The 57,671-nt window shown below is 31.4% G+C and carries 46 protein-coding genes and 1 tRNA gene (2 of these 47 running past the window's edge); 22 read left to right on the plus strand and 25 right to left on the minus strand.

Annotation, left to right across the window (positions count from 1 at the left end; all coding sequences use genetic code 11):
* The 3 genes from DIS18_RS05220 to DIS18_RS05230 all read right to left on the minus strand — a co-directional run.
* Positions 1-1,239: the 5' portion of a M1 family metallopeptidase gene (locus tag DIS18_RS05220; RefSeq protein WP_109351958.1), read on the minus strand. The gene continues 606 nt to the left of window position 1, outside the view; only the first 1,239 of its 1,845 coding nucleotides appear in the window; its start codon is at positions 1,237-1,239; its stop codon lies beyond the left edge, outside the window.
* A 61-nt stretch (positions 1,240-1,300) separates the two neighbouring features.
* On the minus strand, positions 1,301-2,908 hold the full coding sequence (locus tag DIS18_RS05225) for a S8 family peptidase (RefSeq protein WP_109351959.1): 1,608 nt from the start codon (positions 2,906-2,908) through the stop codon (positions 1,301-1,303).
* 34 nt (positions 2,909-2,942) lie between these two features.
* A complete protein-coding gene (locus tag DIS18_RS05230) occupies positions 2,943-3,803 on the minus strand; it encodes an MBL fold metallo-hydrolase (RefSeq protein WP_109351960.1) in 861 nt (286 codons plus the stop codon).
* Positions 3,804-4,126: 323 nt separating this feature from the next.
* On the opposite strand from DIS18_RS05230, the gene DIS18_RS05235 reads away from it, so the two are divergent.
* Entirely contained in the window at positions 4,127-5,998 is a 1,872-nt protein-coding gene (locus DIS18_RS05235) for a cation:proton antiporter (RefSeq protein WP_109351961.1), read from the plus strand.
* A gap of 68 nt (positions 5,999-6,066) precedes the next feature.
* On the opposite strand, the gene DIS18_RS05240 is transcribed toward DIS18_RS05235, so the two are convergent.
* From DIS18_RS05240 to DIS18_RS05275, 8 genes are all read right to left on the minus strand, one after another.
* Positions 6,067-6,525 carry an arsenate-mycothiol transferase ArsC gene (locus DIS18_RS05240; RefSeq protein WP_109351962.1) on the minus strand — a complete coding sequence of 153 codons (459 nt, stop codon included), beginning with the start codon at positions 6,523-6,525 and terminating at the stop codon, positions 6,067-6,069.
* A gap of 44 nt (positions 6,526-6,569) precedes the next feature.
* Entirely contained in the window at positions 6,570-7,256 is a 687-nt protein-coding gene (locus DIS18_RS05245) for a DUF6090 family protein (protein ID WP_181363985.1), read from the minus strand.
* Between the two features lie 396 nt (positions 7,257-7,652).
* A complete protein-coding gene (locus DIS18_RS05250) occupies positions 7,653-10,055 on the minus strand; it encodes a glycoside hydrolase family 31 protein (RefSeq protein WP_109351964.1) in 2,403 nt (800 codons plus the stop codon).
* A gap of 333 nt (positions 10,056-10,388) precedes the next feature.
* Positions 10,389-12,296 carry a 1,4-alpha-glucan branching protein GlgB gene (gene glgB / locus DIS18_RS05255; RefSeq protein WP_109351965.1) on the minus strand — a complete coding sequence of 636 codons (1,908 nt, stop codon included), beginning with the start codon at positions 12,294-12,296 and terminating at the stop codon, positions 10,389-10,391.
* 3 nt (positions 12,297-12,299) lie between these two features.
* Entirely contained in the window at positions 12,300-13,562 is a 1,263-nt protein-coding gene (locus DIS18_RS05260) for a glucose-1-phosphate adenylyltransferase (protein WP_109351966.1), read from the minus strand.
* Positions 13,563-13,568: 6 nt separating this feature from the next.
* A complete protein-coding gene (locus DIS18_RS05265; RefSeq protein WP_109351967.1) occupies positions 13,569-14,975 on the minus strand; it encodes a glycogen synthase in 1,407 nt (468 codons plus the stop codon).
* Positions 14,976-15,466: 491 nt separating this feature from the next.
* On the minus strand, positions 15,467-17,263 hold the full coding sequence (lepA, locus tag DIS18_RS05270; protein WP_109351968.1) for a translation elongation factor 4: 1,797 nt from the start codon (positions 17,261-17,263) through the stop codon (positions 15,467-15,469).
* Between the two features lie 67 nt (positions 17,264-17,330).
* Positions 17,331-18,434, minus strand: coding sequence for a TolB family protein (locus tag DIS18_RS05275; RefSeq protein WP_109351969.1), 1,104 nt, complete (start codon positions 18,432-18,434; stop codon positions 17,331-17,333).
* A 43-nt stretch (positions 18,435-18,477) separates the two neighbouring features.
* On the opposite strand from DIS18_RS05275, the gene DIS18_RS05280 reads away from it, so the two are divergent.
* Together DIS18_RS05280 and DIS18_RS05285 are read left to right on the plus strand one after the other, a co-directional pair.
* Positions 18,478-19,701, plus strand: coding sequence for a M20/M25/M40 family metallo-hydrolase (locus DIS18_RS05280; protein WP_109352592.1), 1,224 nt, complete (start codon positions 18,478-18,480; stop codon positions 19,699-19,701).
* A gap of 48 nt (positions 19,702-19,749) precedes the next feature.
* On the plus strand, positions 19,750-20,094 hold the full coding sequence (locus DIS18_RS05285) for a DUF4345 domain-containing protein (protein ID WP_245925578.1): 345 nt from the start codon (positions 19,750-19,752) through the stop codon (positions 20,092-20,094).
* On the opposite strand, the gene DIS18_RS05290 is transcribed toward DIS18_RS05285, so the two are convergent.
* From DIS18_RS05290 to DIS18_RS05310, 4 genes are all read right to left on the minus strand, one after another.
* On the minus strand, positions 20,077-20,286 hold the full coding sequence (locus tag DIS18_RS05290) for a hypothetical protein (RefSeq protein ID WP_245925580.1): 210 nt from the start codon (positions 20,284-20,286) through the stop codon (positions 20,077-20,079). The genes DIS18_RS05285 and DIS18_RS05290 overlap by 18 nt on opposite strands.
* 1 nt (position 20,287) lies before the next feature.
* Positions 20,288-20,491, minus strand: coding sequence for a hypothetical protein (locus DIS18_RS05295; RefSeq protein ID WP_109351971.1), 204 nt, complete (start codon positions 20,489-20,491; stop codon positions 20,288-20,290).
* Positions 20,488-21,882 carry a radical SAM protein gene (locus DIS18_RS05300; RefSeq protein ID WP_109351972.1) on the minus strand — a complete coding sequence of 465 codons (1,395 nt, stop codon included), beginning with the start codon at positions 21,880-21,882 and terminating at the stop codon, positions 20,488-20,490. Before DIS18_RS05300 ends, DIS18_RS05295 begins: the two co-directional genes overlap by 4 nt.
* A 410-nt stretch (positions 21,883-22,292) precedes the next feature.
* On the minus strand, positions 22,293-23,027 hold the full coding sequence (locus tag DIS18_RS05310) for a prolipoprotein diacylglyceryl transferase (RefSeq protein WP_109351974.1): 735 nt from the start codon (positions 23,025-23,027) through the stop codon (positions 22,293-22,295).
* Between the two features lie 67 nt (positions 23,028-23,094).
* On the opposite strand from DIS18_RS05310, the gene DIS18_RS05315 reads away from it, so the two are divergent.
* Complete coding sequence (locus DIS18_RS05315; protein WP_109351975.1) at positions 23,095-24,225, plus strand: T9SS type A sorting domain-containing protein; 1,131 nt, start codon at positions 23,095-23,097, stop codon at positions 24,223-24,225.
* Positions 24,226-24,254: 29 nt separating this feature from the next.
* Complete coding sequence (dusB, locus tag DIS18_RS05320) at positions 24,255-25,250, plus strand: tRNA dihydrouridine synthase DusB (RefSeq protein WP_109351976.1); 996 nt, start codon at positions 24,255-24,257, stop codon at positions 25,248-25,250.
* Between the two features lies 1 nt (position 25,251).
* Here the strand turns inward: dusB and DIS18_RS05325 are convergent, their stop codons facing one another.
* Positions 25,252-26,457 carry an FtsX-like permease family protein gene (locus DIS18_RS05325; RefSeq protein ID WP_109351977.1) on the minus strand — a complete coding sequence of 402 codons (1,206 nt, stop codon included), beginning with the start codon at positions 26,455-26,457 and terminating at the stop codon, positions 25,252-25,254.
* A gap of 98 nt (positions 26,458-26,555) precedes the next feature.
* The gene (gene rbfA, locus DIS18_RS05330; protein WP_109351978.1) at positions 26,556-26,960 is read right to left on the minus strand and encodes a 30S ribosome-binding factor RbfA; all 405 of its coding nucleotides are present in this window, start codon (positions 26,958-26,960) and stop codon (positions 26,556-26,558) included.
* Positions 26,961-27,062: 102 nt separating this feature from the next.
* Here rbfA and mce point away from each other — a divergent pair, with 102 nt between their 5' ends.
* The 3 genes from mce (at position 27,063) to DIS18_RS05345 (ending at position 29,794) form a co-directional block, all read left to right on the plus strand.
* Positions 27,063-27,467 (plus strand): methylmalonyl-CoA epimerase, encoded by a 405-nt coding sequence (gene mce / locus DIS18_RS05335; protein ID WP_109351979.1) that lies wholly within the window; start codon positions 27,063-27,065, stop codon positions 27,465-27,467.
* A gap of 49 nt (positions 27,468-27,516) precedes the next feature.
* Positions 27,517-27,590 (plus strand) — tRNA-Ile (locus DIS18_RS05340).
* 281 nt (positions 27,591-27,871) lie between these two features.
* Positions 27,872-29,794 (plus strand): helicase-related protein, encoded by a 1,923-nt coding sequence (locus DIS18_RS05345; protein WP_181363986.1) that lies wholly within the window; start codon positions 27,872-27,874, stop codon positions 29,792-29,794.
* Positions 29,795-30,031: 237 nt separating this feature from the next.
* Here the strand turns inward: DIS18_RS05345 and DIS18_RS05350 are convergent, their stop codons facing one another.
* The 7 genes from DIS18_RS05350 to DIS18_RS05380 all read right to left on the minus strand — a co-directional run bounded on the left by DIS18_RS05350 (position 30,032) and on the right by DIS18_RS05380 (position 37,021).
* Entirely contained in the window at positions 30,032-30,547 is a 516-nt protein-coding gene (locus DIS18_RS05350; RefSeq protein ID WP_245925581.1) for a hypothetical protein, read from the minus strand.
* Positions 30,537-31,739: a hypothetical protein gene (locus DIS18_RS05355; protein WP_109351981.1), complete on the minus strand. Its 1,203-nt coding sequence runs from the start codon at positions 31,737-31,739 to the stop codon at positions 30,537-30,539. The genes DIS18_RS05350 and DIS18_RS05355 overlap by 11 nt, the downstream gene beginning before the upstream one ends.
* The gene (locus tag DIS18_RS05360; RefSeq protein ID WP_109352595.1) at positions 31,739-33,925 is read right to left on the minus strand and encodes a type II secretion system protein GspD; all 2,187 of its coding nucleotides are present in this window, start codon (positions 33,923-33,925) and stop codon (positions 31,739-31,741) included. The genes DIS18_RS05355 and DIS18_RS05360 overlap by 1 nt, the downstream gene beginning before the upstream one ends.
* Before the next feature lie 37 nt (positions 33,926-33,962).
* Positions 33,963-35,369 carry a GspE/PulE family protein gene (locus DIS18_RS05365; protein ID WP_109351982.1) on the minus strand — a complete coding sequence of 469 codons (1,407 nt, stop codon included), beginning with the start codon at positions 35,367-35,369 and terminating at the stop codon, positions 33,963-33,965.
* A gap of 1 nt (position 35,370) precedes the next feature.
* A complete protein-coding gene (locus tag DIS18_RS05370; protein WP_109351983.1) occupies positions 35,371-35,811 on the minus strand; it encodes a hypothetical protein in 441 nt (146 codons plus the stop codon).
* A gap of 40 nt (positions 35,812-35,851) precedes the next feature.
* Positions 35,852-36,244: a prepilin-type N-terminal cleavage/methylation domain-containing protein gene (locus tag DIS18_RS05375; protein ID WP_109351984.1), complete on the minus strand. Its 393-nt coding sequence runs from the start codon at positions 36,242-36,244 to the stop codon at positions 35,852-35,854.
* A gap of 102 nt (positions 36,245-36,346) precedes the next feature.
* Positions 36,347-37,021: a response regulator gene (locus DIS18_RS05380; protein ID WP_109351985.1), complete on the minus strand. Its 675-nt coding sequence runs from the start codon at positions 37,019-37,021 to the stop codon at positions 36,347-36,349.
* 196 nt (positions 37,022-37,217) lie between these two features.
* Here DIS18_RS05380 and DIS18_RS05385 point away from each other — a divergent pair, with 196 nt between their 5' ends.
* The 12 genes from DIS18_RS05385 (at position 37,218) to DIS18_RS05440 (ending at position 55,464) form a co-directional block, all read left to right on the plus strand.
* On the plus strand, positions 37,218-41,816 hold the full coding sequence (locus DIS18_RS05385; RefSeq protein WP_109351986.1) for a DUF6443 domain-containing protein: 4,599 nt from the start codon (positions 37,218-37,220) through the stop codon (positions 41,814-41,816).
* 47 nt (positions 41,817-41,863) lie between these two features.
* Positions 41,864-42,352 carry a hypothetical protein gene (locus DIS18_RS05390; RefSeq protein ID WP_109351987.1) on the plus strand — a complete coding sequence of 163 codons (489 nt, stop codon included), beginning with the start codon at positions 41,864-41,866 and terminating at the stop codon, positions 42,350-42,352.
* Between the two features lie 14 nt (positions 42,353-42,366).
* On the plus strand, positions 42,367-46,173 hold the full coding sequence (locus DIS18_RS05395) for a hypothetical protein (RefSeq protein ID WP_146191802.1): 3,807 nt from the start codon (positions 42,367-42,369) through the stop codon (positions 46,171-46,173).
* 84 nt (positions 46,174-46,257) lie between these two features.
* Positions 46,258-49,998 (plus strand): T9SS type B sorting domain-containing protein, encoded by a 3,741-nt coding sequence (locus tag DIS18_RS15090; protein ID WP_109351989.1) that lies wholly within the window; start codon positions 46,258-46,260, stop codon positions 49,996-49,998.
* Between the two features lie 56 nt (positions 49,999-50,054).
* Positions 50,055-50,786 carry a hypothetical protein gene (locus DIS18_RS05405; protein ID WP_109351990.1) on the plus strand — a complete coding sequence of 244 codons (732 nt, stop codon included), beginning with the start codon at positions 50,055-50,057 and terminating at the stop codon, positions 50,784-50,786.
* Between the two features lie 2 nt (positions 50,787-50,788).
* Positions 50,789-51,145, plus strand: a complete 357-nt coding sequence (locus DIS18_RS05410; protein WP_109351991.1) for a hypothetical protein — start codon at positions 50,789-50,791, stop codon at positions 51,143-51,145.
* Positions 51,135-51,599, plus strand: coding sequence for a hypothetical protein (locus DIS18_RS05415; RefSeq protein WP_146191803.1), 465 nt, complete (start codon positions 51,135-51,137; stop codon positions 51,597-51,599). Before DIS18_RS05410 ends, DIS18_RS05415 begins: the two co-directional genes overlap by 11 nt.
* A complete protein-coding gene (locus DIS18_RS05420; protein ID WP_109351993.1) occupies positions 51,599-52,879 on the plus strand; it encodes a hypothetical protein in 1,281 nt (426 codons plus the stop codon). The genes DIS18_RS05415 and DIS18_RS05420 overlap by 1 nt, the downstream gene beginning before the upstream one ends.
* A 23-nt stretch (positions 52,880-52,902) precedes the next feature.
* A complete protein-coding gene (locus tag DIS18_RS05425) occupies positions 52,903-53,202 on the plus strand; it encodes a hypothetical protein (RefSeq protein WP_245925584.1) in 300 nt (99 codons plus the stop codon).
* Positions 53,189-53,653 (plus strand): PulJ/GspJ family protein, encoded by a 465-nt coding sequence (locus tag DIS18_RS05430; protein WP_109351995.1) that lies wholly within the window; start codon positions 53,189-53,191, stop codon positions 53,651-53,653. The genes DIS18_RS05425 and DIS18_RS05430 overlap by 14 nt, the downstream gene beginning before the upstream one ends.
* Positions 53,653-54,786 (plus strand): type II secretion system F family protein, encoded by a 1,134-nt coding sequence (locus tag DIS18_RS05435; RefSeq protein ID WP_109351996.1) that lies wholly within the window; start codon positions 53,653-53,655, stop codon positions 54,784-54,786. Before DIS18_RS05430 ends, DIS18_RS05435 begins: the two co-directional genes overlap by 1 nt.
* Before the next feature lie 471 nt (positions 54,787-55,257).
* Positions 55,258-55,464 (plus strand): PID-CTERM protein-sorting domain-containing protein, encoded by a 207-nt coding sequence (locus tag DIS18_RS05440; protein WP_109351997.1) that lies wholly within the window; start codon positions 55,258-55,260, stop codon positions 55,462-55,464.
* 1 nt (position 55,465) lies between these two features.
* Here DIS18_RS05440 and DIS18_RS05445 read toward each other — a convergent pair whose 3' ends face one another.
* The gene (locus DIS18_RS05445) at positions 55,466-56,056 is read right to left on the minus strand and encodes a riboflavin synthase (RefSeq protein ID WP_109351998.1); all 591 of its coding nucleotides are present in this window, start codon (positions 56,054-56,056) and stop codon (positions 55,466-55,468) included.
* Positions 56,057-56,132: 76 nt separating this feature from the next.
* Between DIS18_RS05445 and pdxA the strand changes: the two genes are divergently transcribed.
* Positions 56,133-57,185, plus strand: coding sequence for a 4-hydroxythreonine-4-phosphate dehydrogenase PdxA (pdxA, locus tag DIS18_RS05450; RefSeq protein WP_109351999.1), 1,053 nt, complete (start codon positions 56,133-56,135; stop codon positions 57,183-57,185).
* A 125-nt stretch (positions 57,186-57,310) separates the two neighbouring features.
* Positions 57,311-57,671: the 5' portion of a YceD family protein gene (locus DIS18_RS05455; protein WP_109352000.1), read on the plus strand. It continues 179 nt past the right edge of the window; the window shows 361 of its 540 coding nt (coding positions 1-361); the start codon lies at positions 57,311-57,313; its stop codon lies off the right edge, out of view.

The raw sequence follows: 57,671 nt of genomic DNA on the forward strand, positions 1-57,671 counted from the left end.
TTCAAAATCTCTATTAAAGATATGGCTTTCTGCAAGTGTACCGATGTATTCTGTAAAACCCTCGTCCATCCAAGAATGTTTAGCCTCATTACTTGCTAAGATAAATTGAAACCATGAGTGCCCCATTTCGTGAGCCGTAACACCAAACAACCCTTCAAAAGAGCCTTCACCTAATATAAGTGTACACATTCCGTATTCCATTCCACCATCACCACCTTGGATAACAGAATATTGTTTGTAAGGATATTGCCCAACATGACCGCTAAAAAATTGCATTAATTCTACCGCTTTAGGCTGTAAGTTTTTCCAGTTTTCTAGCTTTTCTTCAAGCATGGTGCTTTTGTACAAAAAGTGTAACAATGGACCATTAGGTACTTGCATAGTATCATGCTTATAATCTGGATCTGCCGCCCAGGTAAAATCATGAACATTGGGTGCTTTAAAATGCCATGTTAATTTGTCTGAATTAGGCCTGTTTACAGTTCCTGTTTCATAACCGTAACCAATTTCATTTGGATTTTGTAAATAACCAGTTCCACCAACCACATAATTTTTATCGATAGTTAGTTTTACATCAAAATCTCCCCAAACACCATGAAACTCTCTTCCTATATAAGGGTCTGCGTGCCAGCCTTCAAAATCATACTCTGCTAATTTTGGATACCATTGTGCCATAGATAAAGCCACACCTTCTTTATTGTTTCTACCAGAGCGACGAATTTGAACGGGAACTTGTCCGTCAAAAATCATATCAAATGTTACGCTTTCTCCTGGTTGAATAGGTTTTGCTAATTCTACTTCTAGAACAGTCCCTACAGTTTCATGGTTTAGCGCTATCCCATTTTGTTTTAATGAGTTTACTTTTATATATCCAATTTCGTCGGGGTTTAACTTACTAATTCTATCCTTCACCCTTCCGTCTGGATCTGCGATAGTACGCGAACGAACATCCATTTCACTACCCGGTTGAAAGGCATTAAAGTACAAATGATAAAATACTTTGTTTAAAACATCAGGAGAATTGTTGGTATAAACCAATTTCTGTTTTCCTTTATATTGATAAGATTTAACATCCATATCAATTTCCATGTTATAATCAACATGCTGTTGCCAATATGAAGAAGAAGCAACTTGAGGTGTTGCGGGTGTTTGAGTGTTAGTAGCAACTGTAACGTCTTTTGAAGAGTTACAAGATAATAATAGTGCTAAACTAAAGATTGAGATAAAGAAACGATTCATAAAATTTGAAATTAAAAAAGGTTGCTTGATAAATAATAATGAATCAAGCAACCTAAATATATTATTTAGACATTTTAGATGCCATAATTAATGCATTATAAGCATTTACCATTTTAGCTGATTTACTTAAGTCTGCAAATGGCCTTACATCTTCAGAATTACCACCAACAATTACTTTAGTATTTATAGCTAAACCAGAATCCATGATAACTTGTTTTACTTGTGCGGCGCTTAGGTTTGGATAATAAGAGCGAATTAAAGCCGCTATTCCTGCTACACCTGGAGCTGCCATAGACGTTCCTCCTTTAGTATCATACTCGTTTTCAGGAGTTGTGGAGTATACACTTGCCCCTGGAGCAAAAACATCTACGTTTTTCTTTCCATAATTTGAAAAACCGGCAACCATACCAGAGCCGTATTTTGGAGCTAAAGCACCCACTCTAATATAAGTATCAGATACTTCTACGCCATTTACGTTATCGTCTGGGAAATTTGGTTTTGTATCAACATCTTTACTATCGTTTCCTGCTGCATGAACAAAAACAACATCTTTTTTTCCTGCGTAAGCAATAGCATCACGAACCCAATCACTATGTGGAGAATAACTTTTACCAAAACTTCCGTTAATAACTAAAGCACCGTTATCTACAGCATAACGAATAGCTAAAGCTACGTCTTTATCATATTCATCACCGCGAGGTGTAGATCTAATAGACATAATTTCAACATTATTTGCAACACCGTTTGCACCTTTCCCGTTATTACGTTCAGCTGCTATAATGCCAGCTACATGTGTTCCATGGCTTTCGCTTTTTTTCATTGGCTTTACATTGCCATTTCCATAAAACTTGGTTGACATATCATCTGGATTATCACCATTAACACGTCCTTTGAAATCTTTATTTAGGTTATAATTTAGTCTATCATTTATACTTTCTAAACCATCTTCAATTTCTTTTACAGCATCACCCATAGAGTCTAAACCATTACTGAACATATAATTTGCAATTTGTTGCGCTTGTGCTAGAGCTTGATCTTCAGTTTTGATTGCAGCAACTTCTTTTTTGGTGTAGTCTTTTTTGCCAAAATGTTTAGTTAAGGCTTCGTCTGTTGATTTTACTTGCTGATAAATTTGCTCATATTGCGTTTTTCTTCCTGACCATTTTTGATATTCGGTTTCATATTCAGCTTTAGCTCGAGCATAATCAGGATTACTAGTATCTCCACTAGCTAAAATTCTAACAAACTCTAATTGGTCGTAGTAACCATCACCTAAAAAATTCCAACCATGAATGTCATCTATATACCCGTTTTTATCGTCATCTTTCCCGTTTCCAGGAATTTCACCTTTGTTGGTCCAAATTACATCGTTTAAATCTTCATGGTCAATATCTATTCCCGAATCAATAACAGCTACAATTACTTTTTTACCTTTTCGGTTTTTAATAATTTCAGCGTAAGCTTTATCCACGCTCATTCCTGGGATGGTATCTTTTTCTAAATCTAAGTGCCCCCAATTATGTTTTTCAGCTTCTGTAAGTTCAGATACTTTTAATGGCGACGTGTCAATATTTTCAACTGGTGTAGATATTACAGCCGCAGTACCTCCACAGCCAAAAAATAAAACTGCTAAAAAAGCAGATGTTGCTATTGTTTTAATTGTTCTCATTGTAATATTATAATTAGTCGTTTATGTGATATGTTTAATTGAATATATCTTGAGTAGTAAAGACTTCTTTTAGCCTAACTCCCTTTTCTGTTTTTTGAACGGTTATAATTTCGTTATGCGCATCATGTTCTAAAAATAAATAGAAATTATTATCCACAGCCATATTTAAGAAACTTTCTTTTTCATCAAGCGTTAATAGCGGTCTGGTATCATAACCCATAACATAGGGGAGCGGTAAATGCCCTACGGTGGGCAATAAATCTGCCATAAAAGCTATTGTCTTTCCTTTATAATTAACAAGCGGAATCATTTGTTTATCGGTATGTCCATTAGCAAAAAAAATATCAAAGCCAAGTTCTGAGTTTTTAAGCAAATCATTTTTTGGAAGTGATGTAAATTGTAACTGCCCACTTTCTTCCATAGGCATAATATTTTCTTTTAAAAACGAAGCGCGCTCTCTTCTATTGGGTTTTGTAGCCCATTCCCAGTGGTCTTTATTACTCCAAAAAAGGGCGTTTTTAAAAGCAGGCTCATAACCTGTTTTGTCTTTGTTCCACTGAATACTGCCACCACAATGATCAAAATGTAAATGTGTCATGAACACATCGGTAATATCATCACGATGAAACCCGTTTATTTTTAGTGATTTATCTAAGTTAAAATCACCCCAAGGATGATAATAACTATAAAATTTATCGGATTGTTTGTTTCCCATACCGTTATCAATTAATATCAAACGGTTTCCGTCTTCAATAAGTAAACAACGCGTTGCGATATCAATCATGTTATTGGCATCTGCAGGGTTTGTACGATTCCATAATGTTTTTGGAACAACACCAAACATTGCGCCACCATCAAGCTTCAAATTTCCTGCGTTTATGGGATATAAGTTCATAGGGATGTAAAATTAAGGAATCTATATCAAATCCCTAAAAATGTTAAGAATATATTAAGAAATGACTTGCTTAAACGCTAGCTAAACGTTATTTACCAAAAAAAACAAGCACGTTTCTGTTTGATTCTAAGTGATAATATGGGATACTTTCAAAAAAAGGTGTCACGGCATTATTAAAAAATTTAGCAATGCTATCCCATTATCCCCTATATAAATAAAAACGATTAGAAAAATCAACATGATTTTTAATAGGAATATCTTTAAAACCAGCAAAAACCGAACGTTTTACTTAAATTAGTGCTTTTAAAAACAAAATCTAAAGAATGTTAGAGCTTGCAGGAATAATTATTTTAGGAATACTGGCCCAATGGGTTGCTTGGAAATTTAAAATACCAGCTATTTTGCCATTAATTTTAATAGGTTTGTTGGTAGGACCAATTGCGGCTCAATTTTTAAGTGAAGACGGAACAAAATGGATAGAACCAATTTGGAATGGTGAAAAAGGGTTATTTCCAGGAGATGCATTATACTACTTTGTATCACTAGCAATTAGTATTATTCTTTTTGAAGGTGGGTTAACCTTAAAACGATCCGAAATTAAAAATGTAGGACCAGTAATTACAAAACTGATTACTTTGGGCTCTGCTGTTACTTTTTTTGGAGCAGGTATTGTTGCTCATTTTATTTTTAATTTAAGTTGGGATTTATCATTCTTATTTTCAGGTTTAATTATTGTGACTGGACCAACGGTAATTACGCCGATTTTAAGGAATATTCCACTTAAGAAAGACATATCTACAGTTTTAAAATGGGAAGGTATTTTAATCGATCCCATAGGAGCTTTAGTAGCCGTTTTAGTTTTTGAATTTATAAGTGTTGGTGGAGATAGTGGTTTTACAAAAACAGCTTTAATTGAGTTTGGTAAAATTGTATTGTTTGGTACAACTTTCGGGTTCACATTTGCACATGCTTTAGCCTTTATTATTAATAAAAAATTGGTTCCTCATTATTTATTGAATGTGGTATCACTATCAACAGTGCTATTGGTTTTTGTCGAATCTGAAATATTTGCACACGAATCAGGTTTATTAGCTGTAGTTGTTATGGGTATGGTTTTAGGGAATAGCAAACTAGATAACCTTAAGGAATTGCTTTATTTTAAAGAATCTTTAAGTGTGCTTTTAATTTCTATTTTATTTATTCTTTTAGCCGCAAATATTAATATTGAAGACTTAGAATTACTTTATACATGGAAAACAGCAACACTTTTCGCTATAGTTGTATTTGTAATTAGGCCATTAGCGGTTTTTCTGAGTACAAGGGGTTCTAAACTGAATCTCAACGAAAAGCTTTTTATAAGCTGGGTTGGTCCTCGAGGAATTGTAGCTGCAGGTATCGCATCACTTTTTGGGAGTAAACTTTTAAAACAAGGTGTTGAAGGAGCTGAGTATATAACCCCATTAGTTTTTATGATAGTTCTAGGAACTGTTCTTTTAAACGCAACAACTGCACGATTTTTTGCAAAAATAGTTGGTGTTTTCCTAAAGAAATCTGAAGGTATTTTAATTGTAGGTGCATCAAAAGTTTCAAGGTTATTAGGCCATTATCTTTTAACAAACGGAAGACATGTAGTGCTTATTGATAGCAACGAACGTAACATTGAAAAAGCAAAAGAATTAGGACTGGAAGCTATAAGCACAAATATTTACTCAGATACGTTAATGGATAATATAGAACTTAGTGATGTAGGTTATATTATGGCATTAACAGGTAATCCAGATATTAATAAATATGCGATTAATAAATTTAGCAAGCAATTTGGGGAAAATGGCGCATATAGGTTAGTCACCACCAAAGAAATGTTAGACGACACCAATAACCCAAAAGAAGGTTTATTTTCCCATAAAGATGATTATAGTACGCTTTTAGAATTAACAAGAGAATATCCGTCAATTCAAGAGGTTGATTTGGAAGACAAGACACATTATGACGAGCTAATTAAAATTTCTAACAATGACCCTGATATTATTCCATTATTTGTGAAGGATAACGAAGGTGAATTTCACATTATTTCTTCTTATAATTTAGAGTTTGAAAACATAGAAGCGGGCTATCAATTGGTTTATTTAGGAAAACCTTTTGATGTTGAAGAAGTGCCAACCGCGGAAGTAGTGAATACATCAAAAGACGATTAAAGATTTTTTTTCGCTCTTGTAACTCAAATTCTGTTATTGGTTCAAGCCAAAAATAGAGCAATTATTTTTTATTCCTTTTTAAGTTTTTCTATAAGCTGTTCCACATGATTTTTTATAACATCACGAGCAATATTGTAATCTTTACTTATTGATGGAGTGCCATTCCATTCAATCATTTCATCAGCAGAGGCTGAAGGCACTGAACAATCAAATGTTATAACCTTATTTGCTTTTTCTATATCATTCATGGTAACTTTTTCAGGTTTCCAATTTTTAGTGTCAAATCCATCAATTGCTAGTCCATTGACTGTTTCTTGAGTTAAAGAACTGTCGGGTTCAGTGCCCCTAAAAACGGCGTGATAGTTTAAATTATGTTCCTTTGCCAACTTATTAAAATAAGCTGTTGCAATTGGACTTCTTGCTGCCCCATGCGTACAAACAAATACTATCTCTTTAGATTTACTGTTTGTTTCACAAGCAAAAATTGTATAAATGACTAAAATTGATAAGATGATGTTTTTTATCATAATTTTTTTCCAGAGTGATGTACAACGTGTTGTTTAAGCTTTCGTTATTTTTTTATTTCCATTTCAATTAACTCAAGAATATGGTTCATTGACTTTTTTAATTTACGCTCTTCTATTAATCCGTCATTCCTAACCTCGTCAAAAAGAACAGCCAATAACCTGAAATCTGGGTTATCATAAAGACGTTTAAATTCAATTCTTTCTATTTTTCCATCTACGACAACATGTGCATCATATATAAATTTAGTTATTAGCTCATCTCTCCATTTTTCTATTTTCATTGTATCTTCCAAAGCATCTATTATAATGTCTTCGAGAGAAGCTAATAGGTATTTAAGTTCTTTATTGGAAAGATTATTGATTTGACCAGATGATATCATTGATTTTAATATTCCTTTGTTTGGGTCATAAGTCCAATTCATATTCATTTTATAGTACATGTCAACGAATGAACTTTCTGGCATTGAATTAAATGCGTCTCTATCTTTAAAAAGACTCTTAAATTCTTGTGCTACAGCATATGATTTTTCATGTTCATTAATTGCAGTTGAAAGTACATCAATGTTGTTTTTCACTTCTACTCGAAGGTCTTTGAGTAAATTTTGTTCTTCAGATTTTAGTTTTCTGTTTGTATTCCAATTATTAATTGATAATGCTATTAAAATACCAATAATTACCAAAATTATTTCACCAATAGCATATTTTAAATACTTCCCGGTTTTGTTTTCCATAAGTAAGTTTTGTCGAATTTTTCTAAAGAATTTTATCATTGGTTAGTGGTTTCTAATAATGAAGCACAACGTCCACTTTATATGGCGTAGTGATACGCGCCTCATTCGTTAAACACTTTGTTGTGTGTAGTTTAGTTCTCGTAGACTCGTTTAAATATACATAAAATCTGCGAGGTGTAACAAACAGTGGGCGTTGGTAAGTAATTAGTAAAAGGGAGCGTTTGCAAAAAGCGGTTTTACTTACCAATTTATTATATAAGACTTTATTTATGGTTTTGTTCCATTTTGGAATGATAAGGGGAGTTCTTATTCCCCTTTTTGTGATTTTGATAATAGCCAAAAAAAGCCTCACTTTTTAAAAGTGAGGCTTTTTTCAAATTTGAAAAAATGTGTTTTTTAACCTATAATATGTAACTCGTTAAACTCTTTAGTTAATACCAATGTATTATCTCCATTTATTTTTAAATCTTTTAATGGAATTTCAACATTGTCTACCTCAACTTTAGATATTTTAAACGGTAAACCATGTAAATTCAGTTTAAAGGTTTTATATGTGGTTATAAACTTACCAGTTTTGTGTTGCTGGATAATAAGTTCTTTCTTTTTACCAGATAACTTAAAGTTTCTTAAGCTATATCTACCTTTAATATAATCATAACCATCTGTAGCATCTTCATAAACTTCTGAGTTTTCTTTCCCTTCTTTATAATATACATCAAGTAATAACTCATCAATAGTTTTTTCTCCTACATATTGCTGAATAGGATATTTAGGTATAATAGACCCTTCTTTTACAAAAATTGGCATGCTATCTAAATCGGCATCAACCCATTGTTCTGTACCGCCTTCAATTAACTCATCATTCCAGAAGTTGTACCATTTACCAATTGGAAAGTACATGCGTCTTCCGTTTTGGTTTGGTCCTGTTATTGGACAAGCCAATATTTTTTCTCCAAAAACAAACTCATCATTTCTATAATGCGTTTGTGGGTCTGCTTGATCATAAAGTACTAGAGACTTTAAAATTGGTACGCCATCTTCTGCATATCTCCAAAATGCTGTATATAAATAAGGAAGTAACTGGTATCTTATTTCAATAAACTTTCTTACTACATCTGTAATTGTTTTTCCAAATGCCCAAGGCTCTTGATCTCCGTGGTCTCCAGAAGAGTGTGTTCTACAGAATGGGTGAAAAATTCCTAGTTGAATCCAACGTGCATATAATTCGCCATTTGGCTGTTCAGCAAAACCTCCAATATCAGAACCTATGAATGAGAATCCAGACATACACATGCGTTGTGCTTGTAAGTTTGCAATGGTTAAATGATCCCAAGTTGCAATATTATCTCCTGTCCAACTAGATGTATAACGTTGGGTCCCAGAATATGCTGCTCTTGTTATAACGAACGGTCTTTTTGGGTAAGAGAATTTTTTTAACCCTTGGTATGTTGCACGTGCCATTTGCATACCGTAAACGTTATGTGCTTTTCTATGGCTACAACGGTTTCCGTCATAATCATGTCTTACATCATTAGGGAAGGTTTTTCCTGGAACGTCCATTACTGCCGGCTCGTTCATATCATTCCAAACACCTTTAACGCCTATATCTTCAACTAATTCTTGAAATAAATTAGACCACCATTCTCTTACCTCTGGGTTAGTAAAGTCTGGAAAATAACATTCCCCAGGCCATACTTTACCTTTCATATACGGGCCATCAGCACGTTTACAGAAGTAATCTTTTTCAAGACCTTCTCTAAATACCGAATAATCCATGTCTATTTTAATTCCAGGGTCAATAATTACAATGGTTTTAAACCCATCATCTGCTAATTCCTTAACCATACGTTTTGGGTCTGGAAAATATTCTTTACTCCAAGTAAAACATCTAAACCCTTCCATGTAATCAATATCTAAATAAATAGCATCACAAGGAATTTCTAATTCTCTAAACTTAGCCGTAATCTCTTTTACATTAGATTCTGGATAATAACTCCATTTACATTGGTGGTACCCTAAAGTCCAAAGCGCAGGCATTTCATGAGGTTTGCCTGTTAAATCTGTATAGTTTACAACAACATCAGACATTTCGGGGCCATAAATGAAATAATAATTCATTTCACCACCTTGTGCCCAAAAACTTGTTATGTTTCTGCGTTCATGACAAAAATCAAAATAGGATCTAAATGTATTGTCAAAAAATATCCCGTAAGATTTTTTGTTATGTAAACCCGTGTAAAATGGAATGGTTTTATAAATAGGATCTGTATCTCTACCGTAAGCATAAGAATCAGTTACCCAGTTTTCAAAACGCTTTCCTTTTAAGTTAATATCAACAGGCTTGTCACCTAAACCATAATAGCTTTCTCCTGGTTGAGCTGTTTTAGACATTTTTACAACATCTCCACCATGCTCATAACTTTCTTCCCAGTGAAAACCAAGTTCGTCCTCACAAATCAAAGATTTATCTTTTGCATCATAAATAGATGTTCTTAAGTCTAATTTTGAAATGTGGCAAATTAATTTTGCTGTGGTAATTATATAATTATCATCATTTTCAGTAACCTCAAGGTGATTATAGCCTCTACTTGCATATTTAGTAATAGCATAAGAAAAATCATTTTCAAAAATGCCAGTTGTTGTAAACCTAAAGCGGAGTATACTATCTCTTCGAACAGTAACCTGTAAAACAACACCATTTTCAGAGGTGAAGGAGAGTACGTTTAGGTTCTTTTCGTATTTAATTATTTTAGAAGGGAATAAGTTCCCTTTATATTCTAATTCAGTATTTAATATCATAAAAAAATATGTATCAATATTAATTGACGAAAGTACTAAATTTCAGAGACCCTGTATGCTACTTTTTATTAAAAAATAAAGAGAAATTTTGCAAAAAATCTAATTTATTAGCCAATAAAATATTGATAGTTTAATGCTATGCTAATCAACAGTTTTTTAATACTTTAATCGAATTTGGTTTTAATAGGTTTTGTGTAAAATGCTAAAAACAAATGGATTTATATAGAGATGATATCAAACCTTTTTGGGCATAAAAAACACGATTTAGAACCTGTCAAATATTAATTATAATGACAATTTTAAATGGTGTGATTGTTTTAAATCTTTAGAAACTTATTTAAATTTAAAAATAGTAACCGCTAAAGGAGGTAAAGTAATTTCTGCTGAAAAATCTTTTCCGTTCCAAGGCACTTTTTTAATTGTTGTTTCTTTTTTGTTTGCAATACCACTACCTCCAAATTCTTTAGCATCACTGTTGAAAATTTCAACTAATTTACCTTTTGCAGTAATGCCTATTCTATATTTCTTTCTAACGGTTGGTGTTAAATTACAAACCACAACTACATTTTCTTCATCTTTATAACCCTTTCTGATGTATGACATTACGCAGTTTTCATGATCGTCATGACTTATCCATTCAAACCCTTCACCACTAAATCCTTTTTCGTAAAGAGCAGGTGTGTTTTTATAGATGGCGTTAAGAGATTTATAGTAATTTTGCATGTCTTGATGTGGTTTGAAGTCTAACAGATTCCAATCTAAACTTTCTTGGAAATTCCACTCATTATATTGTCCAAACTCACCACCCATAAATAAGAGTTTAGTTCCTGGATGTGTAAACATGTAGCCGTATAATAAACGTAGATTAGCAAAACGCTGCCATTCATCACCAGGCATTCTTCCTAGGATAGAATTTTTACCATAAACCACTTCGTCATGAGATAATGGTAGCATAAAGTTTTCGGTAAATGCGTAGGCTAAACTAAATGTAATATCGTTATGATGATATTTTCTATAAACAGGGTCTTTAGCGAAATATTCTAAAGTATCATGCATCCAACCCATCATCCATTTCATTCCAAACCCTAACCCCCCAACAAACGTTGGCTTAGACACCATAGGAAATGCTGTAGACTCTTCAGCAATAGTTTGTACATCTGGAAAAGATGCATAAATTTCTTCGTTTAACTCTTTTAAGAAACTGATTACTGCTAAGTTTTCTCTACCACCGTAGATATTTGGTTCCCATTCACCATCTTCTCTTGAATAATCTAAAAATAACATAGAGGCAACGGCATCAACACGTAAACCATCTGCATGATATTGATCCATCCAGAATGCTGCATTACTTATTAAAAACGAGCGCACTTCGTTACGTTCGTAATTAAAAATTAAGCTTTTCCAATCTTGATGATAACCTTTTCTTTTATCAGGATGCTCATATAAATGTGATCCGTCAAAAAAACCTAGTCCGTGAGCATCTTCAGGGAAATGAGATGGTACCCAATCTAAAATAATTCCAATTCCTGCTTGATGTAACTTATCGACTAAATATTTAAATTCTTCTGGATAACCAAAACGAGATGTAGGTGCAAAATATCCAGTAACTTGATACCCCCAAGATGGATCATAAGGAAACTCCATAATTGGCATCAATTCAACATGTGTGAAATTCATGTCGCTTACATAATTTACTAAATCATCGGCTAACTCAAAGTAAGACATAAAACGGTTTTCTTCAATATTCTTTTTCCAAGACCCTAAATGTACTTCGTAAACAGAATAAGGTGCGTCAATAGCATTATGCTTTTTACGCGTTTTCATCCACGCTTTATCTTTCCATTTATAATCATCATCCCAAACGATAGAGGCCGTTTTTGGATTATGCTCATAACGTCTTGCATATGGATCAGCTTTTTCTGTTTTTATATCACTATTGTTACTTTGAATTTTATATTTATAAGTTGTGCCCTTACCCACAAGAGGAATAAAACCTTCCCAAATACCACTTGAATCCCAACGCACATTTAATTGATGCTCGCCTTCCATCCAATAATTAAAATCGCCTATTACAGAAACTTGTTTAGCTGTAGGCGCCCAAACAGCAAAATATACACCATCAATTCCATCAACTGTAACTATATGTGAACCGAACTTTTCGTAAAGCCTAAAATGTTTTCCTGCTTTAAAAAGATTGATGTCAAATTCGGTAAAAAGACTATAAGGTTTTACGTTTGCCATATATTAAATTACAGTTCCGTTAGAAATTACAGCATCCTTTTTTATTACAACAATACCATCTCTAATGGCATAAGTATCTGTCTCGGTGTCTTTTAGATTTTTTCCTCCATTTATTCTAACATCATCACCTATAGAGCAGTTCTTGTCAAGTATGGCATTTTTTATAAAGCATCGGGCACCAATACCAAGTGTGTTTATGTTTGGGTTATCTATATCTGCCAATGATTGATAGTAGTCGTTACCCATCATATATGTGTTAATTACTGTAGATTCATTACCAATCCTAGAGCGAATACCTATAACTGATTTTTCAATTTTACCAGCGCTAATAATACAGCCTTCAGCAATAACCGTTTCGTCTAAAATGGTACCCGCTATTTTTGTAGTTGGTAACATTCTTGCCCTAGTATAAATTCGCATTTTCTTATCATAAAGATCAAAATCTGGAATGTCTTTTGTTAGGCCAATATTAGCTTCAAAGAAGGAGTCAATAGTTCCTATGTCTGTCCAATAACCTTCATATTGGTAGCTTAATGTTTTGTGTTTATCTATATTTTGAGGGATAATTTCTTTACCAAAATCTATAGTTGATTCATCTTTCATTAACTCAACTAGAAGGTCTTTGTTAAACACATAAATTCCCATAGAGGCAAGGTAATTTCGTCCTTGATCCTTCATTTCATCACTAACTTCAGAGGTCCATTCTGGCAACAAACTAGAGTCTGGCTTTTCAACAAAAGAAGTGATTACATTTTTATCGTCAGATTTTAAAATACCAAATCCTGTAGCTTCTTTAGCATTTACAGGAATGGTGGCAATTGATATTTTAGCACCACTTTCTTCATGGGCCTTTATTAATTTTTCATAATCCATTTGATATAATTGATCTCCAGAAAGAATCAATGCATACTCAAAATCATGCCTCATAAAATGATGCATACTTTGACGAACAGCATCTGCTGTTCCTTGAAACCATCCTTTGTTATCAGGTGTTTGTTCTGCTGCTAATACGTCTACAAAAGCAGAGCTAAAAAAACTAAAGTGATAAGTGTCTTTAATATGACGGTTTAAGGATGCAGAATTAAATTGTGTTAATACATACATACGTTTTATATCTGCATTAATACAATTTGAAATCGGAATATCAACTAATCTATATTTTCCAGCTATAGGAACAGCTGGTTTAGACCTTTGTTCTGTTAACGGATACAATCTTGAACCTTGACCGCCACCTAAAATTATGGATAATACCTTGTTGTTAATCATAATTAATTAGTTTATAGATTTATATAAATTGATATATTGTTTTGCTGAAGCATTCCAAGAGTGGTCTATCTTCATTATTTGTGCTTTTATTTTTTTAATTTGAGGTTTATTCTCATAAAGTTCTAAACCTCTTTCAATGGCAGTGGTAATATCTGAAACAGTAACGTCTTCATGACAAATACCAAAGCCGTTTTCTTCTGAAACATCAACAACCGTGTCTTTTAAACCCCCAATGCTACGTACTATTGGGATGGTGCCGTATCTAAGTGCATACATTTGATTTAAACCACAAGGCTCAACACGAGAAGGCATTAACAGAAAATCTGCTCCTGCATAAATTATATGAGAGAGTTTTTCATCATAACCTATAAAGGCATTATATTGTCCATCAAAATCTTTCTTTAAAGCTTCTAATTGCGCCTCAGTTTCTTTGTTTCCAGAACCTAAAAGGAGAATAGAAATGTTAGGGTTTTGTAATGCGATTTTAAATGCTTCTGGAAATAAGTCTGACCCTTTTTCTCCAACTAGTCGGCCTATAAATGCAAAAAGCGGTTTGTCAATATCTAAATTAAATGTATCGCACAATTCTTTTTTGTTAGCTTTTTTACCAGAAGCAACAGTTTTTTGGTTGTAATTTTTTACTATGGAAAGATCAGTTTCTGGATTCCAAACTTTCCAATCTATACCATTTAAAATACCAATAGACTTATCACTCTCACTTAATAATAAGCTTTCTAAACCATTTGCAGATTCTTTCATCTCTTCCATATAACTAGGCGAAACTGTAGTTACTTTCCAAGCGCATTTAATAGCTGCAGCCAGTGGGTTAATTGTTCCTCCCCAATCTAACAAACCAACATTGTTAAAATCAAAAGCAGGTATTAAATTTACATTATCATGTGAAAACCATCCTTGGTATTGTGCATTATGTATGGTTAATATGTTAGGAGTTTTTCTAAAAACTTCATATTTAAAACATTCTTGAAGCATAAAAGGAATTAATCCAGTATGATGGTCATGACAATGAATTATATCTGGTAATTTTTTCCATGTAAGCATCCAATCTAGAGCTGCTATTTGAAAGGCTAAAAAACGCTTTGTATCATCAAAAGAATAAACGTAATCTTTAAAAACTAAATTTGGGACATCAACAAAAAAGATTTCAAAATCTAATGATTTATTTTTAAGCTTAAGTATTCGATACTTATATGTTTTCTCACCTAAATATAATTCAGATTCAAATACAGAAGAAAAAGTGTTTTGTTGGGTAAATTTTATATCATAAAAAGGCATTATAACTTGCGAAGAAATTTCAGAGTTATTTTGATATTTTGGTAAAGCACCTACAACATCTGCTAGTCCGCCAACTTTAGCAACAGGATAACATTCTGCACTTATATGTATAATATTCATTTATATTTTATGCGTTTTAATAAACATACAAAATTATAGTTTACATTTCCAATTAAGCTTAATTTTTGAAGAAAAATCAGTCTTTTACTTGATTGATTATTAATATGATTAAAAATTTGATGTTAACAATAAAAAGGCTGATAAAATCGTAATTATGCAATTGAATTATGGGTCTTGTTTTAATAAAAATGCTTTTACATTTAAGGCAGTTTAATCGTTTACCGCTAAAAAACATTTTATTCTATAGAATTAAAGTATTAATTCAACCTTTTTTATCCCAATTCGTCGGAAAGGGGTTTAATTTAAAGAATCATAAAGATACATTTGTACTATCAATCTAAAACAAACAATTATAAATGTATTAATCAAATTTATTTTAGTATTTCTTTTAGGAGTGGCTATTATATTAAGTGCACAAAATCAAATCACAGGAATGGTTTCAGAAAACAATTGACCATTAGAGTTTAGAAAACGGTTGGAGTAATAAAAATTTAATCATTCAACTTCAAAACAGCCATAAACGCTTGTTGAGGTATTTCTACATTACCAACTTGACGCATACGTTTTTTACCTTTTTTCTGTTTTTCAAGAAGTTTACGTTTACGAGAAATATCACCACCGTAACATTTTGCAGTAACATCTTTACGTAATGCTTTTACAGTTTCTCTAGATATAATTTTTGCGCCAATAGCTGCTTGAATTGGAATATCAAATTGTTGACGAGGGATAAGTTCTTTTAATTTTTCACACATTTTTTTACCAATGTTGTGAGCATTATCAGCATGAATTAAAGCAGAAAGTGCATCAACAGGTTGTGAATTTAATAGTACATCTAAACGTACCAATTTAGATGTTTTCAAACCAATTGGATGATAATCAAAAGAGGCATAGCCTTTTGAAACCGTTTTTAATCGATCATAAAAATCAAAAACAATTTCTGCTAAAGGCATTTCAAAAATTAACTCAACACGTTCTGGTGTTAAATACGTTTGGTTAATAATCATACCACGTTTTTCAATACAAAGCGACATCACATTTCCAACAAAGTCAGATTTTGTAATAATAGTGGCTTTAATATAAGGCTCTTCAACACGGTTTACAGAAGAAGGCTCTGGTAAATCAGAAGGATTATTTACTATAAAAGCTTCGTCTGGATTTTTATTGGTGTAAGCGTGATAAGATACATTGGGTACAGTTGTTATCACCGTCATATCAAATTCGCGTTCCAAACGCTCTTGGATAATCTCCATGTGGAGCATACCTAAGAATCCGCAACGGAACCCAAATCCTAAAGCTGCTGAACTTTCTGGAGCAAATACTAATGAAGCATCATTTAGCTGAAGCTTTTCCATTGAGTTACGAAGTTCTTCATAATCCTCGGTATCAACCGGATAAATACCAGCAAAAACCATGGGTTTAACATCTTCAAACCCTTCAACAATATTTGTAGTTGGTTTTGTAAAATCAGTAATTGTATCACCTACTTTTACTTCTTTGGCAGTTTTTATACCAGTTATTAAGTAACCAACATCACCTGTTTTTACACTTTGTTTTGCAACTTGATTAAGTTTTAAAGTGCCAACTTCATCAGCGTAATAATCTTTATCTGTAGCAACAAATTTTATGTGTTGCCCTTTTTTAATTTCACCATTAAAGACTCTAAAATAGGTTTCAATACCTCTAAACGTATTGTAAACAGAATCGAAAATTAAGGCTTGAAGCGGTGCCTCTGGATCGCCTTTTGGAGCAGGAACACGGTCTATAATAGCCTCTAAAATATTATCAACACCAAAACCTGTTTTTCCACTTGCGTGAATAACTTCTTCTGGGTCGCAACCTAAAAGATCTACTATATCATCAGTTACCTCTTCTGGGTTTGCACTAGGCAAATCAACTTTATTAAGTACAGGAATAATCTCCAAGTCGTTTTCTAAAGCTAAATATAAATTAGAAATCGTCTGCGCCTGTATGCTTTGTGCTGCATCAACAATTAATAAAGCACCTTCACAAGCAGCGATAGATCGAGATACTTCATATGAAAAATCTACGTGACCAGGTGTATCAATTAAGTTCAGAATATATTTTTCCCCATTAAGCTCATAGTCCATTTGGATGGCGTGCGATTTTATGGTAATACCACGTTCGCGCTCTAAATCCATGCTATCTAGTAATTGTGCTTGTTGTTCTCTAGCAGTTACTGAGCCTGTGTAATCTAATAAACGATCTGCAAGTGTGCTTTTCCCGTGATCAATATGAGCAATAATGCAAAAATTTCTGATGTTCTTCATAGTCAACAATCTTCATAAAAAGATTTGGCAAAGATAAGTTAATTATTGTGCTTAATTGATATTTAAATTAGTCTTGCCATTCTGCAATAAACAAATTGGTATCTCGCCCGCCTCCATTATTTCTATTAGATGAAAATGCTAAATATTTTCCATCATTTGAAAATACAGGAAACGCATCAAAAGTTTCACTATGTGTCACACGTTCTAGATTTTTACCATCAATATCTATTAAGTATAAATTAAAAGGAAAACCGCGTTCTGCTTCGAAATTAGAAGAGAATAATATCTTTTTGCCTGAAGGGTGAAAAAACGGACTCCAATTGGCATTCCCTAAATCAGTTAATTGTCTTAAATCACTTCCATCTGCATTACAAATGTAAAGTTCCATATCAGTGGGTTCAACCAAACCTTCAGCTAAAAGATCTTTGTATTCTTTTATTTCCTGTTCTGTTTTTGGGCGTGAAGAACGGAAGATGATTTTAGTGCCATCAGGAGAAAAGAATGCACCACCATCGTAACCTAATTCATCTGTAATTTGTTTTACATCACTTCCGTCAAGATTCATGGTGTATAATTCTAAATCGCCACTTCTTGTAGAGGTAAATACAATTTTATCGCCTTTTGGAGATACTGTAGGTTCTGCATCGTAACCAACTTCATTAGTTAATTGCTTTACAATGTTGCCTTCTAAGTCAGCAACAAAAATGTCGAATGTATCATATACTGGCCAAATGTATTTTCCGTTTTTTCTTAATGGTGTATCTGGGCATTTTTCATCTCCTAAATGGGTAGATGCATAAATAATATGCTTATTATCTGGTAAAAAGTAAGAGCATGTTGTGCGCCCTTTTCCTGTAGAAACCATGGGAGGAATTTTATCTTTAAACGTTTCCCCTACATTCATTAAAAACATTTGATCACAATTGACTCTCCAGTTTTTATTATTGGATTGAAACACGATTTGTTTATCGTCAAAACTCCAGTAAGCTTCTGCATTATCACCTCCAAAAGTAATTTGCTTTATAGATTTAAAATGCTTTTCTCCAGAAAAGATAAGGGAATCTTTTACTATATTGATTTCAATTTCTTTCTCAGATATACTTTGTTTTTTAGTCTCATTTTTGCAACTAAAAACTAAAAGAATTAAAGCTAAAAGGGATGCGTATTTCATCATAATAATTGGCTAAATTTGTGTAAAATTAATATTTATGAAAATGAAATACAGTATAGTTTTCCTTTTTTTATTGTTTTTAACTGGTTGTAAGTCAGAAGTAGCCAAATCGATTTCTATAAAAGAAGACGTTACCTTCCTTTCTGATGATGCTTTAGAAGGACGTCAAACCGGAACTGATGGTGAAAAAGCAGCAGCAGATTATATTGCTAAACGCTTTGAAAAATTAGATGCTCAAGGAAAGGGAACTAATGGGTTTTTACAACCCTTTACCTTTAAGCCAAAAACAAATCCACATCAAAAAGTAAAGTATAACGTAAAAGAAGGCGATAGTACAATTACAGGAACCAATGTGTTAGGGTTTATAAATAATGACGCCGAAAACACCATTATTATTGGAGCACATTACGACCATTTAGGCTATGGTGCTGAAGGGTCTTTGCATTGTGGAGAAAAGGCGATTCATAATGGTGCTGATGATAATGCTAGTGGCGTTGCTGTTATGTTGAATTTAGCAGAAAAACTTAAAGAAAAGAATACAAATAACAATTACCTTTTTATGGCTTTTTCTGGTGAAGAAATGGGTTTATTAGGGTCTAACTATTTTGTGAAAAATCCAACAATAGACATTAAAAAAGTAAATTACATGATTAATATGGATATGGTTGGGCGTTTAAAAGCTGATAGTACATTAGCGGTTTACGGTGTTGGAACATCACCTATATTAAAGCAAACTTTAAAGGCTCATAATGAGAATTTTAAATTGATTCAGAAAGAATCAGGAATTGGCCCAAGCGATCATACATCTTTTTACAATGCTGATATCCCAGTTTTACATTTTTTTACTGGTCAGCATGAAGATTATCACAAACCTAGTGATGATTTTGAAAAGTTGAATTATAAAGGCATGCAAACCATTTCTAACTATATTTTTAATATTATTTCTGATTTAAATGATAATGGAAAATTGCCATTTAGAAAAACAAAAAACGAAAGTGAAGAAACACCAAGATTTAAAGTAGGTCTAGGTGTTATTCCTGATTATCTGTTTGATGGAAAAGGCATGCGTATTGATGGTATTAGTGAAGATAAACCAGCCCAAAAAGCAGGCTTACAAAAAGGAGATATTGTTGTTAAATTAGGTGATAGTGTTGTTGTTGATATGATGAGTTACATGAAGGTTCTAGCAACTTTTGAAAAAGGAAATTCAACTAAAGTTGTTGTGGATAGAAAAGGCGAAATGGTTGAAGCAAATATTGAATTTTAATAACTATAGATGATTAAAACTAAACGGGATTTTATTAATAAAATACACTTGATTATTTCAATTTTAATCGTTGTCCCTGTAGCATTTATTTATGGTTTTAATCCCGATTATCAATTTAATATTCATCTAAATACAGTTGATGAACACAACTTCTTTAAAGCCATTATGGGTTTATACATAGGTTTTTCTGCACTTTGGATTTTAGGAATTTTTAAAGCTAACTATCTAAAAATAGCCTTAATTACCAATTTAATCTTTATGCTAGGACTGGGTTTTGGAAGACTATTAAGTTTTGGAATTGATGGCACACCAACTTTTGGATATATTTTTGGCACTTTTGCCGAACTATTTTTAGGGTTTTACGGCCTATGGGTTTTAAAAACCAGCAATTAAGGCACCACAAATACCAAGGCTAATAATAAGATATACAGCAGCTAGAATAAATAATATTTTGGCTGTTTTTTTATTCTTTTTTAGCACTGCAAAACCAATAATAGCTAGTAAAATTGCAGGACCAAACATGATGGCAATTAACATAATAATTAAACCATCAAAATTCATGTTCGGACTTAAAAAATGCATCATTTTAAAAAGATAAAATTCCACAAAAACCTAAACCAATAATAATATATACAGCAGAAATTATAAATAAAACTTTAGCTGCTTTAGGGTTCTTCTTTCTCATTACAAAACCAATTATTGTCATAATTATTGCAGGAGCTAAAGCTAAAAGTAAAATTCCTAAAATTACCCAGATAATCTCGTTACCAATTTCTAGAAAACGTATCATATTGTTTCATTTCTAAGCTTTTCCAATCGTGCTTTTTTATCATCTCTATAAAACATATTCATGGTTTCAAAAGGGATAATTTTATTGTCTTTATCCACAATATGCACACACGATTTTTTAATGGCGCGCACATCAAAGTTATAAGCATCAATAAATTGCATAATAATAATACGAAATAAATTATCGTAACCCAAGTTTGGTGCATCAATATTTGGTAAACAGCACATTATACTTTTTAGGTTTTCTTCAGCCACCTCAACTGAATTTCCTGTGCTAAATAACTCAATCATCTTACCCTGCAACTGAGAGTCTTGCTCATAAATAATGGTGTTTTTGCTATTATCCAACAAATCATTCGGATTAATATATCGTGTTAAAGGGAACACCTCATCATCCAATTTTAAGGCATAACCCATTACCAAAGCATCTGGATTACAAGGCACAGGTAATAAGTCATCAGGATTAAAAATATCAGTTTGTTCCATAATTTTTCGGCGCACTTCAGTAAGTGTCATTCTATCCGTTTCGGGATTAAAATTATCTAATCGCCCCGCAATTTGAGTTGGTTGTAGCGTAACACCACGCACACATTTTTGCTTTAAAGCATAGTCAATAATTTTTCCAATCTCATGGTCGTTCAAACCCTTCTGAAGTGTTACTACCAAAGTTGTTGATAGGTTTACAGCATTCAAATTTTCAATCGCTTGTTTCCGTATGTCATTCAAATCTGCACCACGTAATTCTCGTAAAACTGAGTTTTCAAACGAATCAAACTGCAAATAAATTTCAAAATCGGGTGCATAAGTTTTTAGTCGTTCCGCGAAAGCGATATCCTTAGCAATTTTAATGCCATTTGTATTCAACATTAAATGCCTGATAGGTAAAGATTTTGCATAGTCTAAAATCTTCCAAAACTCTGGATGTATAGTAGGCTCACCACCCGAAATTTGCACTACATCAGGTTCTTTTTCGTTCCTAACAATGGTGTCTAGCATGGTCTTAACTTCAGCCAAAGTTCGGTGTCTGCCATAAGTTGGCGAAGACCCCGCATAACACGTTGGGCATGTTAAATTACATCTATCCGTAACCTCCACAACAGTCAAGCAAGAGTGTTGCTCATGGTCAGGGCACAACCCACAATCATAAGGACAGCCATAATGCGTTTGCGTGTTAAATTTATACGGCGTTTCACTCGGTTTATTATAGTTCCTTATGTTTTTGTAATACTCAATATCATCGGCAATCAACACCTTCGAGTTCCCATGTTCATTACACCGTTTTAGCATATAAACATTACCATTCTCAAATACAATTTTAGCATCTACACGCCGTAAACATTCTGGACATAAACTTAAAGTAAAATCGTAATAGGTATATTTTCTAACAGGCATATAATTTATATTTTTTGGGCGTTACCACAAGGGTCGGGCTTTCACTACTCAATCCCTCCTATGTCGGAGATTTCAAACATACCGTTCAATCCCTAACGCGGGCGTATTTGCCAGTGTAGTTTAATCCATTATTATTTTTTTGGCTTACATAGGTTATTTGTTAGCTTACAACCTATGCAATATTTAGAAGCGTTTTATTTTATTAGCAATATCACCAATAGTGTTATTCCGCCACTCATCATCACTGCGCTTGTCCAGTAGAAAGTTCTCGAACTCCATTGTTTCCACATTTCCTTACCATACAATTTTTCTGCATACTTTTTAGTCAACTTCCAATACAGAAAAGTGATAATTAAAAAGAGCGCTAGAGCTATTAGTATTGTTAAATTATTTTCCATAAGAACAATGTTTTACTTTTTTCTTGGTATTAAAGTCTTTCTGTAATACAACAAACAAATTAAGCATAAAATCTGAATAGTACTTAATCCAAGTACATAAAATACATTCGGCTTTAAAAATTCAATAAAAAAGCGAAATCCGAAATAAAAAATCATAAACCATTTAAAAAGGTCTCCGTTTTTTAGGTTTCGATTACTCTTAATATACTTTAAACCAATAAATAGGAGAACTAAAAACACCAATTCGTATAACGATGTTGGGTGCCTCATTATGCCATCGCCTAAATTCATAGCTAAAAAAAGCGAAGTTTCTTCACCATAAGTAAACTCATTAATTCCAGAAAGAAAACAACCAACTCTGCCAATAAAAATCCCAAGAATAATAGGAAGCGTAAATAAATCTCCTGAAGATTCAGTTTCGCCAATACGTTTTTTAACAAATTCTACACCCAATAAACCACCAAACAAACCACCCATAATGGTTTTTGTGTTTAGTAACTGAATGATGTTTTGTTGCGAAAAGTCAATAATAGGGTTTTCTAAAAAACCAACTAATCTAGAACCAATTAAAGCACCTAATGCGGCCCCCAGAATAATAGATAGTCTGTTATTTGAAGAGATAACATCAGAGCTGCGCCTTCTTAAAAAAACGTAATACCTAAACGCCACAAAAAAGGCAAGGTATTCTAAAACTAAATGAATATTTATGTTGTAGCCAAATAATTGTGGCTCAAAAGGAATTTGCAAAAGCTGAATTTTTTATAAATATATATGTTTTTATGGTACATTTAGCATGGAAAGAATATCAAGATCGATGAAAGGAGTAATTTCAATATTGTGTTTAGTTTTTACTATATCAAATGCTTTTGCTCAAATAAGTAATGTTACTGAAGCGTTTTTATTGCCATCAAGTTTAACTGAATCTTCAGGAGTAATATTCTTCAATAATAGATTAATTACTCACAATGATTCAGGAGGAGAGAATAAGCTGTATGAATTAGATGTAAATACTGAGCAAATTATAAGAACAGTTACGTTAACCAATGCTATAAATGTGGATTGGGAAGATATAACTCAAGATGATACATCTATTTATATTGGAGATATTGGGAATAATAATGGTAATAGAACCGATTTAAAAATCTATAAAATTAGTAAATCAGATTATATAAGTTCTAATAGCATTACTGCAGAAATCATAGAATATAATTATGCAGATCAAACTGATTTTTCATCCAATCCAAATAACACTATTTGGGATGCCGAAGCTTTAGTGTCTTTAGATTCAAATAATTTAATTTTATTCACAAAAAATTGGATTGATGGTATAACCAAAGGCTATGTTATTCCATCAACAGCTGGTATGTATTCTGTTAACCCTTTAACTTCTACTTTAGTAAGCGGAGGCCTCATTACTGGAGGAACCTTTAATTCTTTAACAGGTAAATTATATTTAATTGGTTATGACCAGACTTTGCAACCTTTTGTTTGGGAGAGTTTTAATTTTAATTCAAACGATGTTTTTTCAGGAACCAACACGCTTACTACTTTATCTAATTTAGGTCAAGAACAAGCAGAGGCGATTACTTTTGTTGATGCTAACAACTATTTGGTAACTTCAGAATCTTTTTCAATTTCTGTTGGTCCTTTTACAGTATCTGATGATGCAAAACTGATATCGTTTTCAACAAATGATACGACATTATCAAACACTTCAATTGAAAACTTATCTGATGTTATTTTATATCCCAATCCTGCAATTTATACTTTGAAAGTAAAGAGCTCAAATCATTTTTTCCTTGAAATATTTGATACTAAACTAACACGGTTGTATAAAGGTAATGCTTCAAATATTGATGTGTCATCATTTAGCCAGGGTATTTATATTGTAAAAATTCATCTTGAATCTAATAGAATACTTGTTAAAAAGTTTATCAAGAAATAATTCTTAATTTTGCGCCAAAATAAAATAGCTTGGTAAAAATAGATAACATAGAACTTCCAGACTTCCCATTGCTTTTAGCACCAATGGAGGATGTTAGCGATCCGCCATTTCGTGCTTTGTGTAAGGAACAAGGTGCTGATGTGGTTTATACCGAGTTTGTGTCTAGCGAAGGCTTAATTCGTAATGCAGCAAAAAGCGTTATGAAGCTAGACATTTATGAGAAAGAGCGTCCGGTAGGCATCCAAATTTTTGGAGCTAACTTGGATAGTATGTTACAAACCATTGATATTGTTGAAAAATCTAAACCAGATATCATAGATATTAACTTTGGTTGCCCTGTAAAAAAAGTTGTAAGCAAAGGTGCTGGTGCTGGTATTTTGAAAGATATCTGTTTAATGGAGAAACTTACTGCGGAAATGGTAAAGCGAACCAACTTACCAATTACAGTTAAAACGCGATTAGGTTGGGATCATGATTCTATAAAAATTGTTGAGGTTGCTGAGCGTTTACAAGATGTGGGTTGTAAAGCAATTGCTATTCATGGTAGAACTCGCGCCCAAATGTACAAGGGTGATGCCGATTGGAAACCTATTGCAGAAGTAAAAAATAATCCTAGGATGCATATTCCTGTGTTTGGAAATGGAGATATAACTAGTCCTGAACGTGCCATGGAAATGCGAGATGATTACGGACTAGATGGTGCTATGATTGGTAGAGCTTCAATTGGAAATCCTTGGTTTTTTAAACAAGTAAAACACTTTTTTGAAACAGGTGAGCATTTGGCACCTATTTCCTTAGAAGAACGAGTGGAAGCTGCTCGTAGGCATTTACAAATGTCTATAGATTGGAAAGGTGAAGTTTTAGGTGTTTTTGAAACCCGTCGTCATTACACAAACTATTTTAAAGGCATTCCACACTTTAAAGAATACCGTATGAAAATGGTAACTTCTGACCATTCTGAAGATGTTTTTGCTGCTTTTGATGAGGTTCTTGAAAAGTTTGCTGGATATCAGTTTACAGAGTAATTTATATAGTCTTCATTAAAGACTTTGTAATTCTTGTTGATGCTATTTTTGAAGCTATAATACCCAAAATTGAAATGGTTATAAAAACGATTATTAGGTTTTCAAGCTTAATACTTACGGGGTAGGCAAGTGTTGGTGTAATCATAACAAGGCTGAAAACTTTTTGAAACGCTGTGATAATTAATGCAAGAACCAGCCCTATAAGTCCGCCAACGATACTAATCAAGCTGCCTTGGAAAAAGAAAATTTTACGAATATCTTTTACGGTAGCTCCAATATTAAATAAAGTGCTTAAACTTTGCTTTTTGTCAAGTATCATCATAATTAATGACCCAATAACATTGAAGAATGCGATAATGAGAACCAATGTGAAAATCAGATAAACTGCTAAGTTTTCTGTATTTAGCATTTTATAAAGTGCATCATTAAGTTGCGCTCTATTTTTTAGAATAACTTTATCTCCTAAAATAGCTTTTATGTTTGTTTTTACTTGGGTTTCATCAACATCATCTTTTAGCTTAAACTCTATGGAAGAAATTTGATTGTCTTCATAATTAAGTAAGTTTTTTGCTAAATCTATTGGGGCATAAACATAAGTATCATTTAGTTGTTCATTTATAAAAAACACACCTACACTAATAGCTTTAACATTATTAAAAGCGTTTTTTGTTGAAGATATCTGCCCTTTTCCGGGTTTAGGCACATATACATTTATGGGCTTCGTGAAGTTTAAAACACCAAGGGATAAACTATTTGAAATACCCCAACCCACAACTAGCTGATTGGATTTTTGTTCTAACCAACTACCGTGATCTAAAGTTGAATCAATAGACACTACACTTTGGAAATATTCGTCTACACCTTTAATAACTGCAAGTGTATTTTTATCTTCTGATGCCAAAAACACACGCTCTTCAACTATTTTAGAATAACTAGCAATATCAGCTAAATTATTAAGTTGATTAATTTCATTTTCTGTTAAAATAAAAGATTTTCCAATAACGGTTTCAGCTTTTAAATCAGGATCAACTTGACTTGAAAACTGTAGTGTAAAATCTTTTAAACCTGCAAAGCCAGAAAGCACAATAAATAAGGAGGCAGAACCTAAAATAACACCAATGATAGCAATATAAGTTATAAAGTTTATAGCGTTATTTGAGCTCTTAGAGCGTAAGTAACGTTTTGCTATGTAAAGGGAAACATTCATAATCTATAATATTATGAAAATATAATGACAAAATGAATGTTCAAGCAGACCATTGAAAAAACAATAAAAAATTATCTGGTTAAAACTCAATTAAAACATTAAGACTTTTTTCTTTTTTCAAGAATTGTAGGGTCTTTTATTGGGTTTTCTTTCCCTTTTAAAGATTTCTCAATTTGGTCTATATACTCTAAAGAGTCGTCAATAAAAAATTCTAAATTAGGCATACGGCGTAGTTGATGCCTAGTACGTTGTGCTAATTCATGACGAATTGCTGGCGTGTTAGATGTTATGCCTTCTAGTAACTCTTTGGCTTTATCATTAGGAAAAATACTTAAGTATACTTTTGCAACACCTAAATCTACAGTAACTTTCACTTTACTTACAGAAATTAAAACACCACGCATACCGCCTTGAGTGGCAGCACCTTGGAGCACTTCAACTAAATCCTGTTGTAAAACGGTTCCTATCTTTTTTTGTCTTTGACTTTCCTCTATGTTACTCATTTATTAATACCTATTAATTAAAGGTTTAGGTTGCAAAAATAACGGATATTTAAAGATTATGTTACTTTTAAAGTGATTTTCGTATTTTGAAATAAAAATTTGATGAATAAAATTGAACATATAGGTATTGCGGTAAAAAATCTTAAAGATTCAAATGAATTGTTTTCGAAACTTTTTGGCGAGCCACATTATAAGGTAGAAGAAGTTAAGAGTGAAGGTGTAAAAACGTCTTTTTTTAAAGTAGGCAATAATAAAATTGAATTATTAGAAGCCACAAAAAAGAGTAGCCCTATAGCTAAATTTATTGATAAAAAAGGGGAAGGGATTCACCATATAGCCTTTGATGTTGATGATATAAAAGCTGAAATTAAGCGACTTAAAAAAGAAGGCTTTAAGGTGTTAAACGATACCCCTAAAAAAGGAGCTGATAATAAGTTGGTTGTTTTTTTGCATCCAAAATCAACAAACGGCGTTTTAATTGAGTTGTGTCAAGAGATAAAGGAATAATTTTTCTTGCTAACAATTAAAATAAGTAGTAATATTGCACTCCAATTTCGGTCCTATAGCTCAGTTGGTTAGAGCACCTGACTCATAATCAGGTGGTCCATGGTTCGAGTCCATGTGGGACCACTTTTAAGAGATTGTAAAGCCTTGATAATCAAATGATTACTCAAGGCTTTTTTTGTAGGGCTAAAACATATGCTCAAATTCTTCTGGAAACCTTTGCTGTCATTGACGTCGTAGAAATAGTTTTATATCACTAATTATATTTTTTCGTGAATAAGTGACTACACTTTTACACAAGTTAGTTTACCCCTTTTATTCCTATTTCCTTTTGTCTAAAAAGCTTTAAAGCTTATGAAGAACTTGTTCAAAAACCTCACCTACAACAAGAGGCTAATTTAGAAACATTGAAAAAGTTTATAAGTAAGTTTACTGTTAGACGAACTAAAAGAGAAATTAATAAACTTATAGACAAAGCACCTGAAAACTACATAAATAAATTAGGTGTTAAATGTAGATTCCCCGAACAGGTTCCAAATTATTATGACACTAAAGAGACAGAACAAGACAAAACTATAGTTCAGTCTATAGGCGAATTATCAAAAGAGCTAAAAGGAATTACCTATTTAACCTCATTGGTCGCTCCTTCTTATGAGTTTATAAATATTGATAAAGTTCAAGAATATGTTGATCGTCGATTTACTTCAGCTAAAGGTCTTAGTAGATACAACATTAGAAAATGCCTACGATCATCGGATGTAGCCTTATATGAGCATATTTATGGAACACGAAAGACAAAAAAGCAATATCAATTCAAGACTTCAAAAAATGAAAACAAAGCACGAATTGATTCTATTGAAGCACTTATTCATAGGAATCGTTTACCAACCTTAAGCAAGGTATTTAAAGATTGTGAAATCCCTGATTGGTATAAAGATAAATCAAAGTTTATCGCTGTTTGTCAGAAGGAAGTCCAAATATATAAAGATATAGCAGAGTTAACACTCAAATTATCTGGTGAAAGAGAATTAGGTAAAATCAACTTATTGGCTAATATTTCCAAGAAGCACAGTAAAATTGTAGCTTTTGATAGTACTGTAATTACCTTAAATTATTTTGAACATTTATTTAGAATGAATCACCCAGATCAAGATATTTTAGTTGCTACTGGATCAAATAAAAGAGATAGTGAAAAGGTTCTCTCTAAATTCGAATTAACTTCTGAAGATAACTTAAATACAATTGCATTGTGCTCAGATAAAATGGCTGAAGGGGTAGATTTACAGAAGGCGTCAGTTACCGTTTTATTGGATATGCCAAGTGTATTAAGAGTTGTAGAGCAACGTTTAGGAAGAATAGACAGAATGGATTCAATTCACAAAAAGATACTCACTTATTGGCCTAATGATAGTGATATTTATTCTCTTAAGGGAGATCAAAGGCTAGTAGAAATAAATGATTTTGTAGAAAATACTATAGGTTCAAATATTAAAATGCCAGAAGAATTAAGCTATAGACATTTCCAAAGAACAGATAGTATACAAGAAATGGTTCAAGAACTTAAAGAATATTCTGAAAAAGACGAAACATGGGAAGGTATTCATGATAGTTTTCAACCTATAATTAATCTAAAAGAAGGAGATAATGCAATCATCAAGGAATCTGAATATAATCAGATTAAAAATACTAAAGCAACTATTAAAACTAGAGTAAGCTTTTTAAATAGCAAAAGCGATTGGTGTTTTTTTGCCCTTAGAGGGAGTGAAACGAAAAGTTCTAGATGGTATTTTATAGAGTCAAATGCAAATAATAAAATATTTACCGAATACCCTGAAGTTTGTGAAAAACTGAGAGAGTATATAAATGGTACTAGTGAAAAAAAGAAATGGGATGATAAGCACTTGAAAAAATACATTAATATACTTAAGGATAAAGAAATTCAACTATTGCCCCCTAAAAAAAACCGAGCTCTTATTGTAGCTAAGAACCTTCTTGAAAAGAAAATAAGGGGTAGAAAGGATGATGAGTTAAAAAAGAGAGTAATGAGAAAACTTTTGAACTTATTAAATCCTAAAAAAGAAAGTGTTGATTTTGAAAGTCTTGCTGATTTATGGATAAATGTACTACAACCAAGATTAACAGAAAGGAGGGAAAGAAATAAAATAAAAAGGAAAGTATTTAACTTTGAAAGCTTAATAAAAGGTACTGCTCCAAATTTTATAGACTTTACAACTGAAGAGTTGTCTGAAATTCTTGAAAAATGTCCAGTTTCAGAAAATATTAATACAAAAATAGCTTCTTGTATTATAGGGATTAAATCTCAATTTTAATATAACAAAAGTAAGCTCCTATTAGTATCTCATAATTTACAGCCTAATCCTTTTATTAAAAGCAATTAAATTAAAGTGGGTTGTAATATGCTCTTGATTTTCAATGCGAGGAGTCGCTGAGAGTTCTGTAAGGCTGTAGAGGACTACATTAAAGTCTTGAAAACCTTTATTAATAAAGAGTTTGTGTTTGTTTTAATTTTGAGAGCTCAAATATATGCTAAAACCTCGACTAAAAAATCAACCAAAACTTTTCAAAAGCACACTTGCTTGTAAATAATTTTTTCCAGTTCTAAAATTCTTTTTCTTTTCAAAGTGAAGATTAATAATTTCTCCAAATTTGGTTTGTTGCTCTAATTGGTATATAAGTTTATTAATAGAATTGTAATCACCCTCAAGAATAAACCCATAAGTTTTGATTACAAGATTGTTTTTAGCAATTTTGTGGGGTTCAAGAAAACTAATTACTTTAAGATTATTTTTATTTGCAAATGCATTGATAACCTTTAATAGATTATTTTGAATAGAGGAACCATCTAATTGGTATTTAGTCAAAAGGGAATCATAATAAACTTCTTTTTGTTTTAATAACGATAATTGTTTTGATCCATTTTTGAACAATAATGCTTCTTGAGACAAGGTGTTAAACTGTTTTTTTTGTTGAAACGTTTTATTAATAGCTAATTGATAACAAAGCATTAATACAAGAGTAAAACCAATAATAAGTACTATGTTTTTTTGTTTATTATTCGTCATTTAAAACTATTTTAATTTTAAAATTTGAAGTATTAGAAGATGTTGTTCCATAATTAATAATATCTACTTTATTGATCCAATCTTCCTGCTCTAATTGGTTTATATAGCTTGAAAAAACTTCACTATTATTTGAATCTCCAGAGATACTTATGCTGTTTTTGTCCACTTCAATACCTTTATCGGTTTTAATCCGTTTTAATAATGGTTGATAATTAAACTCAGAAAGCAAAATACTTTTTGGTAAAATGTTAATAATCCTGTCATTATAAAACGAACTTTTCGAACAATTACTTTTTAATAGATCATCGACTGTTTTTTGTTTTTTGGAAACCGATTCATTAAGTTTAATAATTTGATTTTTTGTGGATTGATTGATTTCAGATACTTGTTTTAGCTCATTAACTTTATTGAAATAATGATTAAAGGCAAAGAAATTAATTAATAATAGTCCTAAAATAAACAGACCTCCAATTTTTAAAAATTGATCAAAAAAACGTTTTTGTTTGTAGTTATTAAGGAGACTACCTTTTTCTTCAGAAAAGTTAGTCTTTGTTGTGTTACTATTTAAAACTGTTTGTAAGGCACCTGAAAAAGATAGCAAATGGTTATTAGAAATAGTTAATCCATTAATATCATAGCTTTCTAATGGAATACTATCTTTTTCAATTTGAAGAACTTGATTGTTTTCAAACTGAATTATAGAGTTAGAAGTGTAAACTCTGTTTTTATCAATAAATTCAGAAATATTTACAATCAAATTATTTCCTAATGAAACATTTATAATCGAAAGATTTTGTTTTGAATATTCCTCAATGAGGTTATTCACATAATCTTTTCGGCATAAGGCTATAAAATGTTTATTTTTTTGGGATAATACTTCAAAATAAAAGTCTTCAAGATTGATATTTGAAAATGCTTTATATACTAATTTTAGAGAATCTTGTTGTTCACTTTCGATAGTTTTAGAAAGGACTTTGTCATTATTTAGAACTAGAACAATATGTTGGTTTTTATGGAGTTTATTTGATAAATCTTCGATTTTTTTTTCTTCAAAAGAAGATTCAATATTTAATTCTTTTTTAGATCGGTTTAACAGTGTAGCATATATAACTTCAGCATCTTCATTACTAGTGTGTTCAACAGCACAAAAACGATTCCCAAATTGTAAATATGTCCAAAAATTGTCTAGCATTAATAAATTATTGTAGGCTTGATTAATACGGTTAATTTAGCTTTTTTAGCTTCGCGTTTACGTTTACTAAATAACCATTTGATAATTGGAACCCTTGCTAAAAAAGGGACTCCAGAACCAGAATTATTTTTCATTTGTTCTTCAAGACCTCCAAGAACTACAATATCTTGATCTTTAACTCTAATTATTGAGCTAAACTCGCGCGAACTAATATCTGGTGGAGCATCTTCAGCAATACGAGATCCAAAACTCGACTGAATAACAAATATGTCTAAGGTGACTTGTCCATCTCCAGAGACTAAAGGTTTAATCGTTAAGCCTAATTCTGCATCAATAGGTTGATAGTTTGTGATCTCTGAAGTTTGCGGGTTATCAGTACCATAAATATTACGTTGAGTCACTGCATAATAAGATGTCTGTCCATTAGAGAAAGTTGCTCTATGCCCATTTAAAGTAGATAGTTTTGGTGTAGAACGCACTTTCAAATTACCGTTACTTTCCATAGCTTTAATAGTTGCAAAAAAGTTAGGAACAACTTTACCCAAATTAAAAGACCCAAATCCATCAAAACCACCAATAACTTTATTAATTGTATTTGCTCCTAAAGTAATATCAGTTTCAGGAAAAATAGCACCATTGGTCGTCACTGGTTCATCTCTAATACCCCAGCTAACTCCTGTTTCAACTAAAGACGTATTATTAACTTCAATAAGCATAACTTCAATTAAAATAACAGGAACAGGTTTGTCAATTTTATTTATAAAATTCCTAAAACGCTCAATATTAGCACTAGGGCCATTAACATAAAAACTATTGAGTTCATAATCTACCTTAATATCTAAATCTTGTTTGACTTCATCGGGAAGTATATTTACAAGAGCTTCTACTTTATTATTAAAATTGCTAAAGTTTTGATTGGAGTTGGTATTAAGTTGATTTCTATTCCTGTTTGAATTACTAGAAGAGTTATAAGAATCAAATTGGTTATTAGAATTGCCAAAGTCTGTATTATTTGTACTGAAGTTTCTCCCTACAGTTCTATTACTACGATTACCTCCAGATGGGTCAGACAATAATTCTACTGAACGATGTTGTAAATGAATAATCGCAACTCCACGTACACTCAATTGGTTCTCTTTTCCAAAAAAATAAATATTCCCTTCTTTTTTGAATGTAAAACGTTTTAATCCATTAGTATTATTCGAAACGGTTTGATCTGAATTGTTGGAGTTTGAACCTGTTTTTGCTTTGATAGTTTGTGTTTCAAAAACGCTGGTTAATAAATCATCAAAAGAAATATTTTTTGCTTTAAAAGTTACAGTTCCAGCTTCATCTAAAGGTGTAGCAGTAAATACATTGATATCTAGTTCGTTTCCAATGTCATTGATTATATCTGCTATAGGAGTATTTGCAAAATTTACTTCTAAAAGCTGTTCCTCTAAGTTTTTAATTTTAAAAAAAAAGTTAGAATTACGCCTTCTGGATGGTTGTTGTCTTGCTTGTTGGTTGTTTGGGGTATTTGAGCTAGTAATTAGTGGTGATGCATTACCTTCAAATACAAAAAAACCATCTTTTGACTGTTCAACATATAAATTATTAGCAAAGGCCAGTTTATCCATTGCAGATGCGAAAGGTTTTTGTTGAATATATGCTGTTAAAACCCTGCTTTCTAGACCAGGAGAAAAAACTAAATTCTTACCAGTTTCATCCATAATACGCTTAAATACATCATATAATTTATCGCCTTTAACATCTAAAGAAATAGTATTATTAGTCGGATTGTAAGATATTGGAATTAAGCGTTCTAATGGGGTTTCTGCCTTTTTCACATATTGTTTTATCGATAAAATATTACCTGTGAATTCAATTGATAATTTATACTCTTTACATAAAAAAACAAGTAAATCCGCTACTGTTACATTGGTAAAATTGTTGGTTATGGTAATTTTATTAAGTTCTTGGGAAACATTAATATTAATCTTATGTACATCAGAAACTGCCAATAAAAAATTTGCTAATGTAATGCTATTGACATTGATCTCAGTTTTTACATTTTCAGTAAACCCAACAGTTTCAGTAGATAAAATATTCAATTGACTTTTTATGTTTTGAATACGTTGTAGGTCTTCTTGAGAATAAGAAAACCCAACGTTTAATAGTAATAATATATATAGTATTTTCTTCATAATATTTTCCACGCGGTCGGGGAATCTTATTTAATTTTTAATCTGAAAGCAAAGCGTAAACTTCTTCTATAGAAGTTACACCTTGTTTAACTAAGTCTATAGCATTGTTTTTTAAAGTAGCAATGTTATTTTCAGAGATGTAGGTATCAATTTCTAACTCATTTTGTTTGATATATTGAATCAATGTTTTATTAATTGGAATAATTTCATAGATAGCTTTTCTGCCATTATAACCAGTATGATAGCAACTGTTACATCCAATAGCTTTATAATGGGTTTTTAAATCGCTTTGTATTTTAAAATTGGAAGGAAATAATTCAGAAGAAATCACATCTTCTTCCTTACAATCATCACATAATTTTCTAACTAAACGCTGAGCTACACTTACATTTAGAGTACTCGCAATTAAAAAAGAAGGAATATCCATATCTATTAACCTTGAAATAGTAGCCCAAGCGGAATTGGTATGAATAGTAGATAGAACTAAGTGTCCAGTTAGTGCAGCACGAATAGCCATATTGGCTGTTTTAGCATCACGTATTTCTCCTACCATAATTACATCAGGATCTTGACGTAAAAATGTACGGAGTGTACTAGCGAAATCTAGTCCAATATTTTCTTTAAGCTGAACTTGATTAACTCCCTCAAGTGTATATTCTATAGGGTCCTCAATAGTTAATATATTGGTTTGATCATCATTCAAAAGCTTTAAAGTAGCATATAAAGTAGTGGTTTTTCCAGAACCTGTTGGTCCAGAAATTAAAACAATACCATTAGGCTTTTTTACGGTTTCTTTATAAGTGTTTAGTTCAGTTTCTGTAAATCCTAAATCACTTAAATTAATATGATTTGCATCTTTACTTAAAATACGAAGTACTAGCTTTTCACCATGTAATGTTGGTAATGATGAGACACGAATATCAAATTCATTTGTATTTGTTTTTACGGTAATACGACCATCTTGAGGTAAGCGTTTTTCAGAAATATCTAGTCCCGCTTTTATTTTTAGTTTATTAACAATGACAGGATATTCTTGTAATGAAATGATAAATTGTTCTTTAAGTTTCCCATCTAATCTAAAACGAACTCTACATTTATGTTCATAAGGTTCAAAATGAATATCACTACTTCCGATGTCTTTGGCTGTGAATAATAATTTTTCTAGAAAATCAGTGCTGTAATGTAAATCTACAGATTGATTTTGATTGCGTTGTCTGAAATTAATACTTAAATATTGTTGAATATTTTCGGTGCTTTCTTCTATAAGTACAATTTCCTTATTTAAAACAATTTGTAATTCTTGTTTTAGAGCATCTGTTACTTGATTCGTTTTAAAGATTAATGTTCCATTTGTAGCTTCAACAGGAATTATATGATAATGATACGCCTGTTCATTAGAAATGAGCTGTAGTAAATCTGTTGTTATGTTGAAATCTTTTTTCAAGTCAAATGGTGTATACTGATTTTAGAATTCCAAACCAATGTGAAATATATGCTATAGCAAAAAACAGACTTAAATAACCTGCTAATGGAACGGTTTCTTGTTTCGTTCTTTGTTTTATAAAAAGATGCAAGACTAACGAAAACAATAATCCAAACACAAATAATATTAGAAAGGACACACTAAAAAAACTAAATGCTAATGCTAAAAACAGTAACCCATCTCCTAATCCAAAAGTGTTTGACACAGACGTTTTAAGCTTTATCCTAGAGTATAAAAATACTACGCCAATTAATAAGCCTACAAAAATCAGATTTATAGCTACTGTTGTATAAAATAATTGAGAGAAAGTGTTTAGATACATTAACATTCCAGAACAAATCCCAATAACTGGAAACAAAAACCAATACACTTTGCGTTCTTTAATGTCTTGTAGAAATACCATAACAAAAGAAGTTAATAGAAGAATTTTTAAAACAACCACATTAGTCTTTTAGGATTTGTTTTGGCGCTCCATTTTCATCAATTTCCCAAACATTAAACACGCCATCTCCATCAAAATCGGTTATGGCTGTCGCTCTGGCTATAAAGCTGTTGTTTGTAGCACTTAAAATCTCATAACTATAATTAGCTCTACCATTTTCATTGACAGTTTTTGGGGCCTCAAAGTCTATTTCACTAAAGTCAGTAGAATATTTAGAGTACATATAACGATAGGTTGTTTGTGAATTATAGATATGACTTAATTGTAGTTGAGCTTCAGTGCTTTTAGCTTTACTAATTAAAGGCATTAAATTGGGTAATGCTAAAAGTAATAGAATACCAATTATTACTAACACAATCAGAACTTCTTGGAGATTATAACCAGATACTTTCATTAAAAATGAATTTTAAGCAATATAAGAAACTACAAAAGCAACAGTTAATAATCATGTCTTACAATTTGTAAGTGATAAACTTACTTTTTGTAAGAAGTGTTTTTATAAAAACCCATTCTCTTCAGCAGCTTTTAAAAGCGCTTTGTCGTCTTGCTTTTGTGTTTTAAAAACTTCTTTTAAAATTCTTTTTCTTTTTTCTATACCACCTTGAGACAGCGGTAATAACTCTTTTAGTTCTTTCATTTTACTCCCATTATTAAGAGCATAAAGTAGCAGTTTGTCTATATTATTCAGTGTAGTTTTACTTGAAATATTTTTTCTAAGTAATTGCAATATTGAGGTGCTGTAGTAAGGTACATTATTAATCACATCTTCAACAACTTTAGTTATAGCTTTTATACCTATATCACTTTTATAAAGTAATCCGTCAGGATTAATATTTTGGAGAATGTTGTAAAACTTTAGCGCATTGTAATGGCCTGTTATTATTACAATTTTAACATTATGTCTTAAATTTTTAAAGATGCTAGCTAACACTTCTCCAGATGTAATTTTAGAAATATTTGAAGGAAGATTTATATCTACAAAAATCAAATCATAGGGTTTGTTTTTCAAGGATAATTCGTATTTGGATAAAGCTGAATCACCACATGTGGCTGAATCTACTATAAATTTTAAATCACTATTAAGTGCGTTTATCTGCTCAAGTGAATTTTTGTAAGCATCTATAATAATTGGATGGTCATCAATGAGTAATACTCGAATAAATTTAGTCATAAATAATTGATATTATTTGAAATTAAAAATAAAACAGCTATTAATTATTGTTATTAAGAGATTCTCAAATGTAATATTTTTAATTGAAAAAAATAACTTACATATGGTAAGAATTATAATTACTTATTGTAAGGTGTTTTTATTCAAGTGAGAATGATTTTTTTCTAGTTTTATTGGGTGTAAATATCGTTTTTTAATGAAAAAGTTATATTCTTTCCTTGTCGTTTTTCAACTTTTATTTGTTTTACAAGTTGGAGCTCAGTCTATTAACCAGAACTATGTAAAAACTACAGAATTTTTGGAATCTGTTATTGTAGAAAGTGATTTCACATCTAGTTTTGGTGGTTGGCAACAAAATGGAAGTGTTAGTTATTCATTAGAGAGCGATAGGCTTAAAGTCAATGTAAATAGCTCTTGGGAAGGGGTTAAGCATTATATAAATGGTTTTAGGACTAAAGCAGGTGAGGTTCTGCGTATTAAATTAATTTTCGACAAAGGAAATACATTAGCTAATGTGAGACTGTATCTTCAAGAATTGGATTCTAATGGAAATACTGTGGCGTGGAATGTGAAAGATGGTAATATTCAAACAGGTATTCATGAATATAGTCATACCATGGCTGCTAATGGGAACAGTATTATATTTCGTATTGATAAGCAGAACACACATACAAATTCTGATACTTATTTTTACATTGATTATGTTAGCTTAAAATTAGGGGGTGATACAGCTTCAGTTGAAAAACTTGAAAATATCACCTACCTTGACGGCTTTGGGAAAGCTAAACAACAAGTTGCTGTAAAACAAAGTACAAATCAAAAAGATATTGTTCAGCATATAGAATATGATGAATTTGGAAGAACTACAAAACAATATCTAGCATTACCCACTACTCAGAATACAGGGAATTATATTAATAATGCGCAATCACAAATATTGAGTTACTATCAAAGTAATTTTACAGATCAACATCCATTTGCAGAAGTAAGGTATGATAGTTCGCCATTAAATAGAAAATTAGAGTCCTCAGCTCCAGGAAACACTTGGGAACTGATTAGTAATTCAGATACGGATCATACAGCGAAATATGATTATGATGTTAATGATTATTCAGAAGTTAGGTTGTTTGAAATAGTAAATCAACCCGATAAGACTTTTCAAGTATCAAATTATCAAAAAGGGGAGTTGTTAAAAAACGTTGTGAAAAACGTGAATTGGAGTTCTAGTGACGGTCTTTTAAATACTAAAGAGGTTTTTACAGACAAGAATGGTAGGAAGGTAGCTGAGTTTAGTTATGAAGATGATGGTGGTTCAGTAAAAAAACTCAGCACATATTACGTCTATGATAATACAGGTAATTTAAGATATGTATTACCACCTAAAGCGTTTGAAAAACTTTTTTCTTCGGATGTGACGTATACACCTTTTGATTTAACTTTTAATTGGACGCTATTTGTAGATAATCCTTCTACAGTTACTGGTAGCGGAGATGTTAATATTGAATTAGAGTATAATAGCGTTTTAGACTTTCACCGACTACTTTTAGATTTCAATCTAAGTTTCCCTTTTGTTTGGGGTGGTAGTAATGGTGCTTATTTAAAACAAGGTAATATTGTTTCAATTCCCATTGATTCTAATTTACCCAAAAAATATTTATTTAGTGTTTATGACACCAAAAACGGTGGCCCATCAATACCAGGAGACCCTATAGGTACTGTTGACTCTGGTGATCCAACAAAAACCAGATATGAATACTCAATACAAAATGGTTATTTGTTTGTAGAGTTTATTGTAGGTACAGATTTTGGTAGCTCAACTACACCTTTTAAGGTAAATACAGTTGATACAAATTCTGGAAGTGTTTTAGAAGGTAATTTTTATAATGAAGATGCCATTGATAATTTAGCATTTCAATACAAATACGATGAATTTAATAGACAAATAGAACAAAAAGTACCGGGTAAAGGATGGGAATATATGGTATATGACCAATTGGATCGCCCTATACTAACACAAGATGCGCTTTTAAGACAAGAAAATAAGTGGCTATTTAATAAATATGATGCTTTTGGTCGAGTAGTTTACACTGGTATAAGTACACATTTTGCATCTCAATCAAGTTTACAGAGTCAAGTAGATAATTTTATTAATGCAAGTTCCAATAAATCTAATATAGAATCTCGAACTTCATCTACTTCTAGCATTGGGGGAGTGTCTATAAATTATTCAAACAATGCATTCCCTAACAGTGGTTTAGAAACGTTAACCGTAAATTATTATGATAATTATAATTTTACTGATTCTAGTAAACCAGTAACGCCATCAAATATTTTAGGGCAACAAGTTTCAACCAGAACAAAAGGATTACTTACAGCAACTTGGGCAAAAACAATTGGTAGCTCAACTTGGGCAAAAAATTACACCTATTATGATAAAAAAGGAAGAGTAGTTTATGTACATGAGCAAAACCATTTAGGAGGTTATACCTATAATAAATCAGAATTAGATTTTAGAGGTAAATTAACTTTATCAGAAACAGATCATAAAAGGAGCTCTAGCCCTAGTGCCAATTTAAAAATTGTTGACCGTTTTGAATATGATCATGTAGAACGTCCTAAAAAACATTTTCAAAAAATTAATACACAAGCAGAAGAGCTTATTGCCGAAAACTTATATAATGAGTTAGGGCAATTAGAAACTAAATCATTAGGTGACGGGCTTCAAGATATAGATTACACTTATAATATAAGAGGTTGGCTATCTAAAGTTAATGATGTTAATAATTTGGGCTTAGATATGTTTGCCTATACTCTAAAATATAATGATGCCATAGAGGGAACCGCTTCTGTAGGCAACCAATACAACGGGAATATTAGGCAAATTATATGGAAATCTGCAAAAAACAATTTAAAGAAATCGTATGCTTTTGAGTATGATAAACTCAATCGATTTTCAAAATCTATTTATCGTGAAAATAGTAGTTTAACTGGAGGTGCAGGTAGATTTGAAACCTATAATTTATCGTATGATGCCAATGGTAATATACAAGGTTTAGCGCGTAAAAACCAAACCAATACCATTATTGATAATCTAGATTATACTTACGATAATGGAAACCAATTATTAGCTATAAATGATACATCAAATAGTACCGATGGTTTTAACAATGGAACAACAGGAACCTCTACAGGCGATTATGATTATGATGTTAATGGTAATTTAATAAAAGACCTCAATAAAAATATAACAAATATTGAATACAACCATCTAGATTTAGTAACACGAGTAACTTTTGGAGATGGTAAAAAGATAGAATTCACCTATGATGCTGCAGGAACTAAATTACAAATGAAAAATATTCCTCTCTTTGGAGGAACTACAACTATTGATTACATAGGTGGTTTTCAATACACCAACACACAGTTGCAATTTTTTCCAACCGCAGAAGGTTATGCCTATAAAGACGGTAGTACATTTAAATATGTTTATCAAATTAAAGATCATTTAGGGAATAATCGTATTAGTTTTAGTGACATTGATAATAGTGGAGCTATTAATCCAATAAATGAGATATTTTCTAATACTGATTATTATGTTATGGGGCTTACACATAACGGAGAGTTTATTTCGTCTGCGGGTTCAAATTACAATTATAAACTTCAAGGTAAAGAGGAATTGGATTTTGGAAATTATAATATGTATGATTTTGGTAGCCGTATGTACGATGCTTCTGTTGGGCGTTGGTTTAATACAGATCCTCAAAATCAATTTGGAAGCCCTTATTTGGCTATGGGGAATAACCCAGTGATGGTTATTGACCCTGATGGTGAACTAGCTTGGTTTGTGCCAATTATTGCAGGTGCTGTTATAGGTGGTGCAAATACTGCAATTCAAAACCCAAGGGCAGATTTTGGTGATATATTAACTGGAGCTGGTATTGGTGGATTAAGTGGAGCTGTAAGCTATGGTATTGGAGAGCTTACTTCAGGTATAACTAGTTTTGGTACAAAGTCTCTGGTTAGTGCTGGATTACATGGTGTGTCTCAAGGAAGTTTTTCTTTTGCGCAAGGTGGTGACTTCTTTACTGGAGCTGGTATTGGCGTTGGAACTTCTTTTTTATCATCGTTAACGTCAGATTGGAGACCTGGAGCTCAAATTGGTGTATCAGCATTGTCTGGAGGGATTATTTCTGAAATAACAGGTGGAGATTTCACTGAGGGTTTTACTGGAGGACTTGTAATATCATGGTTCAATCATGCGGCACATCAGACTGAGTATCGATTGACAAAGGCTAGACTAAAAAGAGCTCTGAGATCCCTAGGTTTATGTATAAGTTGTTCAGATCAAGAAGTTGGCCTTGCTTTTGAATTATTAGTAGCAAAATATTTCACAGATGAAGGTTTGACTGTATTACCTGGCGGTAATTTACCTGAGCATACTATTTTAGGAGGTACTGTTCCTGATTTTCTTGTGGGACTGGAAGGAAACGTTACAGGAACTTATGCCTTTACAGGAATGATAGAAGCTAAAGCAATGAATGAAGGTAGGTATTTGTCAGCTTCAAGTAATAATGGACAAATATTAAAACAGCAACTTTTATTAAGAAATATAGTTGATTTTCATTCAATGGGGGGAAGAGGTGTTTATTATTTGGCTACTACTGCAGGTGTCAAAGTAAGTCCAAGTGTTAAAACAACTGTAACCTTTTTTGGGAATGATTATCAAAGACTTACGCCTTATTTTAGCGGGAAACTTGGTAGTTTAGATATCACTTTTAAAGCAACAAGTAGATAGTATTTTATTTGTAAATTGTAAAATTTGAAATCAAATAAATAAAAAATATGCCTTTTAAAACTAGTATTTTTAATAACTACCAAGATTTTTTACTTGATATTAATTTTGATAGAAAACTTAAGTTGATTCAAATGTTTGAATTGATAAATAATCCTATAATTGATATTCGATCATATGAAAGTATTGAATATCTCACAAATGTTGTTATGAAAAAATCTGAAAAATCTGATAATATTTTCATCTATTGGTTTTTCTGTTGGGGAGAACATATAAAATTGAATTTCTCTTCTCAATGGGCATTAATTAAGTATAAATCTCCATTAATATCAGAGTATTACTATCCAATTCTTATTGATAAAAAAGATCAAATATGGCAAGTTGGTTTTGATTGTGAAAAAGCATATTATAAATATAATCGTTTAGCTAATATAAGTTTTTCAACCTTTTATAAAATGCATGCGGAAAAGTTATTAGTTCAATCTAAACTTAAAGATATAGATAAAAGTATAAACGATTTGATAAGATTTGATAATTAATATAAATTTATATGATGCTTAAAAAACTCACTATTGTAATTCTATTTTTATTAACTTTAAAAGGCTATTCCCAAGAAGGCTTTGATGTTAGTGCTCCATCAAATTCTACTTTCCAATCTAGCGGTAGTATAGAGGGTATGATACAAAGCAGTGTAAACGAAGTAACAGGTAAAGTTGTATTCTCAGCACCTATGGCTTCAATTTCCGCAGGTTCTATATCTTATGGAATCAATTTAGCCTATAACGGGCATGTTGCTTTTAAGAATGGACAACAAACTAACAAATATAGCCCTACAAGTGTTGCTGGTGTTGGTTGGAATGCTAGTATTCCTAAAATTATTGTAGATAATAAAAACACAGGAACAAGAGATGACGATGATTTTTATTTACAGGACCAAGGCACGAATACAAAACTAATTTGTATTGATAGAGGCTCAAATACTACAGGAAGTGTTTGGAAATTTCAAGCACAAAAATACGTGCCTTGGATAATAGAATTCTTTTACAGTGGTATAGATGGTACGGCTGATTATTGGAAAATTACTAAAGAAGATGGGTTGGTTTATACTTTTGGTAATACCTCTTACAGTTGTAACGAAACTGTAGTGAGATATGGTAATTGGATAGGGAGTTCTAAGCAATACTCATCTGCGGCAGCTAGACAAACTATAGTTTGGAATTTATATAAAATTGAAAACCAATGGAATGATTATTTAACATTTACATACAATAAGGTGTTTCAAACTATGTCTGGTAAAGAGCAAACAGAGGCTGCATATCTTTCAAGTATAACTTCCTCAAAAGGAACTAGTATACAGCTAACCTATGGTACTAAGGCTAATGATGAGTTTTATGAACCTAATAAAGAAGCTTCTGAACCAGATGCTTATCAAGAGCGTTATGAAAAAAAGTTTTTACAAAGTGTATCTAGTTATAATAAAGAAAACGAATTAATAATAAAAAATGAATTAGGATTTACAATAAACGGATCTGGGTTAAATAAAAAAAGATATTTAACTACTTTGACTAATACAACTTACAATGATGGTGGGCAAACCTTAACATCACCGTCACAAACTTTCGATTATCATTATTCAGGGACTTTTAAGGGTGGTATAAAAAAAATCACATATCCAACAGGAGGGGCTGTAACATATAATTATGAGAATAAGTTTTTATTCAATAATACAGCTAATAAATTTGCATCGTCTGTAAGTTGGCCTTCAGGTTATGGTCTACACAGTAGGGTTGTTAAAGATAATTATACATTATATCTTTTAAGAACCACAAATCCTGTAACAGGAAATAAATACAGATTTAAAATATTTAGATTTTGGTGGAATGGAGAATCCTGGGAACATAATGAATTTACCTTCCCGCATTTAATTGAAGAATCATGGGGAAATGGAACAAGTTGGGATACCTTGATAGATTTTCATATAGTTTTAAATAAAGATTTTTATGGTTTTGCTTATGATAAGGGGTCAGATTCGGATGTTTACTTATTTCATATGAATAGTGATGGTAGGACATGGCATGATTATACGGCACTTAATCGAGTAATGGGAAGTGGTGACCCTCGATTTGTATCTGGAGATAATTTTGCAGCATTAGGCGCAAAATATGATGGTAAAATATACACTTATTTGTGGAATGGTACATCTTGGCAATACAAACATATTGATCAGGGTCAAGGTGAATATTATTTAACAGCTCAAAATAATTTTATTTTATCGTTGGATGAAAAACAGAATGGCAGTGGTGTCGATATGGTTACGGGAGTTAATCATTCAGATCATTATTATATTCATTATTTGGATGCTGAAAAAACTTGGCAAACTAAATCTTGGTCTGCTGCTGCTGATCCATATATCAACAATATTTCCATATCAAATACTTATCCAGGGAATGCATCTTTTTATGCTGATAATTCTATTGCAGGACTAGTGGCTAAAGATAATAATGAACTTTTTTTAAGGTGGAATATTGATTATAATTTAACTAATGTAGATAATGAATTAGGTTCATATAACGATTTAAACCCTATACAGCCAGTAACTAATAGTATGTTTACGTTATATGGACATATAACCAAAAGACCATATAAGTCGGCTAGATTTAATGGTGTTAGTTGGAGTAAAATAACACCCCTTGATCCAGATGATTATTCGCACTTGGAATTTGGAGTTGATATGTTTTCGTTGGTGGACTACGGTAATTCAACGAGTAGAGACTATTATATTTATAACCCTAATACTAATAATTGGTCTTCAGGTTCATTAAATGTTAATCGTTTACTTCATGGCACAGCTAACTATCCTGCGCCTTTTAGCCCAATTAATTCAGAGTTTATGATTGTGGGTAGAAAGTTTTTTAAAAGAGATACTCAAGGAGAATCTAGCGCTGATTTCATAGAAATAGGAACTTTACAAAATGATACAGGTTATGCTTATTCTGATAGATTAAGTCATACTTTTGTTGAAGAGACAGGAACGCCTACTGATTTTACTGAGAGAGGTAAGTTTTATTATGTTGATAAGAATGATGGTGTTTTAAAATATGTTACTCTATTGAACAGTTGGTTTTATACAAAGAATGTAAGTCAGAAATTTGGAGGTTATACCCCATTTATGTCTACGACTTCTATTAGTCTGGTTGATTATAATACTACAAATCAGCAATTACAAAGTTTAACTTCAACTAACAGGCTTTTGTATAGAGTGATAGATGATAAGGTTAATAATGGGGTTTATGATATTGTTGTGAGTAGAATTGATATTGATGATGATAATGGATCAATTAGAGAAGTAAGTTATAACTATAATAATCCAAAATCTTTACCTGATAATAGCTCTACTTTTTATGGTGAGGTTATTGTGCAAAATCAAGGATTAGGTTCAGGAAATATTGGAAAAGTTATAAAAGAATTTGATAATGGTAGTGTAAATTTATGTTTGTTGGGTTTGCCTTTAGAGGTCATAACAAAAGATTCTAATAATAACATCATTAAAAAAAACACTATTGTTTGGGAAAAGAACAATAAATCTTTTTTTAATGGGAGTTATTCATTCTATAATAGTTATTATGTGAGGTCAATTTCTGAGAAAGAAGAAGTGTTTTTTAATACAGATGATATAGTATCTGAAACAACTCATACATATAACTCTTATGGACAGAAAGTATCATCAACTACTTCAAATAGTTTGGGAGAATCGGTTAAACAAGAAACACGATATGCACATCAAGAGTATACTTTTGTTTTGGATAAAAATATGCTATCGTTCCCATATGAGATTGCCTCAAAAATCAATAATCAAACTGTTAGTGTAAACCAATCTAAATGGATTAGTTTTTTTGGTAAAGTTTATATTAAAGAAACATGGTCAGGACCTACAACTGCTAATATGAGGTTAAATAGTGAGTTTTCTTTAGTGGAATATTCAACAGGAAATGTGTTGGAAAATAATAATGGTAAAGGATTATATAATACAATTTTATATGGTTATGATAATTTGTACCAAGTAGCCGAAATATCTAATGCCGAGTATCAAGATGTCATCAATCAATTAGATGTTACGTATGCACAATTACAAATGTTAAATGATGAAGCCCTAAAAGATCACCTATCAAGGTTATATGATCGTTTACCCAACGCAATGATAAGTTTAACGTTTTATGACGATACAGGGCGAGTAATTAATCAAATTGATGACCGAAAAGAGGAATCTTATATTCATTATGATACGCAAGGTCGAGTAGATTATATTACCGATGGTTATGGTAATGTATTAGAAAAGAAATCGTATAATTTTGCAAATTAGTAGTTTATCGAAAATTAAAAGCAAATAAAGCATTTTTTGAAAGAAATCTCTTTATTTATTTGTAAAAAATGTTAGATTTGAGTAATGCAAAGATGGAGTTTTATATTTCTCATAATCACAACACTGGCTTATTCTCAAAAAGAAGCTAATATTTGGTACTTTGGTGAGCATGCTGGCTTAGATTTTAATAGCGGTTCTCCAGTAGTTTTATTAGATGGTGCGCTAAATACCAATGAAGGTTGTGCTACTATTTCGGATAGTAATGGAAATCTGCTTTTTTATACAGACGGGGTAACAGTATACAATAAAAACCATATGGTAATGCCTAATGGTAATGGGCTTTCAGGAAATTTCTCGAGCACACATTCAGCTATTATAGTACCAAAACCCCAAGAAGCAGATCTGTATTACATTTTTACAGTAGATTCACCTTGGAATAATAACAACTCTAATGGATTGAGTTATTCTGAAGTTGACATGTCACTAGAAAGTGGTCTAGGGGATGTTACCAACCTTAAAAACATAACTATGGAGACTCCAGTTAATGAAAAAGTGACTGCTATAATAAATGGTTCTGAGGATGGTTATTGGATAGTTTCTCATAGACATAATTCTGATGAATTTTTAGCTTTTGAGGTTACAAATTCTGGAGTTAATCTTAATCCAGTTGTAAGTGCAGTTGGGGCGCAAACAGGTTTTTTTAATATAGGTGGTCAAATTAAAATTTCTCCAGATAATTCAAGGCTAGCAGTTGCTCGTGGTGGAGAAGTTCAGCTATTTGATTTTGATAATGTTACAGGAGCAATTACTAATGCTCAAACAATAGATAGTGGTTCGGTTAATTCTTATGGTATAGAATTCTCAGCAAATGGAAATTTACTTTATGTTGCTTTTTATGGTGGTGTGTATCAATATAATTTACAAGCAGGAACATTAGTTGATATTATTGCGTCCCAAGTTTCTTTAATTTCAGTTTCTAATGAGGGTTTTGCCTCCATGCAAATTGCACCTGATGGTAAAATTTATGTCGCTAGACAAGAAAAACCTTATGTTGATTTTATAGAAAACCCAAATGTAGTAGGTATAGGATGTGGATATAATTATGAAGGTTTGTTTTTAGGCGGTAGAGAATCTGATTTAGGTTTACCAACTTTTATTCAATCTTTTTTTTACATAGGTTTTGAATTTGAAAACCTATGCTTTGGAGATAGTACACAATTTAATGCTAATATCTCTCAAACTTACGATAGCTTATTATGGGATTTTGGAGATGGTAGTACTTCTGTTCTAGAAAACCCAACACACGTTTTTTCTGTTCCAGGAGATTATTCTGTTACTTTAACAGTAACTATTGGAAGTCAAGTATCGTCTGACACAAAAAATATTACTATTTATGAGTTGCCAACAGTTACCCCTTTGGTAGAACTTAGACAATGTGATGATAATTTAGATGGTTTTAGTGTGTTTAATTTAACCGAAGTGTATGCCGAATTATCAACAGATTATTTGAATGAAACGATTACCTTTTATGAGTCTCAGGTTGATGCTGAGAGTGATAATAACCCGATTGTCAGTGATACAGCTTATCTTAATCAAACAGTAAGTATAGATATTGTATGGGCAAGGGTTGAAAACACTAATGAATGTTATAGAACGTCTCAAATTAATTTGGTTGTTTCTACCACACAAATACCTAATACATACACAAGAGATTTTTATAAGTGCGATGATGGCGCAGACACTACAGATGGTATTGCTACTTTTGATTTAAGTTCTGTGAATACAGAAATAGAAACTCTATTCCCTTTAGGACAACAACTTAATATTAGTTATTATCGCAATCAATCTGACGCTCTAACAGAAATTAATCCAATAATTGATATAGCTAGTTATGAGAATTTAGATTATCCAAATACTCAAGATGTTTTTGTTAGAATAGATAGTGCTCTAGATAATGATTGTTTAGGCTTAGGGCACCATATAACACTTCATGTAGAAACTGTTCCAGTAGCAAACCCTGTTAGTGTTGAAAAACAATGCGATGATGATGGAGATGGTATGTATGCTTTTAACACCTCTGCTATTGAATCTTTATTAATTGGTAGTCAAACGAACATTACTACCGAATATATTGATGAGAATGGCAGTGCTTTATCAAGCCCGTTACCTAACCCATTTTTAACAGCATCTCATACTATTACAGCAAGGCTTATAAACTCAACTTCCCAAGACCCAAATGGTGCTTGTTATGATGAAACACAAATTGTATTTACTGTTGATGCGGCTGCAGTGGCTTATACAGTGCTAGATTTTATAGCGTGTGATACAGACAATGATGGGCAGTTTGCTTTTGACACCTCAAATATTGAAGCAACCGTTTTAAATGGACAAACAGGAATGAATGTTTTCTATTTCGATTCAGATGGAAACACCTTAGTAAGTCCTTTGCCTAATCCATTCACAACGCCTTCTCAAACAATATATGTTAGAGTTGAAAACCAATTGAGTGCCATTTGTTACGATGAAACGACTATTGATTTTATAGTAAATGAACAACCTATAGCAAACCCAATTATGGATGTTTTTGTTTGTGATGACATGAGTAATGATGGCGAGGAGATGTTCACACTTTCTAATTACAATTCTCAAATATTAAACGGACAATTGTCCTCAACATTTGAAGTGCTTTATTTTGATAATATGGCAGATGCTCAAAATAATATGAATGCATTACCAAATAGTCATGTGGTTAATTCAACCTCTCAAACACTATACGCTAGAATTCACAATAGTAGCAATACAAGTTGTTATGACCTGACATCTTTTGAGTTGGGCGTTCATTATTTACCGATAGTGAATAAACCCGAAAATATTTCTGTCTGTGATGATGTAACTAATGATGGATTTGAAACGTTTGATTTAAGTAACCAAAATATGAGTGTTTTAAATGGACAATCAACGATAGATAATACGATATCATATCACTTATCATTAACAGATGCTGAAACAGACATCAATGAGTTAGACCTGAGTTTTACAAATACAGAGAATCCACAAACCATTTATGTAAGACTAGAAAATAAAAATTTTACAGACTGTTATACCATAACATCGTTTCAAATTATTGTTAACGAACAGCCCGTATTGCTAATGGATGATCAATGGCCTATTTGTGAAGGTAATACTGTAGAAATAATTGCGGATGCTGGTTATGACGAATATTTATGGTCTACAGGGGAAACAAGTCAGATTATAACAGTAGATGCTCCTGGAAATTATGAAATAACAGTTGCTAATATCTATGGAACACTGCGTTGCGAGGCTTCAAAAACATTAACTGTTGTTGAATCTAATATTGCGACAATTACAAATATTGAAACTGTAGATTGGACACAGGATGATAATGTTATTATTGTTTTTGTTGAGGGTAATGGTGATTACGAATATTCTCTGGATAATATCATCTATCAAGATTCAAATGAGTTCAAGAATCTTTTTATTGATGAATATACGGTTTATGTAAGAGATAAAAGAGGTTGTGGTATTGCAACCGAAGATATTTATTTATTGTATTATCCAAGATTTTTTACACCAAATAATGATGGTTGTAATGACACATGGCAATTGGAAAATTCTATACGAGAGCCAAATAACAAAATTTACATTTTCGACAGGTATGGGAAATTGGTAAAACAATTGAGTCCGATAGATATTGGTTGGGATGGTACTTTTAATGGAAGTAAATTACCTTCAAATGACTATTGGTTTGTTTTAGAACGACAAAATGGTAAGACTTATCGAGGACATTTTACCTTGAAAATGTAGCTAGTTGATTTAAACTGAAAATAATAAATAGAGATTTAAAAAAAGACACAGATTTAATGAATAAATACATATTCTTACTACTAACTATTACTTGCCTTTTAAGCTGTAAATCTATTTCCGTACACCAAGAGTTTCAAGAAACCACAACACAAAATATTCAACTAGGTACAGTTGGCGAACAAAAGAAATTTTTATTGGAACAAGACTATAACCATACTGCATTGCCTAAATACCAGAAGCAAGTAAAGGTTCAAGTAAGTTTAGTTGATTTTAACACATCCACATTTAAGATATATCAAAAAGCAAAACCATTTCAGAATAAAACCATTGTCGTAAATTATATAGATTCAATTAAAACGAAACCAAAATTTTTAAAATTAGAAATAGCGGATCGCATTGCAATTTTAAACACACTTAATGACAAGGACAATAAAGACATATTTCAATTTTTAAAAAATAAGACTGAAGCACACATCATCACTACAATTTCAGTGGTTTTTAATCAAGAAACAAGCGATGTTTTAAGTCATGGAGAAGAAGTTTTTTTGGAACAAATAGGTGTTAATAATTATGCTCTAAAAATTTACAAAAACAAAATAGAGGAGAAAACGATTTATTTTAATGACGGTGTTGTATTTGGGTATCAAACGTCAAATGCTTGTTGGAAACAAGATGATAAATACCAATTAGGAATTGTAGATCTAGTTGAAAATAATGATCAGTGTCCAAACAATACGTATCGTTCAGCAAAACGAGCGAAAAAGAAAATCAATTATTATAAATTTTAGACATGAAATATTTAAAATTAATAGTATTATTATTTTTTGTAATAAGTTGCGATGATATCATTGAAGTTGAAGATATTTCAGATAAAACTATAACTATTTTAGCTCCAACAGATACTTCGGTATTAACCTTAACTGACGTTACATTTTCATGGAATACAGTTGAAGATGCTGAGCAATACAAATTACAAATAGCTGTTCCTAATTTTGAATCAGCTACACAAATAGTCTTAGACACAATAATTACAAATTCTAATTTTACCAAAACATTAGAATTTGGTGATTATGAATGGAGGATCCGAGCAGAAAACGCTGGTTTTCAAACTAAATATACAACTCAAAGCTTTATTGTTGAAGAATAAAACTAAGACATATCTATTATTGGCAACAGTTATAATTGTTTGGGGAATTATTGGCTATAAAATTATTAATGGAATGAGTCCTGATGCGTCACCATTAAAGGTTCAAGAATTTAACAATGCATTTAAACCAAAAGCTTTAGCTGAAGTAGACCCGTTTTATATTCAGGATGTTGAAGTAGACCCGTTTTTAGGCACACTAGCTTCCGTGAAAAAGAAGCAAAACCCTAGAAAGCTGGCAGCAGACTTAAAACCAAAACCTTCTAAAATTATTTCTTACGGTGGTATTGTGAAAAAGCAGAAATCAAGTGAGCAAGTATTTGTAGTAAATATTAACAATAGTCAATATTTGTTAAAAAAAGGGCAAGTTGCTGACAGTATAAAATTAATTAGAGGAAACATAAAAGAAATTGTTGTTCGCTATAACAACATTTCGCAAACCATAAAACGCCAATAATGTTTTGGTTAAAACTAAAGGCTGGAGCACTACAATTAACGCTGTTTATTATTGTGGTTATTGCATTATTACTTACCGCATTTGTTTTATTGGTTCATATACATAAACAATTTCAAATACAAACCAATTTTATTATTGAAACGACCCGTAATGCTGATAAAGGAATTAATTATGTATTACAGAACACTATTTGTCTTAATGATACAACTTCTATAAACCTACAAGATGAAGAATATAAATACTTAAAATTACATCGCGATTTTTGGGGGGTTTTTGAGAAAGTTTCTGTGGTTTCTCAGATAAAAAACAATCGATTTCAAAAAACAGCGTTGATTGGTTCTAAACAAACAGATAAAAACAGAATTGCTTTATATGTTCAAGACAATAATAATCCATTAGTGGTAGTTGGAAACACCAAAATAGAAGGTGTTGCGTACTTACCTAAACAAGGTCTAAGAACTGGTAATATTTCTGGGCATTCTTATTATGGTTCAAAGCTTGTTTATGGGCAAACAAGAACATCTTCAAGTTTACCAAAAGTATTTTCTGAGACGATTAACCAAATTAAATCAATAGAAAATCAAATTTCAGTAATTCCTCAAAGTCAATTTTTAACCCTTCATTCTGGCAAACAATACAACAATTCGTTTTTAAAACCAACTCAATTTATATTTTCGAATAGCGTCATTAATTTGAATGTCAATAGATTGGTAGGAAATATTATTGTGCAATCTAAAATTAAAATTATAGTAAGGGCTTCATCTACTCTAAAAGACGTGATTCTTATTGCTCCAGAGATTGAAATACAAGATAATGTTAAAGGAATTTTTCAAGCTATAGCTTCTAAACATATTAGTGTTGGAGAAAATGTTGAATTAAATTATCCATCAGTGTTGGCATTAAATGAAAAAGAAGTGCAACAACAACAAGAAACTACAAATCAAATTATTGAGCAAAGTACTATTAGAATTAACAGCAACTCCATTATTAAAGGGTTGGTGGTGTATTTGGGAAAAGAAAAAACTAATAATTATAAAGCACAAGTTGAGCTCAAAGAAAAATCAATTCTTATGGGTGAGTTGTATTGTAATCAAAACGTCGAATTAAAAGGGACACTTTATGGTACCGTTTATACTAATAATTTTGTAGCTAATAAATCAGGGTCAGTATATCAAAATCATATATACAATGGAAAAATAATAGTTAAGGAGTTATCAGAAAAATATATTGGTTTACCATTTAATAATTCTAATAAAGGAGTTTTAAAATGGTTATACTAAGTAAAGTAAAAGCATCTACGCTAATGGAAACACTAGTAGCAACTGTTTTAATTGTTATTGTTTTTATTTTAGCGAGTATGATTTTAAATAATTTATTTTCGAATTCGATAAACAACAATACACAAGCTATAGAAACTCACTTAAATGAACTACAGTATTTAAAACAACACAGTCAGTTAGAGCTACCCTATACAGCTAACTTTCAAAATTGGAGCATAATTATTGAGACCTATCAAGAAAATAATCAATCTATCACAGCGTTTGAAGCGACTAATCGTAAAACAAATAAAACAGTAAATTTTATTCAAAATGCAAATCAGTAAAAAGACACAAGCTTTTACATTAAGTGAGATGATCGTTGTGCTCATATTAACCAGTATTGTGGTTGGATTAGCGTTTTCTGTATTAGATCTGGTACAAAAACAAATATTAGCTATTAAAGATAATTATAATAAGAATTTAGAGCTAACTAAGCTAGAAACAGCATTGTGGTTGGATTTTAATCGTTATCCAAACATTACTTATCATGGGTTTAAAGAGGAATTAGTTTTTAAAAATGAATTAGATTCCATTACTTATTTTTTTTCTGAGGCTTATATTATAAAAGGACAAGATACATTTGCTATTCAATTACATCAAAAACAATATTATTTTGATGGTAAAATTTTAAACAATGGACAGGTTGATGCCTTAAAGCTAGAAGCTTCAAAAGCTTTTCAAAATAAGCAATTGTTTGTTTTTAAACAAAATGATGCAACTTCATATATAGATTAATGGGATTTCAATTAGAAAACATATTAAAAGAAAAAAGGGTTAAAACAAAACATCCTAACGAAACCTCTTTTTTACAAAAAGAAATCAAACTTTTTGGAAATACATTTTCTACTAAAATAAAAGAAGATTTTTATACAGAATTAAGTGTGCTTTTAAAAGCAGGAATTACGCTTAAGGATGCTTTAGAGCTTATTCAAAACGCTTTTAAAAAGAAAGCACATCAAGATAAATTAAATGTTATTTCTAATGCTATTGTTTCAGGGTTAAGTTTATCTGAAGCCATAAAAACACAAAAAGAATTTACAGATTACGAATATTTTTCACTTAAAATAGGTGAGGAAACAGGAACTCTAACACAAGTTACTGAACAACTAGGTGCGTTCTATGCTAGAAAAAATGAACAACGCAGAAATCTAATAAGTGCTTTAACTTATCCTATTATAATTTTAAGTACTGCGGTGTTAGTAGTTGTTTTTATGTTGCAATATGTTGTTCCAATGTTTCAAGATATTTTTGAACAACAAAAAGTGGAGTTACCAGCTATTACAAAATTCATAATTTATGTATCTGAGTTCATGAAAAGATATACATGGCTTTTATTATTAATAGTATTCTCTATAGTTTTTTCAAGAGCATTTTTCAATAAGAAATTATGGTTCAAAAAATTTAAAAATCGTTTAGTTTTAAAACTTCCTTTTATTGGTAATTTTGTTAAAACAGTTTATTTATCCCAATTCACACAAGCAGTCTCATTATTAACAGCCTCAAAAGTTCCTGTTGTAAATAGTATTCAACTAGTAAAGCAAATGATAAATTTTTATCCTTTACAATATGCTCTTGAAACAGTTGAACAGCACATATTAAAAGGGGAATCATTGAGTGATAGTTTAAGTAAACATAAATTGTTTGATGATAAGATGATAGCTCTTGTAAAAGTTGCTGAAGAAACCAATCAAACCGAATATATTTTTGAAAGGCTAAATATGCAATATAATACTCAAGTACAGCAAAAGTCAAAAATGTTATCAACACTCATGGAGCCTTTTATCATTTTAATTGTTGGTGTTTTAGTAGGTATTATTCTTGTTGCTATGTATTTGCCAATGTTTAAATTGAGTAGTGTTATGGGGTGATATTTAATCGATGCTCAAACCTTTCTACATCTATAGTATTCCAGATCACTTTTAAAACAAAGAAAGAGCGCTTTTGAAACTCCATATTACTCTATAGTACTACATAATACTTTATTTAATAGTAGAACATGTGGGACCACTTTTAGAAATTGTAAAGCCTTCCATTTTTATGGAAGGCTTTTTTTATTATAATTTATTAAAAAACGCAACGTTCTGTATTAGGTAAAGAATAGTGTATTAAAGTTTAATTTTACTTTTAAAGAGATTTGTATATATTTGATGTGTAGAATAAAAGTGAGGGATTAATTTTATTCCGTAATTTTAATATGTTAACAATATTATTAACATATGCTAATTATAGCCATATGATTTGCATTTCATCGATGAAACTAATCATTTCATAGATGTTTTTTAATGCAAAAAAGCATAATTATTTTGTGAACTCGCTTTTTTTTATACTTTTGTGACCCCATGACAATACAAAATAAAAGAATAATTGCCTCAATCTTATTTGTATTAATAAGTTTTGTATGCGTTGCTCAGATTCCTGAGTCTGGACCGCCACCTCCAGGACCGCCACCTCCAAAAGGCTTTCCTATTGATGGAGGCTTGTTGTATGGTATGGCTTTCGCTTTGTTTTATGGAGTTAAGAAATTATTATTCAAGCGTAGTCATTAAACTACTTGTTTAATTCTACAAGTCTAGAAACGTATTTTCCCAAAACATCAAATTCTAAGTTAACAATTGTACCTTTTTTAAAGGTATTAAAATTTGTATGCTCATATGTATAAGGTATAATAGCTACACTAAATGTATCTTTTTTTGAATTTATAACGGTTAAGCTTGTTCCGTTAACAGTTACTGAGCCTTTTTCAATAGTTATATTATTTAATGTACTATCATACTCAAAACTAAAAACCCAGCTACCATTTTCTTCTTTTATATTGGTACAAACAGCGGTTTGATCAACATGACCTTGAACAATATGTCCATCAAGTCTATCACCTAATTTCATGGCGCGTTCTAAGTTTACTTTATCTCCAATGTTTAAAGTATTGAGACTAGTTTTGTCTAAGGTTTCTTTTATGGCTGTAACGGTATATTCATTGTTATTAATCGCAATAACAGTTAAGCATACACCATTATGGGCGACACTTTGGTCAATTTTTAGCTCAGGCGTTATTTTACTTTTTATTGATATATGAAGATTATCTAATTCAGATTTTAAATTTGAAACCACACCAATATCTTCAATAATTCCTGTAAACATATTATTATCTGTTTATTTAGTTAAATTTGCTACAATAAAGGAATTTCAAAATTACGAACAAAAGTTGTCATTTTTAATGAAGCAAGAAGAAAATATAATAGTTGGAATATCAATAGGCGACCTAAACGGTATTGGCGGAGAAATCATTTTAAAAACGTTTGAAGATTCTAGAATTTTAGATTTTTGTACGCCAGTTATTTTTGCATCAGCAAAAGCTATGGCTTTCTATAAAACACATTTTAAATCTCAAATTAATTTTTATAACATTAACGCCATAGATAAATTGTCTCATGGTAAGGTAAATGTGTTTAACTGCTGGAATGATCCAGTTGAAATTGAATTTGGTAAAGAAGATATTAAAATAGGTGCTTTTGCTATAAAATCATTGGAAGCGGCGACCAAAGCTTTAAAACATAATGAGATTGATGTGTTAGTAACGGCACCAATTAATAAGCATAATATCCAATCTGAAGATTTTAAATTCCCGGGACATACGGATTATTTAGCTCAAGAATTAGAAGGCGAGAGTTTAATGTTTATGATAACTGATACATTAAGGGTTGGTTTACTAACAGACCATGTGCCTGTTAAAGATGTTTCAACACATATTACTTCAGAATTAATTGAACAAAAAATTGAAACGGTATACAACTCATTAAAAAAAGATTTTAAAATTCAGAAACCAAAAATTGCTGTTTTAGGTATAAATCCGCATACTGGTGATAATGGTGTTATTGGAAGTGAAGATGATGATGTGCTTAGACCAGCACTTCATAAAATAAAAGAAAATGGAAAATTAGTTTTTGGACCCTATGCCGCCGATAGTTTTTTTGGTTCTAACAATTACAAAAATTTCGATGCTATTATTGCCTCTTACCATGACCAAGGTTTGATTCCTTTCAAAACGTTATCATTTGGTCAAGGAGTTAATTATACTGCAGGTTTGGATAAAGTAAGAACATCACCAGATCATGGAACAGCATACGAAATAGCAGGAAAAGGAAAGGCTGATGAAAACTCTTTTAAAGAAGCTGTTTTTAGTGCTATTAGAATTTACAAAAACAGAGTGAGTTATCAACAACTCACTTCTAATCCACTAAAAAAGGCACCTAGAAAAGACCGACGTTAATAGGTTGATTATTAGCTAAAAACTATCAATTTTTAACCTTCTAAATGTTGAGTTAAAAAAATGTTTATAACTAGTGCTAGGTAAATAAAAATTTATATATTTGCAGGCTCAAAATAGATGTGATAATGAAGCTATTGAAAGAGTTTACAATCCCATTTGTAGGATTAAAAATTGGAAAGCATCATTTTGATTATAAAGTTAAGCAAACGTTCTTTGAGCATTTTGAGTATGATGATTTTAATGATGTAAATGTTAGTGTTAATCTTGAATTAGAAAAAAAGACAACATTACTAGAATTACATTTTAAAATCTCTGGATGGGTTAATGTGAATTGCGATTTAACAAACGAACCTTACAACCAAACGATAGAGAATGAGTTTGATTTAGTGGTTAAGTTTGGAGATGAGTATAATGATGAGAATATTGATATTCTTATAATTCCACATGGTACTTATGAAGTTAACATTCAGCAATATATTTATGAAT

It is taken from the genome of Algibacter marinivivus (genome assembly GCF_003143755.1).
Taxonomy (GTDB): Bacteria; Bacteroidota; Bacteroidia; order Flavobacteriales; family Flavobacteriaceae; genus Algibacter_B; species Algibacter_B marinivivus.

Excerpts from the sequence above, each read along its gene's own strand:
- DIS18_RS05370 (WP_109351983.1), bottom strand. The coding sequence starts at position 35,811 with ATGGTATTTCTACAAGACATTAAAGAACGCAAAGTGTATTGGTTTTTG.
- DIS18_RS05225 (WP_109351959.1), bottom strand. The coding sequence starts at position 2,908 with ATGAGAACAATTAAAACAATAGCAACATCTGCTTTTTTAGCAGTTTTA.
- DIS18_RS05350 (WP_245925581.1), bottom strand. The coding sequence starts at position 30,547 with ATGACGAATAATAAACAAAAAAACATAGTACTTATTATTGGTTTTACT.
- DIS18_RS05430 (WP_109351995.1), top strand. The coding sequence starts at position 53,189 with ATGCAAATCAGTAAAAAGACACAAGCTTTTACATTAAGTGAGATGATC.
- DIS18_RS05445 (WP_109351998.1), bottom strand. The coding sequence starts at position 56,056 with ATGTTTACAGGAATTATTGAAGATATTGGTGTGGTTTCAAATTTAAAA.
- DIS18_RS05250 (WP_109351964.1), bottom strand. The coding sequence starts at position 10,055 with ATGATATTAAATACTGAATTAGAATATAAAGGGAACTTATTCCCTTCT.
- DIS18_RS05435 (WP_109351996.1), top strand. The coding sequence starts at position 53,653 with ATGGGATTTCAATTAGAAAACATATTAAAAGAAAAAAGGGTTAAAACA.
- glgB (WP_109351965.1), bottom strand. The coding sequence starts at position 12,296 with ATGGCAAACGTAAAACCTTATAGTCTTTTTACCGAATTTGACATCAAT.
- DIS18_RS05390 (WP_109351987.1), top strand. The coding sequence starts at position 41,864 with ATGCCTTTTAAAACTAGTATTTTTAATAACTACCAAGATTTTTTACTT.
- DIS18_RS05440 (WP_109351997.1), top strand. The coding sequence starts at position 55,258 with ATGACAATACAAAATAAAAGAATAATTGCCTCAATCTTATTTGTATTA.
- pdxA (WP_109351999.1), top strand. The coding sequence starts at position 56,133 with ATGAAGCAAGAAGAAAATATAATAGTTGGAATATCAATAGGCGACCTA.
- DIS18_RS05295 (WP_109351971.1), bottom strand. The coding sequence starts at position 20,491 with ATGATACGTTTTCTAGAAATTGGTAACGAGATTATCTGGGTAATTTTA.
- DIS18_RS05425 (WP_245925584.1), top strand. The coding sequence starts at position 52,903 with ATGGAAACACTAGTAGCAACTGTTTTAATTGTTATTGTTTTTATTTTA.
- DIS18_RS05280 (WP_109352592.1), top strand. The coding sequence starts at position 18,478 with ATGAAATACAGTATAGTTTTCCTTTTTTTATTGTTTTTAACTGGTTGT.
- DIS18_RS05315 (WP_109351975.1), top strand. The coding sequence starts at position 23,095 with ATGAAAGGAGTAATTTCAATATTGTGTTTAGTTTTTACTATATCAAAT.
- DIS18_RS05420 (WP_109351993.1), top strand. The coding sequence starts at position 51,599 with ATGTTTTGGTTAAAACTAAAGGCTGGAGCACTACAATTAACGCTGTTT.
- DIS18_RS05395 (WP_146191802.1), top strand. The coding sequence starts at position 42,367 with ATGCTTAAAAAACTCACTATTGTAATTCTATTTTTATTAACTTTAAAA.
- DIS18_RS05385 (WP_109351986.1), top strand. The coding sequence starts at position 37,218 with ATGAAAAAGTTATATTCTTTCCTTGTCGTTTTTCAACTTTTATTTGTT.
- DIS18_RS05380 (WP_109351985.1), bottom strand. The coding sequence starts at position 37,021 with ATGACTAAATTTATTCGAGTATTACTCATTGATGACCATCCAATTATT.
- DIS18_RS05240 (WP_109351962.1), bottom strand. The coding sequence starts at position 6,525 with ATGATAAAAAACATCATCTTATCAATTTTAGTCATTTATACAATTTTT.
- DIS18_RS05265 (WP_109351967.1), bottom strand. The coding sequence starts at position 14,975 with ATGAATATTATACATATAAGTGCAGAATGTTATCCTGTTGCTAAAGTT.
- DIS18_RS05325 (WP_109351977.1), bottom strand. The coding sequence starts at position 26,457 with ATGAATGTTTCCCTTTACATAGCAAAACGTTACTTACGCTCTAAGAGC.
- lepA (WP_109351968.1), bottom strand. The coding sequence starts at position 17,263 with ATGAAGAACATCAGAAATTTTTGCATTATTGCTCATATTGATCACGGG.
- DIS18_RS15090 (WP_109351989.1), top strand. The coding sequence starts at position 46,258 with ATGCAAAGATGGAGTTTTATATTTCTCATAATCACAACACTGGCTTAT.
- DIS18_RS05235 (WP_109351961.1), top strand. The coding sequence starts at position 4,127 with ATGTTAGAGCTTGCAGGAATAATTATTTTAGGAATACTGGCCCAATGG.
- DIS18_RS05355 (WP_109351981.1), bottom strand. The coding sequence starts at position 31,739 with ATGCTAGACAATTTTTGGACATATTTACAATTTGGGAATCGTTTTTGT.
- DIS18_RS05360 (WP_109352595.1), bottom strand. The coding sequence starts at position 33,925 with ATGAAGAAAATACTATATATATTATTACTATTAAACGTTGGGTTTTCT.
- DIS18_RS05275 (WP_109351969.1), bottom strand. The coding sequence starts at position 18,434 with ATGAAATACGCATCCCTTTTAGCTTTAATTCTTTTAGTTTTTAGTTGC.
- DIS18_RS05245 (WP_181363985.1), bottom strand. The coding sequence starts at position 7,256 with ATGGAAAACAAAACCGGGAAGTATTTAAAATATGCTATTGGTGAAATA.
- DIS18_RS05375 (WP_109351984.1), bottom strand. The coding sequence starts at position 36,244 with ATGAAAGTATCTGGTTATAATCTCCAAGAAGTTCTGATTGTGTTAGTA.
- DIS18_RS05290 (WP_245925580.1), bottom strand. The coding sequence starts at position 20,286 with ATGATGCATTTTTTAAGTCCGAACATGAATTTTGATGGTTTAATTATT.
- rbfA (WP_109351978.1), bottom strand. The coding sequence starts at position 26,960 with ATGAGTAACATAGAGGAAAGTCAAAGACAAAAAAAGATAGGAACCGTT.
- DIS18_RS05260 (WP_109351966.1), bottom strand. The coding sequence starts at position 13,562 with ATGATTAACAACAAGGTATTATCCATAATTTTAGGTGGCGGTCAAGGT.
- DIS18_RS05405 (WP_109351990.1), top strand. The coding sequence starts at position 50,055 with ATGAATAAATACATATTCTTACTACTAACTATTACTTGCCTTTTAAGC.
- DIS18_RS05300 (WP_109351972.1), bottom strand. The coding sequence starts at position 21,882 with ATGCCTGTTAGAAAATATACCTATTACGATTTTACTTTAAGTTTATGT.
- DIS18_RS05230 (WP_109351960.1), bottom strand. The coding sequence starts at position 3,803 with ATGAACTTATATCCCATAAACGCAGGAAATTTGAAGCTTGATGGTGGC.
- DIS18_RS05410 (WP_109351991.1), top strand. The coding sequence starts at position 50,789 with ATGAAATATTTAAAATTAATAGTATTATTATTTTTTGTAATAAGTTGC.
- mce (WP_109351979.1), top strand. The coding sequence starts at position 27,063 with ATGAATAAAATTGAACATATAGGTATTGCGGTAAAAAATCTTAAAGAT.